We start from the raw sequence: 57671 nt of genomic DNA, 5'->3' as shown, positions 1-57671 counted from the left end.
ACCAACCTCCGCCCCGGCGCGCTGGAACGCCTGGGCCTGGCCCCGGACGAACTGCGCGCCCGCCATCCCCGCCTGGTCGTCGGCACGTTGACGGGCTACGGCTGGACGGGCGCGGAGCGCGACCGTGCCGGGTACGACGTCTCCGCCTTCTGGGCGCGGCCCGGCATCGCGGCCATGCTCAACCCGGCCGGGGAGCCACCGCCCGGCATCCGCCCGGGACTTGGTGACCGTACGGCCGCGGCCAACCTGGTCGCCGGCGTACTGGCCGCGCTGCTGCGCCGCGAACGCACCGGCGAGGGCGGGGTGGTGGACGTATCGCTGCTGCGATCCGGCACCTACGCCAACGGAAACGACCTGGCCCTCCAGAACTTCTTCGGCAGGCGCGGCCGCACGCGCCACCGCACCGAGCACGAGTCCCCGCTCTACAACTCCTACCGGGCCGCGGACGACCGCTGGTTCTGGCTGGTCGGCCTGGAGGGCAACCGGCACTGGCCCGGCGTCGTCAAGGCGCTCGGCCGCGCGGACCTGGAGACGGACGAACGGTTCGCGACGGGCAAGCAACGGCGAGCGCACGTACGCGAGCTGATCGCCGAGTTCGACGAGGAGTTCGCTCGGCGACCACTGGACGAGTGGGCAGCGCGGTTCGACGCCGAGGGCGTGTGGTGGGCGCCGGTGCAGACGCTCGCGGAGGTCGCGGCCGATCCGCAGGCCGAAGCCGTGGGGGCGTTCGTCGAACAGCCCGGCATGGGTGACGCTCCGCCGCTGCGGACCGTGGCAACACCCGTCAGTTTCTGGGGTGTTGACGACAAACCGCGCAGCGGTGCGCCGACGCTCGGCGAGCACACCGACGACGTACTCCGCGAACTCGACACAACCGGGAGGTAGCAGGTGGGCATCCTCGACGACAAGGTCGCCGTCGTGACCGGCGGCGGCCGGGGTCTTGGCCGGGCGCACTGCCTGGCACTGGCCGAAGCCGGCGCGACTGTGGTGGTGAACGACCTCGGCTCCGGCGTGCACGGCGAGAGCACCGGCGACTCCCCCGCCGACGAAGTCGTAGCCGAGATAACCAAGTTGGGCGGGCAGGCGGTCGCCAACCACGCGTCGGTGACGGACTGGGCGGCGACCGAGACCCTGGTCGCGGACACGGTCGCGGAGTTCGGGCGTCTCGACATCGTCGTGAACAACGCGGGGATCGTGCGCGACCGCATGCTGTTCTCGATGACCGAGGCGGAGTTCGACTCCGTGATCGCGGTCCATCTCAAGGGCACCTTCGCGCTCACCCGGCACGCGTGCGCGTACTGGCGCGAGGCGTCGAAGCGGGGCGAGCGTGTCACCGGCCGCGTCATCAACACGACGTCCGGGACAGGCCTGTTCGGCAACCAGGGGCAGTCCAACTACGGTGCCGCGAAGGCCGGGATAGCCGGGCTCACCGTCCTCACCGCGCTGGAGATGCGCAAGTACGGTGTCACCGCGAACGCCATCTCGCCGATCGCGGCCACACGGATGACGGACGGCTTGTCCGTCGGTGAATCGCTGCGGGCCGTCGACGGCTTCGACCCGCGCGACCCCGCCAACGCCTCGGGCGTCGTCGTCTACCTCGCCTCCGACAGCGCGGCCTGGCTGACCGGCCAGGTCCTGCGCATCGAGGGCAACCGGTTGAACCGGCTCCAGGGCTGGACTGTCGCCGGCGTCCACCCCAGCGCGTCGGGACAGGCGCTCACCTACGACGAACTCGTGGACGCCGTACCGCAGTTGTACGGTGTCGCCCCCGCGGGACGGGCCACCGGAGTCGGCCAGTGAGGGCACGGGGCCATGACGTCGCCGCGCTCGTCCTGCGGGCGACGCTCGGCCCGATGCTCTTCGCGCACGGCTGGAACAAGGTCGCCGGGCCGGGCGGGCTCAAGGGCACGACAGGCTGGTTCGAGGCGCTCGGGCTGCGGCCCGCAGAGGTCCACGCGCGCATGGCGGCCGGGACGGAGATGGCGGCCGGCGTGGGGATCGCGCTGGGCGCGGCCAATCCCCTCCCGGCTGCGGCAGCCGTCGGTCTGATGACCGTGGCGGCCCGAACCGACCATCGGGGCAAGGGCTTCTTCGTCTTCAAGGGCGGCTGGGAGTACGTCGGTGTCGTGGGCGGCGCGGCCGTCGCGCTGGCCGCGCTGGGCCCCGGCAGGTACTCGCTGGACGGGGTGCTGCGCCGCCAACGCACGGGCACGGGGCCCGCGTTGCTGGCCCTGGGGGTCGGAACAGCGAGCGCCGCCGCGCTGCTGGCCGTGTGCTACCGGCCGGAGCCGAAGCCGGACGAGACACAAACAGATAGCCAAGAGCAATAGGGAGTCGACATGGACGCGGCTGACTTCAGCGCGGTGCTGTCCGAGGTCCGGCGCTTCGTGCGCGAACGCGTCGTGCCGCTCGAAGCGGAGATCGACGAGAAGGACGAGATGCCCGCGGAGATCCGCGAGGCGGCCAAGAAGATGGGCCTGTTCGGCTTCGCGCTGCCCGAGGAGTACGGCGGGCTGGGGCTGTCGATGTACGAGGAGGCCCAGTTGATGTTCGAGCTGGGGTACACCACCCCGTCTCTGCGCTCGATGTTCGGGACCAACAACGGCATCGCCGGGCACGTCCTGATGGTCGGCGGCACCGAGGAGCAGAAGGCGGACTGGCTGCCGAGGATCGCCTCGGGTGATGTCCTGGCGTCGTTCGCGCTCACCGAGGCGGAGGCGGGTTCCGACCCTTCGACCCTGACCACGAGGGCGCACCTGGACGGCGACGAGTGGGTGATCAACGGTGCCAAGCGGTACATCACCAACGCCCCGCTCGCAGACGTCTTCATGGTCTTCGCCCGCACCGACCCTGATGCCCCGCGCACCCGGGGCATCTCCACCTTCCTGGTCCCGGCCGGCACCCCGGGCCTCACCGTGGCTCCCAAGGACCACAAGATGGGCCAGTTCGGCGCCTGGACCGCGGACGTGTACTTCGACGGCGTACGCGTACCGGCGTCCGCACTCGTCGGCGGCGAGGCCGGGCTGAACCGGGGCTTCGGCACGGCGATGGGCTGCATCGCGCACGGTCGGGTACACATCTCGTCCCTGTGCGTGGGCATGGCCGAGCGCCTGGTCGACGAGTCCGTCGAGTACGCCCGCACCCGCCGCCAGTCCGGAAAGCTCATCGGCTCCTTCCAGCTCGTCCAGGGCCTGATCGCCGACTCGATGACCGACTACTACGCCGGCCGCGCCACGGTCCTGGAGGCCGCCCGCGCGTTCGACGCTGGTACGGACACCAAGATCGGCCCGTCCTGCACGAAGTACTTCGCCAGCGAGATGGTGTGGCGGGTCGCCGACCGCGCGGTCCAGGTCCACGGTGGGGCGGGCTATATGCGCGGGGTCGCCGTCGAGCGCTTCTACCGCGATGCCCGGCTGTTCCGCATCTACGAGGGGACGAGCCAGATCCAGCAGGTCATCATCGCGAAGGCGCTGCTGGGCGAGGCCGCTCGGGGCTGACCGGCACCGACGAGCGAAGGCCCCGGGGCGCCCCGGGGCCTTCGTCGTCATACGCTGCTCAGATCCCGAGCCGGTCCAGCAACCGCTCGTGGTAAACGGCAGGCCCGCCGAACAGCAGCTGCGAGGACTTGGCGCGCCGGAAATACAGATGCGCCGGATGCTCCCAGGTGAAGCCGATGCCGCCGTGGACCTGAATGTTCTCCATGGCCGCGAACATGAACGCCCGTGAGCAGCACGCGTGCGCCACGGCGGCGGCGACGGAAAACTCCGCAGAGCCCTCGTCGGCCAGTCGCGCCGCCTCCCGAGAGGCGGCCTCGGCCAGCTCCACCTGGACGAGCATGTCCGCGCACTTGTGCTTGACCGCCTGGAAGGAGCCGATCGGCCGGCCGAACTGGTGCCGGGTACGGGCGTATTCGGCGCTCGCCTCCAGGCATCTCCGTGCCCCGCCCGACTGCTCGGCGGCGAGGGCGACCGACGCAACGTCCAGCACCTTGGCCATCGTGCGCCCCGCCGCCCCGTCCGCGCCGACGAGCGTCGCGGGCACCGCGTCGAACGTCAGCCGGGCCATCGCCCGGGTGGCGTCTAGAGTCTCCATCGGAACGGCCGCCAGTCCCAGGGCTTCCCGGTCCACGGCGAAGAGCGAGGGGCCAGCCACGGTGCGGGCGACGACAAGGAGCAGATCCGCGGTCGTACCGTCAATGACGAATGACTTACGTCCGCTCAGCTTCCAGCCGCCCTGCCCGTCCGGCACAGCGCGCGCTGAGATCAGGGCGGGATCCCAGGACCCGCTGTCCTCGGATACCGCCAAGGCGGCCGTCGTCCGGCCGGCCGCGATGCCGGGGAAGTGACGTGCGCAGGCCTCCCGGTCACCCGAGGCGAGCAGTGCCTGGGTAGCGAGCACGACCGTCGCGAAGAAAGGGGCGCACAGCAGAGCACGGCCCATCTCCTCCAGTACGACGCCGAGTTCGACGAGGCCGAAGCCGTCACCGCCGTACTCCTCCGGGATCACAAGGCCGGGCAGCCGCAGTTGGTCGGCCGCCTGTGCCCACACCGCAGGGTCGTAGCGCGGCTCGCTCTCCATGAGCTTGCGGACGGCCTCCTCGGGCGACTTGGCTTCGAGGAACTCCCGTACGGAGGACCGCAGTTCGCGCAGTCCGGTCTCGTCGGCGGTCATGACCGCACCTCCTTGGGCATTCCGAGTACGCGTTCGGCGAGGATGTTCTTCATGATCTCCTCGGTGCCGCCGAGGATGCGCAACGCCGGGGTGGCGAGGAGGAGTTCGGACCAAGCGTAGGTGCCCCACTGCCCGGTGTCGGCGATGATCCGGGGTCCGAGAACGTCGGACACGAAGTGTGCGGCGCGGGTGAGGTTCTGGCCGTACATCAGCTTCGAGACGGACATCTCGGGGCCCGGTGTGCCGCCGGCGCGCAGGGTGCGCAGGGCGCGGGTGTTGAGGTGCCGGGTGGCGAGGGTGTCCACGAGGAGTTCCGCCAGCCGGGCGCGCAGGGCGCGGTCGTCCCAGGTCCAGGTGGCGCGCATCAACGCCGAGAGGTGATCCGGGGATAGCGCGGCGCCCACTGGGCCCACGCCTTCGCTGCCGACGGTCGCGCGCTCGTTCATGAGGGTGGTCAGGGCGACCGTCCAGCCGCCGTCGACCTCGCCGAGCCGGTGGTCGTCGGGGATGCGGACGTCGGTGAGGAAGACCTCGTTGAAGTCCGCGCCGCCGGTCATCTGGCGCAGCGGTCTGACCTCAACGCCGGGGGCGTCCATGGGGACCAGGAAGGCCGTGATGCCTCGGTGCTTGGGTGCGTCCGGGTTCGTGCGGGTGAGGGCGAGCCCGATCTGGCTGTGCTGGGCGACCGAGGTCCACACCTTCTGTCCGTTCAGCACCCAGTGGTCGCCCTCCCGGACCGCGCGGGTGGCCACGCTCGCCAGGTCGGAGCCGGCGCCGGGTTCGCTGAACAGCTGGCAGGCGATGGCGTCCCCGCGGTACATCGCGGGCAACCACCGTTCCTTGATGTGGGGTTGGGCGTGGGCGAGGATCGTCGGTCCGATCATGCCGAGGCCGATCACACTGAGGACTCCGGTGTCGGCGACCTCGTACTCGGACTCGAGGGCGTCGTAGAGCAGGTCGTGGACGGGGGTCAGGCCCCGGCCGCCGTACTCGACCGGGCCGGTGATCCAGCCGAAGCCGTTCTCGTGGCGGACGCGCTGCCAGTCGCGCGCACGCTGGACGTGCTCCCGTTCCGCCTCGGGCGGAAGGCTGCTGAAGTACGCCATCGAGTCGTCGCCCTCGCCCCAGGTGGGGGCGGTGCGGTCGGGGGCCTTCGGCGCGTGGGCGTCGAGGAAGGCGCGTGCCTCGGCCGCGAAGTCCTGCATGTCGTCTGCCATGTCCGCTCTGTCCTCAGGTGCTCAGGATGGTGACCGCCGACACGCCCGGCGCGCCGTACAGGTGGGTGTAGCCGACGCGGGGCGTGCCGGGGATCTGTCGGTCTCCCGCAGCACCGCGCAGTTGGAGGACGATCTCGTGGATCTGGCGCAGTCCGGACGCGCCGATCGGTTCGCCGTTGCCGAGCAGTCCGCCGTCGGTGTTGACCGGGAATCGGCCGCCGATCTCGGTGGCGCCCTCGGCGATGAGGCGTTCCTGCTCGCCGTCCTTGCAGAGGCCGTTCTCCGCCATGTGGATGACCTCCGATCCGGCGTCGGTGTCCTGGAGTTGGGCGACGTCGACGTCCTCGGGGCCGATGCCCGCGCGTTCGTAGGCCTCCCGCGAGGCGTCCACGGTCGGGCTCACGACGACCTCCCCGACGGGGAAGGACGGGCTCTGCACCTCGAAGGCACCGAGCCGGCGACTGCGCAGGGCGGTGGACCGGATCCGTACGGGTTTCCCGGTGTACTTGTGGGCCTGGTCGGCCCGGCACAGCACGAGGGCCGCCGCCCCTTCGTCCGGGCCGCAGTACATGTACTGGCGGAGCGGGTAGTTGAGCACGGGCGAGGCCAGAATCTCCTCCACCGACAGGGGAGTTCGGCGCCACGCCTTCTCGTTCCGGGCCGCGTTGCCGAAGTTCTTGGCCGCGACACGGGCGAGAGTCTCGTGGGAGATGCCGTGGTCGTGCATATAGCGGTTGATCTTCATGCCGAAGAAGTGAGTGGTGAGGAAGAGGCCGGTCTGCCCGTACCAGGAGGGGATGCCGGCCACGGACGGGTCGGCGGCGAACGCTCCACGCGGGTGCTTGTCCAGGCCGATCGCGATGGTCAGGTCGTGCTCGCCGGTCTCGATCGCGCGGGCGGCCAGCGCCACCGAAGTACCGGCCGTGGCACAGCCGTTGAACACCCCGCGCAGAGGTACACCGGTCAGGCCGAGCCGGGCGACGATCGCGTCCGGGTTGGCGACCTCGTAGCTGCCGATGTAACCGCCCTGGATCTGCGGCCAGTTGACGCCCGCGTCGGCGAGCGCGAGCCGTACCGCGTCCGCGCCCATGTCCAGTGCAGGCTTCCCGGGGAAGCGTCCGAAGGGGTGGAGCCCCACGCCGATGATCACGGCCTCGGTCATGACGTCTCCTCTTCGGCCGGGGCAAACGCGAACGTCATGACCTCGGTACCGTCGTCCTCCACCCGGTAGGGCACGAGCGTCAGCCGCATGTCCTGGCCGATCCGCAGCTTGTCCGGGTCGGGTTCCGTGAGCCGGGCCTCGACCAGCAGCTCGCCGGGGAGTTCGATGTACCCGACCGCGTACGGCTCGAAGGCCTCGGGGCCGTCGTACGGCGGGGACGGCGGCCGGAAGTCCTGGGTGGTGTACGTCCAGAGCGTTCCGCGCTCCGCAAGGAGCCGCTCCTTGGACTCCGTGCTCGCGCACCGGACGCAGTCCGAGGCGGAGGGGAAACTCACCAGTCCGCAGTCCGTGCACTCGGAGCCGATGAGACGCAGGGGGGTGCTCTCGTCGGGCGGCCAGGTGAACAGGCCTTCGGCGACGGGTTTTTGAGTGGTCGTCATGTCTTTACGCCCCGTTCCGGTTGCCGAGTGCGTCGGCGTTCGGCGCCGCCTTGGCCACCAGGTTCGGGACGACCGAGGTCAGTTCCTCCGGTGTCCAGCGCGATTCGGCGCTCGCGCCGGGTCCGTTGACCCAGCCTTCGAGGACGGTGATGCGGTTGCCGACGACGCCGAAGACCCGGCCGGTGACCTCGCGGGAGGCGGCCGAGCCGAGCCAGACGACGAGCGGGGAGATGGCTTCGGGGGTGAGGTCCTGGGCCTCGGCGGCCTGTCTCATCATCTCGATGTCCTCGGTGAGCCGGGTGAGCGCGGTGGGTGCGATGGCGTTCACCGTCACGCCGTAGCGGGCGAGTTCGGCCGCGGCGATGACGGTGAGGCTCGCGATGCCGGCCTTGGCGGAGCCGTAGTTCGACTGGCCGGGGTTGCCGAAGATGCCGGACGGGGACGTCGTGTTGATCACCCGGGCGTCGTTGTCGTGACCGGACTTGGCGCGCTCGCGCCAGTACGCGGCGGCGTGGTGCAGGGTGGCGAAGCTGCCCTTGAGGTGGACGGCGATCACACTGTCCCAGTCCCGCTCGGTCATCGACACGATCATCCGGTCCCGCAGGATGCCCGCGTTGTTGACCAGCACGTCCAGGCCGCCGTAGGTGTCGACGGCCTGTCGGACGAGCCGGGCGGCGCCGTCCCAGGCGGAGATGTCGTCCGTGTTGGCCACCGCCTCGCCGCCGGCCGCGACGATCTCGTCGACCACGGTCTGAGCGGGTCCGGCCGAGGCGCCTCCGCCGTCGCGTGCGCCGCCCAGGTCGTTGACGACGACCTTCGCGCCGTGCGCGGCGAACGCCAGGGCGTGTGCCCGGCCGATCCCGTTGCCGGCGCCGGTGACGACCACGACCCGGCCGTCGACCACTCCTTCGGACATCCTCAACTCCTCGATGATGTGGGCTGGTCGGCCTCGGCGAGGACGACCCTTGGGTCCTCGCTGCCGCAGGCGCAGCGGCCGGTGAGTACGCGTCCGGCGAGGCCGAGCGGGGTCTCGGGAAGCGCGGAGGTACGCTCCTCCCCCGCCGCCACGGACAGCTGTCCGTCCCGCGCGCCGACCCGCCACTCGGCCGCGTTGACGTGCGCGCCGCCGCGCTCGGGGCACTCCAGGGCGAGGGCCGGTCCCACGGCCGCGATCACGGCGGCGGACACACCGACCCCGCGAAGCACCGGTACGGCGGCGGGCCGGGCCAGTACGACCGGCGTCGTCCGGAACATCTCACCGACGTCGGCCGCACCAGCCAGCCCCTCAAGGGTCTCGGCCGACAGGCCGATGACCGCGTGCGGGTCGAGTTCGCGGTGGAAGACCGCGGTCCTGCGGTGGTCCCAGCCCATCGCTTCGGCGATGCCGTACGGCACCTTGAGCGCGCGCAGGGCGCCGATGACCGCGTGGCCCCAGAAGCCCTCGAAGCCGGAGGTGGTCAGCAACGCCCGCTGTCCGGCGGTCAGTCCGTGGTCCCGGAGGCGGGCGGTGACCCAGTCGGTGTCGCGGGCGAGTTCCGTCCAGGTCAGTTCCATGTCCCGGATGCCCTCGGCGGTGGGGAAGCGTACGAGGTAGGCGAGTTCAGGCCGGGTGAGGGTACGGGCCCGGGCGAGGGTGTCGGCGCGCGCCATCAGCTCTTCACCACCCGGGGGAACTTGGCGACGCTGGTCATGGTCTTCAACAGGTCCTCCTCGGTGCGCATGTCGAGCACCGGCTTGACGCCGGTCCGCTCCCGCACGGCTTCGCTCAGGCGTCCGGCGAGGGCGTCGACGTCGCCGGTGAGCCGGGGGTCGTAGCCGACGCGCAGGCGCAGTTCGTCGACCTCGCGTCCAGCGCGGACGATCTGGAAGACGCCGGCCACGGTCTCGGGCTGGTCCTCGACGGCCTGCCAGATGTCCCGCAGGACCACGGACCGCCCCTGGACCAGGGTCTCGTCGCCGCGCCGGCCGGCCACCCACATCCGGGCGTGGGTGCGCCCGCAGCCGCAGCGGTCGCGGGAGAGGCGGACAAGGTCCTCGCTGCGGTAACGGATCAGCGGCGCGGCCCGGTTGTCGAGGTCGGTGGCGACCAGTTCGCCGAGGTCGCCCTCCGCCGCGTCGCGCCAGCCGTGCTCGTCGACCTCGACGCACTCCGCGAAGACGGTGTCCTCCCAGAGGTGGAAGCCGTCGTGTTCGCGGCACTCCCAGGCGGTGCCGGTGTCGGCGGCGCTGGTGTACTCGTAGACGTCGATGCCCCAGTCCTCGCGGATCCGCTCGCGCATCTTCCGGCTGAGGGGCTGTCCGGCGCAGGAGGCGCCCTTGAGGGAGGAGAACGCCTCCTTGAGGTCCGTCCGGCCGGCCAGGTGTTCCAGCTCCACCATCTGCGGATACATCATCTGGAGGTAGGCCGGGCGGTAGGTGCGCAGGGCCTCGACGACCTCGTCCATCTTCCCGAGCCAGGTGTCCACCTCGATGACGACCGCGCCGAGCGCCTGGTAGCCGGGGTCCATGAGGTTACGGAAGGTGCCGGGCGGGCTCAGCACCCGGTCCCCGGGCCTGAGGCCGAGTTCCCACAGGTCACGCACCTGTGCGGTGACCAGGGGCGGCGCGTCCTCCCAGATCTCGGCGAAGAACTCCGGATCGCCGGTGGTGCCCGAGCTGGAGGAGACGGAGGTCAGTTCCTCGGTCGGGACGCAGAGCAGCCCGCCGAAGGGGTCGCCGGTGCGGGCCCGATAGGCGCGCACCATGTCCTTGGTGATGAACGGGATGCGGGCCCGGAAGTCGTCCAGGGTGCGGACGTCGCGCGGGTGCACCCCGTGCTCGTCCCAAAGTGCGCGGTAGAGGGCGGAGTTGGCGTAGGCGTACTCGACGAGTTCCACCACCCGTTCTTCCTGCCGTGCCCGCAGCTGGTCCCGGGCCATGGTCTCCACCTGTGGCTCGAAGTACCTGTCAGCGGTGTCCCTGTCCCCGGCCATGGCGCCTCCTCGCGGCTCAGCTGCCCAGATCTTCCAGCTATCAGCGCAATCAGTCAACTAATTCGACTGAATCCCGGGGAACTCTCGCGCTCGCTCGATCTATATAGTTAACTATTAGCACTCATTAGAGCCTCGGGAGGACGATGTGAAGATCGTTGTCTGCGTGAAGCACGTGCCCGACGCCACGGCGGACCGCACCTTCACCGAGGACGGCACCACCGACCGCGCGTCGGTGGACTCGCTGCTGTCCGAACTCGACGAGTACGCGGTCGAACAGGCCCTGCGGATCGCGGAGTCGGGCCCGGACGTCGAGATCTGCTACCTCACCGTCGGCCCGGACGACGCGAAGGACGCCCTGCGCAAGGCGCTCGCCATGGGCGGCGACTCGGCGGTGCACGTGGCCGACGAGGACATCGAGGGCAGTGACGTGTTCGCCACCTCGCTCGTACTGGCCGGGGCGATCCGGCGGCACGGCTTCGATCTCGTGCTGTGCGGGATGGCCTCGACGGACGGCGGCGCCGGAGTCGTACCCGCGCTGCTCGGGGAGCGGCTCGGCGTCCCGGCCGTCACCCACATCGAGGAACTGACCATCGAGGACGGGGCGTTGACCGGTCGCCGCGAGGGCGACACCGCGACTGTGCGGGTCCGGAGCGGGCTGCCGGCCGTCGTGTCGGTGACCGACCGTTCCGGCGACGCCCGGTACCCCTCCTTCAAGGGGATCATGGCCGCGAAGAAGAAGCCCCTGGAGACCCTCGGCCTCGCCGATCTCGGGATCGACGCCGGGCAGGTCGGCCGTACGGCCGCGCGGTCGGTGGTGGACACCGCGACCAGGCGGCCGCCGCGCACCAAGGGCGAACTCGTCGCCGACGACGGGACGGGCGGCATCGGGCTGGCCGCGTTCCTCACCGCCAAGAAGTTCGTCTGACCGACCAGGTCGCCTGTCCGACACGTTCCTCTGACTGGCGCGTTCGCCTGACTGGCACGTTCGCCCGACCGACCCAAGGAGCCCCTCACCGTGGCCGAGATCCTCGTACTCGTCGATCACCTGGACGGCATCGTCCGCAAGCCGACCCTCGAACTCCTCACCCTGGCACGCCGGTTGGGCGAACCGTCGGCCGTCTTCCTCGGCCCCGGCGCCGACACCGCGGCCGAGGCCCTCGGCCGTTACGGCGCGCACAAGGTGTACGTCGTGGACGCACCCGAGGTCGGGGAGTTCCTGGTCACTCCGGTCGTCGACACCCTTACCCAGATCGCGGAGAGCACCGACCCGGCGGCGATCCTGCTGCCGTCGGGCCCGGACGGCAAGGAGACCGCCGCCCGGGTCGCGCTGCGGCTGGGATCGGGGCTGATCACGGACGCCGTCGACATCACGGTGGGCGCGAACGGCCGGCCGGTCACCGAGCAGTCAGTGTTCGCGGCGACCTACCAGGTGACGGCGCACGTCACCCGGGGCGCTCCGGTGATCACGGTGAAGCCGAACGCCACCGCTCCCGAACAGGCCCCGGTCACACCCGAGTTGGAGAAATGGGACGTCACTTTCGGCCCGGCCTCCGCCGCCGTCCAGGTCCTGTCCCGCACGCCCCGCGAGCGCGGTGACCGGCCCGAACTGAGCGAGGCGGACATCGTCGTCTCCGGTGGCCGGGGCGTGAACGGCGCCGAGAACTTCGCCGTGATCGAGCGCGTCGCCGACGCCCTGGGCGCTGCCGTCGGGGCGTCCCGGGCCGCCGTCGACGCGGGCTGGTACCCGCACAGCCACCAGGTGGGCCAGACGGGCACGCAGGTCTCCCCGCAGCTCTATCTCGCGGCCGGCATCTCCGGAGCGATCCAGCATCGCGCGGGCATGCAGACGTCCAAGACCATCGTCGCCGTCAACAAGGACCCGGACGCCCCGATCTTCGAACTCGCCGACTACGGCGTCGTAGGGGATCTCTTCCAGGTGCTCCCGCAGCTGGTGGAGGAGATCGAGCGCCGCCGGAGCTGATCTCCTCCGCCTCCCGGCCTTCCACTCTGCGACCGATACGATTAAAATCGCTAACTGATTGCATCTATTGACCCGAAGGAGCGCCATGACGAAGATCTGGGTCAACTCCGGAGACTCCCATGTGATGGAGCCCGACGACCTGTGGATCCGGGCGCTGCCGCCGCGCCTCGCCGACCGGGCACCGCGCAGCGAGCGCGGTGACAAGTACGAGGTGCTGTACATCGACGGCGAGCGCATCGACCGCCAGCTCAACGACTTCATGGACGCCATGCGGCCGCCGGGCGCCCGGGACCTCGACGTACGGCTGAAGGACCTGGACCAGGAAGGCGTCTGGGGCCAACTGGCCTTCCCCTCCATGGGGTTCTGGCTGGTGTCGATCACCGAACGGGAGCTCGCCCGGGAGACCGTACGGGCCTGGAACGACTGGGCGCACTCCGAGGTCCTCGGGAAGCAGCAGCGCATCATCACCCCCGCCTGCGTGTCGACCGCCGACGTCGAGGACGCGGTCGCCGAGGTGGAGCGGGTCGCGGAGCTGGGCTTCCAGTCGGTGTTCCTGCCGTGCCAGACACGGCCCGGCGAGGAGTACGCCCTCGACCGCTGGGAACCGCTGTGGACGGCGGCCGAGCGGGCCGGGCTGGTGCTGGGCTTCCACATCGGCACGGGCGGCGAGAACGTCGTCTTCCGCGGGCCCGGCGGCGCGGTCGTCAACTACATGGAGACGACCTACCCGGGCATGCGGGTCGTGTCCCACATGGTCGCGGGCGGCGCCCTGGACCGCCATCCCGACCTGAAGATCCTGATCGCGGAGGGTGGCGCGGGCTGGGTGCCGGCCATCGGCGACCGGATGGACGAGGCCTACCGTCAGCACGGCATGTTCGTCCGCCCGAAGCTCAGCCGGCTGCCCAGTGAGATCATCAGGCAGCAGGTGTACGCCTCTTTCCAGCACGACAAGAGCTCGGTGGAGATCGTCGAGTCGACGGGCTACCGCAACGTGATGTGGGGCGACGACTACCCCCACCTGGAGGGCACTTACGGCCACACCCAGTCCACGCTGCACGAGCTGTTCGACGGCGTGCCCGCCGACATCCGCGAGCGCGTCACCCGCGGCACCTTCAACGAGCTGTTCCGGCTGCCCGAGCAGACTCCCCAGGAGGCTGCCGTCTGAGCGGCGACACCCCGATGAGCAGTCCGCCGTATCCCGAGGATCTGGAACGACCGGGCCTCGTGCGCACCGGCCGGTCGACCTTCGTCCGGCCCGTCCGCCCGGAGGACGCCGACCGCCTGGTCGCGTTCGTCGGCGGACTGTCCCGGGCGACCCTGGCCTACCGATCGCTCGGCCCGGTGGTCCGCGCCCGCGACGACGTCATCCGGCGCGGCGCCCACGTGGACTACCTGAACGAGCTGGCGCTCGTCGCCCTGGCCGGCGACGAGATCGCCGGCCTGGTGCGCTACGTCCGCGACCCCGAGGAACCGGAACACGCCGAGGTCACCTTCACCATCCGCGACGACCACCAGAGCGAGGGGTTCGGCAGGCTGCTCCTGGAACACATCGCCGCCGCCGCGCGCACCCGGGGCATCCGGGTCCTGGAGGCCGACGTCCTCGCCGACAACACCCGCATGATCAACGTGTTCCTCGGCTCCGGCTTCCGAGTCGAGTCCGGGCCGCCGGGTCAGATCGTCCACTTCGAGATCGCCGTCGACCCGCAGGCCCAGGCCGTCGCCCGCGCCGAACGCCGCGAACACACGGCCGTACGACGCTCCCTTCGCCCCCTCCTCGAACCCCGCTCGGTCGCCGTGGTCGGCGCGAACCGCAGCCCCCTGACCATCGGCCACGAGATCGTCGCCAACCTGCTGCGGGGCGGTTTCCGCGGCCCCGTGTTCCCGGTCAACCCGCGCGCCGAGCAGGTCGCGGGGGCGCGGGCCTACCCGAACGTCGGGGAGCTGCCCGAGGTGCCGGACCTGGCGCTGGTCGCCGTACGGGCCGAGGCGGTACCCGATGTCGTACGAGACTGTGCGGCGGCCGGCGTAAAGGCGGTGGTCGTCGTCTCAACGGGCTTTGGTGAAACGGGAGTCGAGGGTCGGGCGACCGAGCAGGAGCTGGCCCGCTTCGCCCGTGCCTCCGGGATGCGACTGGTGGGCCCGAACTGCATGGGCGTGGTCAACACGACACCCGCCGCCCGGCTGGCCGCGACCTTCTCCCCCGCGCTGCCGACAGCGGGCCGGGTGGCGATGTCCAGCCAGTCCGGGCCACTCGGGCTCGCGGTGCTCGACTTCGCCCGGCGGCTGCGGCTCGGCTTCTCCGGATTCGTATCGGTGGGCCACGCCGTGGACGTCTCCACCAACGACCTGCTCCAGTGGTGGGAGGAGGACCCAGAGACCTCGGTGGTCCTGCTGCACGTCGAGACATTCGGCAATCCACGCCGGTTCGCCCGCGTCGCACGCAGGGTCGCACCGCGCAAGCCGATCGTCGCGGTGCACCCGGGGCACGCGGACACGGCGGTCGACTCGCTCTTCGCCCAGTCCGGCGTCATCCGCACCCGCAGCCTCCAGGAACTCTTCGACGTAGCCCTCCTGTTGGCGCACCAGCCGCCCCCGCCGGGCAACCGGGTCGCCGTGATCACCAACGCGGGCGGCCCCGCCGCGCTGACCGTCGGCGCGTGCGAGGCGAGCGGCCTGCGGGTGCCCGCACTGAATGAACGTCTACGACACTCCCTCCGTACGGCGCTCTCGCCCCGCGCGGACGTCGCCAACCCGATCGACCTCACCCCCATGGCCACCGCCGCCCACTACCAGCAGGCGCTGGACGCCGTACTGGCCGACGACTCCATCGACGCCGCCGTGGTCCTCTTCATGCCCCCGCTCGCGGACAAGCCCGACGAGGTCGCGGCGGCGATCCTCGACGCGGCGGAGGCCGCACCCGGCAAGCCGGTGGTCGCGAGCTTCCTGGGCGGCGCGGGCGTCGCCGACCTCCTGCACCGGGGTGAACTCGTCGTACCCACCTACGCGTTCCCCGAGTCCGCGGCGACCTCGCTCGGCCACGCGGCGGCGTACCAGGCGTGGCGCAGCACCCCGGCGGGAGTCATACCGGACCTTCCGGGGGTCGACACAGACCGCGCCCGTTCGCTGCTCGCCGGGTGCGCTCCGGGAGCCGTACCGCCGCAGATCGCCGCCGAGTTGCTGGACGCGTACGGCATCTCGGTCCGGGACACGCACTCGCCGGGCCCGGACGCGTTCCTCTCCGTGCGCGCGGACCCGGTCTTCGGCCCGGTGATCGCGTTCGGTCTCAGCGGGGACTACGCCGACCTCATGGCCGACGTCGCCCACCGGATCACCCCGCTCAGCGACCGCGACGCCCGCGAGATGATCCGCTCGCTTCGGGCGGCCCCGCTGCTGGACGGCCGGGTGGGCGGCCCGGGTGTGGACCTGACGGCCCTTGAGGAGACCGTCCTGCGGATCTCCGCGATGGTCGAGGACCTGCCCGAGATCGAGTCGATGGAACTGCGTCCGGTACGGCTGCTGCCGCCCGGGGACGGCGTCGCCGTCGCCCGCGCCACGATCCAACTCGCCGACAACACAAGGAGAGGTGGCCCCTCATGAAGGTCGGCATCTACTTCGACATGCGCAACCCCCCACCCTGGAAAGAGAGTTGGTCGCGCGTCTACGGATTCGCCCTGGAGATGTGCGAGGAGGCGGACCGGCTCGGCCTCGACTCGGTCTGGTTCTCCGAACACCACGGCTTCGAGGACGGATACCTCCCGCAGCCGCTCACCATGGCCGCCGCGGTCGCCGCACGCACGAGCAGGATCCGGCTTGGCACGGCGGTCATCCCCGCGCCCCTGCACGCGGCCCCCGAGCTCGCCGAACAGGCCGCGATCGTCGACATCATCAGCGACGGCCGCCTGGACCTCGGACTCGGCACCGGCTACCGCGTACCCGAGTACCGGCTCTACGGCGCCGATCTCGCCCGGCGTTACTCCACGACGGACCAGCGGGTGCGGGAGATCCGCGGCCTGTGGTCGGAGTCCCTGGTCACCCCTGGACCGGTCCAGGACCCGCTGCCGATCTGGCTCGGCTACCAGGGACCACAGGGCGCACGCCGGGCCGGACGGCTGGGCACCGGGCTGCTGTCCCTCAACCCGGCCCTGCTGGCGCCGTACCGGGACGGGCTCGCCGAGAGCGGCTACGACGTGTCGGCGGCGCGGATGCAGGGTTCGTTCACCACGTTCGTCACCGAGGACCCCGAGGGCGACTGGCCGGTGGTGCGCAAGCACCTGGCGTACCAGTGGGACAGCTATCGCCGGTACATGGTCGAGGGCACCGACCAGCCGGCCCCCCGCCCCATCGACCCCGAGAAGTGGCGGGCGACGGGGCTGCAAGCGACCGGTGTCGGCCAGTTCCTGTACGGCACCCCGCAGGACATCGCCGACGCCGTCAAGGCGTACGTGGCGGGGCTGCCGGTGGAAGGGGTGTTCCTGTGGGCCTCGCTGGCGGGGATGCCCGAGGAGATGGTGGCACGCCAAGTCCAGTTGATCGCGGGGAAGTTGCGCCCGCTGCTTGCCGATGTCTGACCCGAGGAGAAACGGCGTGACGAGAACGACTGGTGGAGCTCGTGAGGTTGGTGAAGCTGGTGGAGCCACGACGCCGACCGGGCTCTTGGCGGGCGCGGACTTCCAGGACCCGCCCCGCACCCCCGGCGGCGTGGCGCTGTGCGGCGCGTGCCGTGCCGCCGGTTCCTGCCGTCTGGGTGTCGAGGGCGAGCGGCTCGACGCCGACGGCGTGGCGGTTTTCGAGCTCAGCTGTCCCCGCGACCAGGAGGGCGGCCCGAATGTCGCGCACGGCGGTTGGACGGCGGCCGTACTGGACGACTGTCTCGGCCATCTCCCGCTGCTGCACCGGGTGTTGAGCGTTACGGCGGAACTGAGCGTGAGCTTCGTGAAGCCGGTGCCCGTGGAACGGCCGCTGGAGGTCCGGGCCTGGGTCGAGCGGCGTGATGGCCGGCGCTGGTACATCGCGGGTGAGATGGTGCTGCTGCCGACCCGGGCCGTACTGGCCCGGGTCTCCGGGATCTGGGTGACCCGCGACCAGGGCCACTTCGCGCGGCACGAGAAGTGGCTGGCCGAGCAGGAGGCCGAGGGCGACAGTGCGGGCAACGGCAACGGCGAGGGTCAGTAGGACCGCAGCCCCATGCTCCGGGCGATCCCGTTGCGCTGGATCTGGCTGGTCCCTCCTGAGATCGTGGCCACGATCGACTCCCGGTAGCGGAAGCTCATCACGCTCTCGGTCGAGAAACCGTGCCCGGCACACACCTGCATCCCGAGCCGGGCGGCGGCCACATAGGTCTCCGACCCCTTCAGCTTGGCCATCGAGCCCTCCCTGGTGCAGGGCTTGCCCTGGGCGAGCAGCCAGGCGGCGCGGTAGGCGAGCAGCCGGGCGGAGTCGATCTCGGTCTGCAGGTCGGCCATGTCGTGGGCGAGGGCCTGGAAGTTCCCGATCGGACGGCCGAAGGCGTGCCGCGTGCGCGAGTACTCCAGCATCTCGTCCAATGTGGCCTGTGCGGCGCCGAGATATCCCCCGGTGATGATGACCTTCTCCAGTTCGATGTTGGAGAGCATGACCTTCCAGCCCTCGTCGCGCGGTCCGACGAGGTTCTCCTTCGGGACCAGGGCGTCGTTGAAGAAGACCTCGTTGGTGCCGAGGATGTGCCGGGCCAGCGTCGGCGTCCGGCGCACCTCGACGCCGTCGGTCGCGGGGTCGACGAGCAGCAGGCTGATCCCGCCGTGCTTGGGTTCGCGGGGTCCGGTCCGCACATAGGTCGCGATGGTCGTGTCGGGCAGACCGCCGCCCGTGCACCACGCCTTCTGCCCGCGGACGAGGAGCTGGTTGCCGTGGTCCTCGGCAGTGGTGCGCAGGGCCGCCGCGTCGGACCCGCTGTCCGGCTCGCTGAGGCCGACGGCGAGCCGGTGTCGGCCTGTCATGACCTGCTCTCGGATGAAATCGCGCTGCGCCTCGCTGCCCCACCGGAACACGGTGATCCCCGGGATGAGCACGCCGATGTAGCACATGGCGACGTCGAAACTGGCCCGCCCCAACTCCTCGGCGATCAGGATGAGTTCGAGCGGGCCGCCACCGTCGCCGCCCTCCTCCTCACTGAACGGTAGGGAGAACCACCCCAGATCGGCCATACCGCGAAACAGCTCGGGCGGCACGACGCCCTCCTCGTCCCAGCGCTTGGCCTTCTCGGCCGGGCACACATCGGCGACGAACTGCCGTGCCGTCGCGCGCAACAGGTCCTGCTCGTCGGTCAGCCCGAAGTCCACGGCCACTCCTCGCCACACTAGGCTATTCATCTAGCTAATTATTCTATGTTAGCGGATAGAGTGGCTCGGCCGGAATGCGTCTCCCCGACAGTCGCTCTGCTACGAGCCGGCGTTCCGCTCCGGGTCCCCCGGCCATCGGATCCGGCATGCCGGATCCGCCGTGGGATGGAAAGACAGGGGCACGGCAGCAGGCAATGGGGGACGATGAGGGGCACCATCCCTCGTACGGTCCGAAGGCGCAGGAGGTTGCGGCATGCACCGCTCGCCCACCCAGGGCCAGGATGTGCTGACGTTCCGGACGACGGATGTGGACGAGGCTCGGCAGGTCATCCGGGAACGCTTCTACGCCAACTTCATCGACGTGCCGGACGGCAGCGCCGAGTTCGCGGCCCGGTTCGACATCGCCGCACTCGGTCCGCTCACTCTCGGACGACTCTCCTTCGGCGCGGAGGTACGCATACGGTTCGGAGAACTCGGCTCCTACCACGTGGACATCCCCCTGGGCGGCCACCTGGCCTGGCGTCAAGGAACCCACACCAATGCCGTGGCGACCACCGCGAACGCCGCCGTCTTCCAGCCGCACGGCGACACGGCCCTGGACCGAGTGAGCACCGACTGCTCCATGCTGGCCGTGAAGATCGACCCCAAGGCCCTGAACGATCAACTCGAGTTCCTTCTCGGCCGGCCGCTGCGCGCCCCCGTCGTCCTCACGCCCGAACTCGACGTCGCGCACGGCGCGGGCCTGAGCTGGGCACGGATGATTCGCGGGGTGTTCAACGAGATGCGGGCCGGCGGGCTGCTCACCCGGCCGATGGTCGCCCGCCCGCTCCAGGAGGCCCTGCTGACCGGGCTCCTCCTCGCCACCGGCCACCGCTACCGCGACGAACTCGACCGGCCGGACTCCGCCCTGCGCCCGGGTCCCGTCAAGCGTGCTGTCGAGGCCATCCACAGCATGCCGCAACACCCGTTCACGGTAGGAGAGTTGGCCGTTGTGGCCGACGTGAGCGTGCGGCGACTCCAAGAGGCCTTCCAGCAGTACGTCGGAATGACCCCACTGGCCTACCTCACCGACGTCCGCCTCACCCGCGCCCACGACGAGCTGCGCCGCGGCACTCCGGGCGAGGTGAACGTGAGCGAGGTCGCCCATCGTTGGGGCTTCGACCACCTGGGCCGCTTCGCGTCCCGCTACCGGGCGCGCTTCGGCGAGTTACCCTCGCAGACACTGCGTTCAGGGTGACCGGGCCCACGCCATCGCCCCGCGCTCCGCGGACAACAGCCGCGCTCAGTGGATCGTGCGCGGCGGCTGCCACGCGCTAGATTCCTGGAGTTCGCGCGTCCGCTTCATCGGTCCGCCGCGCGGACATCGGCCGGCCCATTCCCATCCCTTCGGGCCGGTCACCGCCCGTCGGCGCCCCCCAACAGCCGCGGGCGGGTCGGCAGCGCGCATGCGGCGTGAACTCCGCCATGGTGGGCTGCTCGACCGGTCGTGGTCCGGGCCGGGGTCGGCGCCGGCCCGGACCATGACCGTGCCGTCTGCGACCGATGGTCTTCTTGGCAGAGCCGATGCCTTGGCTGATCAAGGGGACGGCGGGTGCGAACCGGCACTTCGCGTGTGCCGGGCCGCACCCGTGGTTGGGCCGCACCCGTGGTTACAGAGTGCGGGTCAGGCGATCGGTGAGCAGCCGGGTGAAGCGGGCCGGGTCGGGCAGGTCGCCCCCTTCTGCGAGCAGCGCGCTGCCGTAGATCAGCTCGGCGATCCCCGCCAGTGCGGGGTCGTCGGCGCCTGCGTCGTGTGCTGTGCGCAGGGCGGTGATCAGCGGGTGTGCGGGGTTGAGTTCCAGGATCCGCTTGACCGGGGGGATCTGCTGTCCCATCGCCCGGTACATCTTCTCCAGGGTCGGCGTCACGTCGTGCGCCTCCCCGACGATGCAGGCCGCCGAGGCCGTCAGGCGTGACGACAGGCGGACCTGCTTGACCTGCTCGGACAGGGTGGTGGTCAGCCACGCCAGCAGGGCTGCGAAGTCCTGCTCGCGCCGGGCCTTCTCGGCGTCGGTCTCCTGGTCGCCGTCGGCGGACTCGTCGAGATCGACCTGACCCTTGGCGATGGACTGCAGCCGGTGCCCGTCGAAGGCCGGGACCCGATCGACCCACACCTCGTCGACGGGGTCCGTGAGGATCAGAACCTCGTACCCCTTGGCGGCGAAGGCTTCCATGTGCGGAGAGTTCTCCACCGTCGCGCGGGTCTCGCCGGTCAGGTAGTAGATGGTGTCCTGGCCGGCCTTCATGCGCTCGACGTACTCGCGCAGCGTGGTGGTCTTCTCCGGATCGTGCGTGGAGGCGGCCGACACCAGCTCCAACAGAGCCTCGGTGTTGTCGGTGTCCTCGACCAGGCCTTCCTTCAGCGCCCGGCCGAACTGCCCCCACACCTTCGCGTAACCCTCGGCGTCCTTGGACTGCATGTCCTTTATGGCGCCGAGGACCTTCTTGACCAGGCGCCGGCGTACGCCGCGGATCTGTCGGTCGTGCTGCAGGATCTCGCGGGAGACGTTCAGCGACAGGTCGTGGGCGTCCACGACACCCTTGACGAAGCGCAGGTAGTTGGGCATGAGCGCTTCGCAGTCGTCCATGATGAACACCCGCTTGACGTACAGCTGCACGCCTGGCTTGGTCTCCCGGGAGAACAGGTCGAAGGGTGCCTGCGAGGGGATGAACAGCAGCGCCTCGTACTCGAAAGTGCCTTCGGCCCGCATATGGATCGTCTCGGCCGGGGGCAGCCAGTCGTGGCTGATCTGCTGGTAGAACTCGTTGTACTCGTCCTCGGTCACCTCGCTGCGCGGCCGGGCCCACAGCGCCTTCATCGAGTTGAGCGTGTCGATGTCGCGAGTGGCCTCGCCCTCGGCGCCGGTGCGTTCGGTGGCCATCCGGATCGGCCAGCGGATGAAGTCCGAATACCGCTTGACGATCTGACGGATCTTCGACTCGGACAGATAGTCGGCCAGCCCGTCCTCGCTGTCGGCAGGCTTGAGGTGCAGGGTGACCGAGGTGCCCACGGGCAGGCCGTCGACGGCCTGGAGGTCGTAGGTGCCTTCGCCGTCAGATTCCCACTGGGTGCCGGAGTCGGTGCCGGCCCGCCGGGTGCGCAGGGTGACCTTGTCGGCAACCATGAACGCCGAGTAGAAGCCGACACCGAACTGCCCGATCAGGTTCTCCGCCGTGGCGGCGTCCTCGGACTCCTTGATCTTCTCCAGTAGGCCGGCGGTACCGGACTTGGCGATCGTGCCGATCAGCTCCACGAGCTCCTCCCTGGCCATGCCGATCCCGTTGTCACGGACGGTCAGGGTGCGGGCGTCCTTGTCGACCTCCAACCAAATGTGCAGGTCGGTGGCGTCGATCTCGGCGAGGCCGGAGTCGGTCAGCGATTCCAGCCGTAGCTTGTCCAGGGCGTCGGACGCGTTCGAGATCAGCTCGCGCAGGAAGATGTCCTTGTTCGAGTAGATCGAGTGAATCACCAGCCGGAGCAACTGGCGGGTCTCGGCCTGGAATTCCAGCGTCTCGACACTGCTGCCCATGTGGGTCTCTTTCTGTGGGAACGTCATAAACGGACTTGGATTCGGGCCGAGACGGACCGTCGCCCGCCGTCGGCGTGGTCAGGGGCGGCCCGGACCGCACCCGCGTGATGTGAATCTGCGTCGTGGGAGTCAGTCATCGCCACCGGCTGTCGTCGAACGCCGGCCTTCGAGGGCGTCCAGGGATTCGACAAGACCGGTGTGGCGGGCATCGAGGTAGGGACGCATGCCGGCCAGGGGCGCGATGAGCTCTGCGGCGTCGGCGGCGCCAAGAGCCGCGTGCAGGGTGGCCTGGGCTGAGCGCGCTTCGGGCCCGAGGTGGGCGAGCGCGGTGAGCTGTCCGGCGAGGCGGCGCAGGTCGGCGGCGTTGGCGCGGGCCCAGGTGGCGGTGGCGCGTTCGGCGGCCCTGGCCTGCCGGGTGGCCGTCACGCGCTGCTCGCCGGTGGTGCCGACGGTGCCGGGGCGACCGCGCAGGTATCGGCGCTCGGCGGCCTGGCGGCTGGCGACGCCGAGGGGGCCGGCGAGGTCGGCCCAGCTGGCGCCCGCGTCGCGGGCGGTCTCGATCAGGCCGGTCTCCCAGCCTGCGAGCTGCTCCCGCACCTGCCGCAGCAACATCAAGGAGGCCAGCGCCTGCTCGGCGCCGGGGCCGGCGGCGTCGGGGGTCTCGTACTGGGCATCGCGCAGCGCGTCGTCTATGGCGGCAAGAGCCGCCGCGGCGGCGAGAAAGGACGCGGGGCTGTGGGTGTCGGTACTGGTCGTGGACGGCGGGTCGGCTGCGGTCACGGGCACCTCCCTCGGATGGTCATCGAGTCGACGACATCGCCTTTGTCATCCATTCGATGACATGTTACCGGATCGCACGGGGCCGTCGCGGCCTGTCGCCCTGTGACGGCGGACTCAAGCGGACGAGGCTGCGACACAGCGACCGATCGGTGTTCTCCTCGGCGCCGCACTGCCACCGACTTCGCGGCTTGCGGAGTCGGATCGGCGTACTGATTCTGTGGTGAAGGTGCAGATCGGGGGCACCCCACCACTATGACGACAGGTGTGACGCTCGGCGTCGAAGAAGAGTTCCTGCTGCTCGATCGTGAGACGGGGCTGCCTGCGCCGCGCATCGGCGAGGTCCGTGCCGCAGCGGGGCGCGAGCCCGGTGTGCGGCGGGAGGACATCGACACCGAACTGCTCCAGGCGCAGGTGGAGGTCGCCACGCCGGTGTGTTCCGACCTTGCGGAGGTCACCGCACACCTCACCCGGTTCCGGCGCGCGGTGGGCGGCGCCGCTCGCAGCGCGAACTGCCGGCTCGCGGCGACCGGCGGCGCGCCGCTGGCCGGTGCGTCGACGGTGCCTGTCACCGCGCAGCAGCGCTATCGGACCATGCGGGCCGAGGCCGCACGGCTGGTCGACGAGCAGCTGATCTGCGGCATGCACGTCCATGTCGCCGTGCCGGACCGTCAGGCCGGTGCCGCTGCGCTGGGCCGGCTGAGACCCTGGCTGCCGGTGCTGGTGGCCCTGGGCGCCAACTCCCCGTTCTGGGAAGGGCGGGACACCGGTTACGCGAGTTGGCGCACCGTGGTCTTCGGCCGCTGGCCGATCAGCGGCTCGCCGCCGTTCTTCACCGGCGCCGCGGACTACGAGGAGCAGGTAGCCGCTCTGCTGGCCACCGGCGTGGTAGCCGACCGGGGCCAGTTGTACTGGCATGCCCGGCTGTCCGACGACTACCCGACGCTGGAGGTACGCGCACCCGATGTCCAGTTGGACGTCGACAGTGCCGTCACCCTCGCCGGTCTCACCCGCGCACTGGTGGTGACCGCGCTGAGCGAGGGACGTCGCGATCTGCCGGCTCTGGACCCCTCGCCCGAGATCCTGCAGGCCGCCGGGTGGCACGCGGCGCGCCACGGCCTGAGCACGGATCTGGTCGACCCCCGTACCGCCACGTCCTCCCCGGCAGCCGCGGTGGTGGGCGCCCTGCTCGATCGCCTCACACCCGCGCTCGAGGAACTCGGGGACGTCGACCGGGTGTCCGCCGGCGTGCAGCGGCTGCTCGATCAGGGCACGGGAGCCGCAAGGCAGCGTGCCGCGCTCGCCGAAGGCGGCACGGAGGCGCTTCTGGATCTCATCGCACCCGAACCCGCGTAGCCTGCCGCCACACTGAGCACCGGAAGGCAGCGATCGCCGCGCGACGTCACGGCGCCCTCTCAGTCATTCCCCCACAGGTCTAACAACAACGGACGATACGTGGCACCGGCCGCCGTGGGCCGTCATTGGATCAGGTAGCAGGAGTCCGCCCCCGTCTGCCGGCCCCGCTGCCTCCAGTCTCCCCTCGGGCGTCTGAAGGGGGCGTGTCTCAGGCGCTGCCATCGTTTCGCGCCTGAGACGTCGTCGACACAGGCTCTGCCGAAACCGGGGCTGAGGTCTGGGCCGGTGAGGCGGTGATCAGTGTGGAGCTGCCGGTTTCGCGGTCCGTGAAGCCCGCGAGGAGGGCGAGGCCGAGGCCCGCCGCGGCGAGTGTCGCGCCGACCAGGGCCGGTGAGGCCCAGCCCCAGCCGGCGGAGATGGCCAGGCCGCCGAGCCAGGCTCCGCCGGCGTTGGCCAGGTTGAAGGCGGAGTGGTTGGAGGCCGCGGCCATCGTCGGGGCGTTCTTCGCCTTGGCCATGAGCAGCATCTGCACGGGAGTGGTGACCAGGGCGCCCATCGCGCCCATGAACACGAGGGTCAGCAGGGCGGGGACAGTGCTGTGCACGGTGAAGTAGAACGCCACGAGCGCCGAGCCGAGCAGGAAGAGGCCCCCGTACAGCGTCGGGCGCAGGGCCCGGTCGGTGAGCGGGCCCGCGATCAGTGTGCCCAGCGTCATTCCGATGCCGTAGAGCGCGAGGACCCAGGTGGTGGAGGAGTCGGAGAGGCCGGTCACGTGGGTCAGGATCGGTACCAGGTAGCTGTACACGGCGAAGAAGCCGCCGAATCCGACGACGGCGGTGGCCAGGCCGAGGGCGACCTGCCGGTTGCCCATCGCCCGCAGTTCGTGCCGGAAGCCGGACTGGTTGCCGCGGGGCTGATGGGGGACGAAGGCGGCCAGCGCGGACAGCGCGACAAGGCCGATGACGGCGACGGCACAGTAGGCGTACCGCCAGCCGAGATGCTGCCCGAGGGCGGTGCCGGCCGGAACGCCGACGATGTTGGCGACGGTGAGTCCGAGGAACATCCTCGACACGGCCCGCCCGGCTCGTTCGGGGGCGACCAGCCGGGACGCCACGACGGCGCCCACTCCGAAGAGCGCTCCGTGGGGCAGGCCCGCCAGGAACCGCGCGGCGAACAGCAGGCCGAAGTTCGGAGCGAGGGCGGAGGCGACGTTGCCGATCACGAACAACGCGGACAGCAGGAGCAGGAGCCGTTTGTGGGCGATGCGCGCGCCGATGCCGGTCAGGACGGGCGCCCCGACGACGACACCGAGCGCGTAGGCGGAGACGAGGTTGCCGGCATGCGGCACGGACACACCGACGCCGTCGGCGATCTGGGGCAGCAGTCCCATCGTGGCGAACTCGGTCGTACCGATTCCGAACGCGACGAGGGCAAGGGCCAGCAGTGCCAGTGGCATGGAGCGCGAATACCTTTCACGGGCTGAGGTCTGTGTGCTGATGCGGGGGAGAGAGGAGGGCAGGACCGCGATGCGCCCGGTTCGCCCTGTTTCTGTAGCCTGTCGCCTCGGCCGCCGTTGCCCGATGCGCCCCTGGGGGCAACAAGAGTCTACGAGCGCTCGGGTCGCCGCTCGCCCAGCCGTGAGATCAAGCCATGAGGTCAAGCCGAGCCGGAGTATCCCCACCCGTCGGCAGACCGATCTTCACGCGCCGGTGTTCCCGATGCTCCGCTCGATCGGGATCCACAGCTGGGAGTGGGTCTCTTCGCCGATCTCCACCGGCTGCGTCCGCAGGAGTTCCGGACCTGGCCGGCTCGTGTACGGGTTGGAGGGGAACCACTGCGTGAACACGTCCCGCCACAGTTCCTGGAGCGCGCTCGGATAGGGCCCGTCGTTGTCGAAGACCGCCCAGGTCCCGGCCGGCACGTCGAGGGCGTCGAGGTCCTCGACGACCGGCTCCGGGCCGGTGACCACGCCGATCCAGTAGTCCGCCTCGGCCCCCTCCTCCCGGCTGTCGGTGAGATACACCGCGGCCGACACGATCCCCTCGGGTTCCCGGTCCGCCAGCTCCTTCATCCGTACGATCGCCCGCTCGTCCAGGGATTCCAGGTGCGCCGCGGCGGCCGCGTTGACCCCCTCGTGCACCAGCGGGACCAGCGCCTTCCTGCCGACGATCCGGAACGCCTCCTTCTCCACGATCCGGTACCGCATCGTCGTACTGCCTTCGACGACGACGCGGAAGGACATCCGCGGCTGTGCCGTGAGCAGGGCACCTTCGCGCCGGGCCTCGCCCGGGCCGATGCCGTGCACCGACCGGAACGCCCGGGCGAACGCCTCGCCCGAGCCGTAGCCGTAGCGCACCGCGACATCGAGCAACGTGCGCCGCCCGGCCAGCACCTCTGCCGCCGCAAGGGTCATCCTGCGGCGCCGTACGTAGACCGGGAGCGGCATCCCCGCGAGGGCGGAGAACAGTCGCCGGAAGTGGTACTCCGACACCGCCGCGATCCGGGCGGCCTCGGCCACGTCCACGTCGACGTCCCGGTCGAGGCAGGCCTCCAGGTGGTCCAGTGCCTGATTCAACCGCTCCAGCACGTGTGTCCGTCCCTCTTCCTGCCGATACGGCCGGGCCGTCTTCAGGTCTAGGTGATGTCTTCGCGCCCTACCCGACGGAAGCCGTGCGGGAATTGTCGGGCGGGTGGCCTCGGCGTTGCCTGAGGCTGGCGCACATGACTGATGTTAAGGGGATGTGCGAGCCGCGGTTCGCCGCAGTCGAGACGGCCCTCGCGGCTTCGCTCGGCAAGGAGGATGTGGGCGCCTCGGTCGCCGTCTACCTCGACGGCGAGCCGGTGGTCGACCTGTGGGGCGGGTACGCCGACGCGGACCGGACTGTCGCCTGGGAGCGCGACACCCTCACAGGCGTGAACTCGACGACCAAGAACATGACCGCCCTGTGCGCGCTCGTCCTGGCCGACCAGGGACGGCTCGATCTCTCCGCGCCGGTCGCCGCCTACTGGCCCGAGTTCGCGGCGGCGGGCAAGGAGCGTCTGCTGGTCCGCCATGTGCTGTCCCATACCGCGGGGCTGCCGGACCTGTCCGGGCCGACCGCGGTCGAGGACCTCTACGACTGGCAGAGCGTGACGGCAGGGCTGGCCGCGCAGGCACCCGAGTGGGAACCGGGAACCGCCGCCGGATACCACGGGCTCACCTTCGGATTCCTGATCGGTGAGATCGTCCGCCGCATCACCGGGCGGTTCCTCGGCGATTTCTTCGCCGAGGAGGTGGCCGGGCCGCTGGGCGCGGACTTCCACATCGGGCTCTCCGCCGACGACGACCGCCGCGTCGCCCCGCTCATCCCGCCGCCGTCGCTGACCGACGCGTACGCCGCCGCCGCACCGCCCGGACCGGACGGCACCCGCCGGCAGTACGACGGTGTCGCGGTCCGGGTCAGGGATGCCAACTCCGTGGCCTGGCGTCGTGCGCAGATCCCCGCGGTGAACGGCTTCGGCAACGCCCGGTCCGTCGCCCTCGTCCAGTCGGTACTGGCGAACCGGGGCTGCGCGGGTGGCGTGCGGCTGCTCTCCCCCCAGGGCTGCGAGCCCGCGTGGCAGGAGGTGTTCCGCGGTGAGGACCGGGTGCTGCGGACTCCGATGTCCTGGACTGTGGGCTTCGGCAAGTTCGGCAACATGTTCGGCTGGGGTGGATGGGGCGGCTCGCTGGTCGCGAGCGACCCCGACGCACGTATGACGGTGGCGTACGTGATGAACCAGATGCTCGACCGGGAGCAGCAGGAGGACAACCGCGGCATGGAGATCATCATGGCCGCCTACAGCGGACTGCGGTGACCATCCGCAGGCCCAACTCGCACCCCCGGGACGGAAATTGGTCTAGACGAATCTTTCGCGGATCCCTTGACGTCAGCAGACGCGGCCAGCCACGCTTCGTCACACAGGCAGATGTAAGGAAAGTTTCCGATTAAGTTCACGACTCGCCGTTCGACGGTCTTCCCCTGCCTCACCCCGCCCTGATCACGTCGCACGGCTCCTCCCCACCCGCACCCGTCCACCGTGCGACGGGCGTGCAGGGCACCGCAATCCGCGTACCGGCGCGACGCCGTGCGCGGCCTCGCCCCACGGAGGAGCAACCGCATGAGACGTGCGTCGCCGCGCGCCGCATTGACCGCCGCCCTGATGGCCGGCGGCATGGCCACGTTCGCCACCCCGGCCGCCCACGCGGCCGACAACACCGGTCTGATCGCCTCCTTCGGCATCACCTCCACCTGGGGTACCGGCTTCGAGGGCGGCTACACGGTCACCAACAAGTCCACCCACACGGTCACTTCATGGACCATCACCTTCACCCTGCCCGCCGGCGAGGCCGTCACCAGTTCGTGGAACGGCACGGTCACCCACAGCGGGACGCAGTACACGATCACCTCCCCCACGTGGGAGGCGCCGCTCGCCCCGGGTGACTCCGCGCCCGTCGCCGGCATGGACTTCAGCTACAGCGGTTCGGTCGTCGCGCCGAGCGGCTGCCTGATCAACAACGGCCCCTGCGCCGGCGTCCCCGCCGACACCGTCGCGCCTTCGGCGCCCACCGGCCTCGCCGTCCGGGCCACCGGCCCCGGCAGTGTCACGCTGGGCTGGAACGCCTCGACCGACAATGTCGGCGTGGTCGGCTACCGGGTCTACGAGGGCAGCGACGTCATCGCCACCACCTCCGGCACCGGCACCACCTTCAAGGCGACCGGCCTGCTTCCCGGCAGCAGCCACAGCTTCACGGTGACCGCGCTCGACGACTCCGACAACCAGTCGGCGCACTCCGCGACGCTCACCGCGACCGCGGGCAGCGGCACGACTCCCGGCGTGGCGGCCCCCTTCATCGACCTCGGCGCCTACCCGACGCCGAACCTCACGCAGATCGCCACCACCACCGGACTGCGGCAGTTCTCGCTCGGCTTCATCACCGCGGGGTCGGCCGGCTGCAACGCGAGCTGGTTCAACTCCTTCGACCCGGGCGCGGCCTGGGACCGGGCGGACTTCGACTCGCTGCGCGCGATGGGCGGTGACGTACGGCCGTCCTTCGGCGGTGAGGCGGGCACCGAACTCGCCCTCGCCTGCAGCGGCACCGCCGCGCTCCAGGCGCAGTACCAGAAGGTCGTGGACGCCTACGCCCTGGACCGCGTGGACTTCGACATCGAAGGCGCCGCAACGGTCGACCATGCCTCGATCGACCGGCGCTCGACGGCCGTCGCCGCCGTCCAGGCCGCGCAGCGCGCCAAGGGGCGGGACCTCAAGGTCACACTCACGCTCCCGGTGCTGCCCAGCGGCCTGACCGCGGACGGCCTCTACATCCTCGACTCCGCCAAGGCGCACAACCTGAACGTCGACACCGTGAACCTGATGGCCATGGACTACGGCGACAGCGCCGCACCCAACCCGTCCGGAAAGATGGGCACTTACGCCGTCCAGGCCGCGACCTCGACCCGCGCCCAGATCGCCTCCGTGTGGCCGAACCTCACCACCGCCCAGACCTGGGCCATGGTCGGCCTCACCCCGATGCTCGGCCAGAACGACACCGCCAGTGAGGTGTTCACCGTCGCCGACGCACAGCAGGTGCTCACCTTCGCCCGCCAGAACCACCTCGGCGAGCTGGGCTTCTGGGACGTGACCCGCGACGGGAACGCCTGCACCGGCGGCCTGAGCGAGTGCACGAACATCCCGCAGACGCCGTACCAGTTCTCCAAACTCTTCGCGACCTACACGGGCTGAGCCCGCGAGCCCACCCTGCGACCTCACAGGACAGCGCGTGCGGGCCGGGGCCCGGCTCGGCCCGCACGAGTGGGGAATTCATTCAGTGTCATGCACACACCTTGACCAAATTGGTCTAGACTTTTACTTTCGAGTGGTCAACTCCCTTCGGCTCACGCCCAGTTGAGACGTGCGCCCTCTTCCGCGTGCGCTGACCCGCTCGAAAGGGCCCCGACACCCCCATGACCACTCGCTCCTCCCTCCCCCGCGTCGCGTTACGCACCGCCCCCGTCCTCGCCCTGCTGACCCTGCTGATCGGTCTCCTCACCGCGGCAGCGGCAGTCGCGGCGACCGGGGCGGTCACCGGCCTCGCCGGCAAGTGCCTCGACGTCGCCGGAGCGGCCTCCGCCGACGGCACACCGGTCCAGCTCTACGACTGCAACGGCACCGCCGCCCAACAGTGGACGGTCGGTACGGACAGCACCGTCCGCGCGCTGGGCAAATGCCTTGACGTCACCGGCAGTTCGACCGCCGACGGCGCCAAGGTCCAGCTGTGGACCTGCACCGGCGGCGCGAACCAGCGCTGGACCGTCACCGCCGCGAACGACATCGTCAACCCGGCCGCGAACAAATGCCTCGACGTCTCCGACAACTCCTCCGCCAACGGGGCGCGCATCCAGATCTGGACCTGCACCGGAGGCGCCAACCAGAAATGGAACGCCCCCACGCACCAGTCCGGGGAGCAGTGCTGGGCCACGCACTACGGCCCCCAGCCCGCCGGTGCCCTCACAGCCAGCGGCGAGGTCTTCGACAACAACGCGGACACGGCCGCCACGTCGCTCTCGCGCCAGCCCCAACTGCCTTTCGGTACACGGGTCCAGGTCACCAATGTCGCCAACGGCCGCTCCCTGACCGTGCGGATCAACGACCGCGGGACGTTCGCCCAGACCCCGCAGGAACCGAAGTGCCTCGATCTGACCGACGGCGCCTTCAGCCGCCTCGGCGGCGTCCTGGACCCGGACGCCGGACACATCGTCGTCAGCCAGACGGTTCTGGGCTGACGGCCGCGGCACGCCCGGCACGTATGCCGACCGACGCAGGCCAACCCTCTCGCCCGCCTCTCAACCGCAGGAGCCAAGACCCATGGTCACCCCCCACTCCGCACCAAGTCTCCGCAGACTCACGGTTCTGAGCAGACTGACGCTCGTCATGCTGCTCGCCGCGGCGCTGTCCGCCCTGTTCGCCATCTCCCCCGCCCGCGCGGCCGACGGACGGATCACCGGCCTGGCCGGCAAGTGCGTCGACGTCGCCGGGGCGAACACCGCCAACGGGACCGCCGTACAGCTCTACGACTGCAACGGCACCAGCGCCCAGACCTGGTCCAACCCCGGTGACGGAACCCTGCGCGCGCTCGGCAAGTGTCTCGACGTGACCTCCGGCGGTACGGCGGACGGCACGACGGTCCAGCTCTACGACTGCAACGGCAGCGCCGCCCAGAAGTGGGCCGTCAGCTCGGCGAACGACATCGTCAACCCCCAGGCCAACAAGTGCCTGGACGTCACCGGAAACAACTCGGCCAACGGCACCCGGCTCCAGATCTGGACCTGCTCCGGCGGCGCCAACCAGAAGTGGAGCGCCCCCGCGAGCGGCGGCGGCACCACCCCGTCCGGTTTCGTCGTCAGCGAGGCCCAGTTCAACCAGATGTTCCCGAGCCGGAACGGCTTCTACACGTACCAGGGCCTGACCGCCGCCCTGTCCGCCTACCCCGGCTTCGCCACCACCGGCTCCGACACGGTCAGGAAGCAGGAGGCCGCCGCCTTCCTCGCCAACGTCAGCCACGAGACCGGCGGACTGGTCTACGTCGTCGAGCAGAACACCGCCAACTACCCGACGTACTGCGACTGGAGCCAGTCCTACGGCTGCCCGGCCGGTCAGGCCGCCTACTACGGCCGCGGCCCCATCCAGCTGTCCTGGAACTTCAACTACAAGGCCGCGGGCGACGCGTTGGGCATCGACCTCCTCAACAACCCCTGGCTGGTGCAGAACGACTCGGCCGTCGCCTGGAAGACCGGCCTGTGGTACTGGAACACCCAGTCCGGCCCGGGCACGATGACCCCGCACAACGCCATGGTCAACGGCGCCGGTTTCGGCCAGACCATCCGTTCCATCAACGGCTCCCTGGAATGCGACGGCCGCAACCCCGCGCAGGTCCAGAGCCGCGTCGACGCCTACAACCGCTTCACCTCCATCCTCGGGGTCAGCCCCGGCAGCAACCTCTACTGCTGAAGCCGCTCCTCCAACACGCCTGACGCCGGGGCCGGTTCATCCGTGAACCGGCCCCGGCCGCGCGCCCGCTCCGTTATTCGGTTGCCGCTCCCCGTGTCCGCCCTTCACCATGGGCGAGCCACCGGGAGCTGCCCGGTGCTCCACGAGAGGAGGCACGACCGTGACCACGACTGTCCTCGGCCTGCCCGCAGACCGCCTCTCACTCACTTCATGGAGCACCTCCAGCGATGTCTCACGACGATCTCCCGCACCACTCTCAACTCCCGGCATTTCCTGACGACTTCAGCACCGACGCCCACCGCTCCGTCCCGTCGCCGGACGGCCTGGGCGATGTCGACGACCGTTTCGTCTTCGAATTCCGTGCCTACGACGACGACCTCGAGGACGGCCGGCGCTGGTCGACCTGGCTCAGCGTCGAACCCCTCAGCCGTGGCCCAGAGCCGCTCCCGGACTGGGTGGTGACCTCGCAGGGTGCGATCGACACCGAGCTCGGTGTCCTCAAGACCGGCAAGGAGGCCGACGTCCACCTGGTCGAGCGCGCCGACCCGCTCGACCCCGACGCCGGTGTGGTCATGGCGGCCAAGCGGTACCGCTCGCCCGAGCACCGGTCCTTCCACCGTGCCGCGTCCTACACCGAGGGCCGCTCGATGAAACGCTCACGTGACGAGCGGGCCGTCAAACGCAAGAGCACCTTCGGCCGGCAGGTCGCGGCCGGCGAGTGGGCGGTGTCCGAGTGGGGTGCGCTGGTGCGGTTCTGGAACCTCGGGCTGCCGGTCCCCTACCCGGTCCAGATCGACGGCACCGAGATCCTGATGGAATGGATCACCGTCGTCGACGAGGACGGCACCGTCCGGACCGCGCCGCGACTCGCCCAGACCCGGCCCTCACCCGAGCTGCTGGCGTCGTACTTCGAGCAACTCACCGACGCCCTCGCGACCATGGTGCAGAACGGCCTCGTGCACGGTGACCTCTCGGCGTACAACATCCTGGCGGCGGGCGAGCGGCTGGTGATCATCGACCTGCCGCAGATCGTCGACCTGGTCGGCAACCTCAACGGAATGGCCTTCCTCGAGCGCGACTGCGCCAACATCTGCGGCTGGTTCCGTTCACGGGGTCTCGATGTCGACGAGCACGAGCTGTTCGCGGAACTGATGGCGCACGCCTTCTGACCGAACCGGGCGACCGACCGGACCTGCCTCTCCGCACCTGCGCGATGGTCACGGCTTGCCCTGATCGGCAGGTTCGGCTTCGGGACGTGCGAGCATCCGGCAGATCGAGCCGGCTCCGTCGATGGCGGAGTCGTTCTCGCTCGGCAGCCCGGGGCGGCCGTCGTACCGAAGAGGCCGAGGCCGGGACGCGGGTGCGGTATGAGCAGTGGGCGTCAGCCGTCGTTCGTACTCGGGCGGAACCCACCGCCGCACCCGCGTCCACTTCTCACGCCTTGAATCGTTGTCATTTCTCTTGACCTCAGTTCGGAGGGAGAAATACGGTTCCGGCACTTGCGGAGATTGAAACGATTCACGATCCAATACCTGCTCACCCGTGACCAGTTGGGGCTGAAGAACCATGCACGAGACCCACCCGCAGCGTGGCGGCACGACGCGTCGGTCGGTACTGACGGCCGGTCTGACGACGGGCGTGCTCGCGGCACTCGGTCCGGCGGCGGCTGCCGCCGCCTCCGAGACGGCACGCTCCAACGCCGCCGCGGTCACGCCGAGTTGGTTCGCCCAACCGGCCAAGTCGGTCCGGCCCAGGTTCCGTTGGTGGTGGCCGGACGGCCTGGTGGACCCGGTGGAGATCGCGCGGGAGATCGACCGGATGGCCGACGCGGGATTCGGCGGCGCGGAGATCGCGGCCGTCCACCACAGCATCACCGACACCTCCGTGCTGGACACCGCCCACCACGGGTGGGGAAGCGCGGCCTGGCGCGACGGCGTGAAGGCCGCGCTGCGGCAGGCCGCGCGCCGCGGGCTGACCATCGACCTCACCCTCGGCCCGAGCTGGCCCGTCGCCGTGCCCGGAGTGACTCCCGACGACGACGCGGCGGTGAAGGAACTCGCCTACGGCAAGGCCACGTTGACCGGCGGCGCGCCCTACGACGGTCCGGTACCGGCCTCGGTCCGCCCGGCCGCCTCCGGTGTCACCGTGCAGAAGCTCTTCGCCGTACAGGCAGCCCGCGTCAACACCGCCTACTCCAGCGGCAAGGCGACCGGCCTGGACGCCGACAGCGTCACCGACCTGACCGACCGGGTCGCGGGCGGCAACCTGAGCTGGACCCCGCCCGACTCGGCGACCTGGGTGATCCTGTCGTACTGGCAGCGCGGCTCGGGCCAGCAGCCGGAGGCGGGGCCGCACTCCTCGCCCGCCGCATTCGTCGTCGACCACTTCAGCGCGGCCGGGACCGCGGCCGTCACCCGCTACTGGGACTCCGCGATCCTCGACTCCGCCCTCCGCGCACTCCTCGGATCGGCGGGCGGCACCTTCTTCGAGGACTCCGTGGAGCTGGAGACGAAGGGGCTGCAGTGGACGCCGGGCCTGCCCGCCGCCTTCCGCGAGCGCACCGGGCGCGACCTGCTGCCGTATCTGCCGGCCGTCGTCCTCGACAACGGCAACCAGGTCTTCGCCTTCGAGGCGCTGCTCACCCAGGAGATCCGGCACGACTTCTGGGAGACCGTCTCGGGTCTGTTCAACGAGCACCACCTCGGGGCGCTCAGGTCCTGGGCGCACGGCCACGGCATGAAGCTGCGCTCCCAGCCGTACGGCCTCCAGACGGACGCCATCGCCTCGGCGGCCGTCCTCGACGTCCCCGAGGGCGAGTCGCTCGGTTTCAAGAACCTGGACGACTACCGCTGCCTGGCCGGCGGACGTGACATGGCCGGCAGCCGCGTCCTGTCCTGCGAGGCGGGCGCGTACGCGGGCGGCGCCTACAACACCACGTGGGACAGGTTCCTGCGCACCATGGGCGGCGCGTACGCGGCGGGCGTCAACCAGACCGTCATCCACGGATTCTCCTACGCCACCGCACCGGGCGTCGGCTGGCCCGGCTTCGCCGCGTTCAGCCCGTACAGCGGGGCTCCGGGGTACGGCGAGTCATGGGGGCCGAGACAGCCCACCTGGCACCACGTGCCCGACATCGCCGGCTATCTCGGCCGCGTCCACGAGGTGCTCCAGGCAGGCACCGCCCGCGCCGACATCGCCGTCTTCCGGCAGACCGGCTACACGGCGACCGGCATCGGGGCCTCCTGGCTGACCTCGACGGGCATCCCGCTCGGCTGGACCCACCAGTTCCTGAGCGGCCCCCTGCTCGACCTGCCCGCGGCCAAGGTCTCCGGCCGGCGCCTGGCACCCGACGGACCCGCCTACAAGGCCCTGTTCCTGGAAGGCGACTTCTTCTACGGCTCCAACCCCACGCTCGCCGTCGCCGACGCCCGCAGACTCCTGAAGTTCGCGCGCGCCGGTCTGCCCACCGTGCTCCTCGGCGCCTTCGACCAGGCGCTCACCCCCGGTCTCCCCGACGCCGGGGAACAGGCCGAACTCCGTTCCCTCACAGCCCAGTTGCTCGCCCTGCCGAACGTCCGCCGGGTCACCGACAAAACCCTGGTCGGCGCGGCGTTCGCGGAACTCGGGGTGACCTCCGACGTCGTCCACTCCGTGTCGTCGACCCTGCTGAACGCCCACCGGGTCACCGACGACGCCGACTTCTACTACCTGTGCAACGGCAAGCACGCCGAGACCGTCAAACCGGCCGTCGCCCTCATCGACCACGACGTCACGCTGCACGCCACCCAACGGAAGGGCTCCGGTGCGGTCCCCTATCTGCTGGACCCGTGGAGCGGACAGGTGACCCGTCTCGCCCGATACGCCCAGGACGGCGACGCGTTCACCTTCCGGGTGACGCTCCAGCCGGGCGAGACCCTCGTCGTCGCGCTGGGCGCCCCGGGGCTGTTCGGCGACCGCTGCGGCAGCCGTCCGCACGCGGTCGCCACCGACGCGGACAGTGTGCTCTTCGCGGACGGATCACTGGCCGTACGCGCCTTCACGGCCGGGACCCGCACCACCACCCTGTCGAACGGCCGCAAGGTCACCACGAAGATCCCCGAGGTCCCGGCACCGGTCACCCTCGACCGGTGGACGCTCTCCGTCGACGACTGGCAGCCCGGCAACACCGCGACCACCACCACGATCGTCACCCACACCCTCACGCTCGACGCCCTGCTGCCCTGGTCGCAGATCCCCGAACTGGCCGACGTGGGCGGCATCGGCCGGTACCGCACGACGCTCACGCTGCCGGACACCTGGACCTCCGGCACGGGGGCCCTGCTGGAGCTGGGCAGCGTCAGCGACACCTGCCGGGTCACCGTCAACGGGATACGGCTCGACCCCGTCGACCGGCTCAACCCCGTGGTGGACCTCGGCGGACAGCTGCACCGCGGCGCCAACACCATCGAGATCGAGGTGGCCACCCCGCTGTTCAACCGGCTGCGGGTCAGCAACCCCACGGTGTTCGGCACGTCGGCGAGGCAGAACTACGGGCTGGTCGGGCCGGTCCGGCTGACGCCGTACGTGCAGCGGACGGTTGCCTGATCCCCGGCGCGGAGGATCTCGTGCGGCCGGGGGTCAGGGAGCGATCCCCACGCCGTCGGTCCGGCTCCACGCCCGCTCCTGCTTCGCGGTCATGGCGGGCCAGGTGAGGCCGCCCGGCCGGGGCCGGATCCGCGAGGCGTACGGGGCGGGACGGAAGGCCGGTTCGTAGAAGCAGCCGCTGCCGTACGTTCGGTCGAAGTCCGCGCACGAAGCCGCGATCGAACCCGCGGTCGGCTTGCGTCCGTGACGCACCCAAGTGTCCAGCGCGGCAATCGAGTTGGCGTACTCGGAGTCACTGAGCGCGCTGTGCTCGGTCTCCGTCGTGAAGGTCTGGACGAGGTTGCCACCCCTGCCGACGCCCTGGAGAGTGGCGCGGTAGGCCGCCTCGTGTTCGACGAAGGCGGTCGGGTCGTCGATCGCGTGCAGGGTGAGGACGGGGATGGAGACCCTGCCGGTCAGGTCACTGTCGTAGGAGAGGTCGCGGCGCGCGGTGGGGTCGGCGGAGAACCGCTCGACGCCCGCGTTGAGCGCCGTGTCGTCGTGCGAACCCGAGTACCGCACACCCTGGTTGCTGAAGGGGTTACGGCCGCCGAGCCGGTTCGACACGATGTCCCGGAACGTGAAGGTGGCGAACCGCAGATGTGATTCCAGCGAGCGCTCCGGGATGCGGGTGACGGCGAGGATGTCGTCGAGGTTGCGCTGCTGGAGCGCGGTCCGCTCCGTGGGGGCGGAGGCGAATCCGGTGCACTCCTGCAGGCGGGCGCGGAGTCCGGCGCTCGTCATGGTGGAGTCCGCGCGCAGCCCCATCCACAGCGGGTACTGCGGCTCGCTCGGGCGGGGGTGGTTGTGGCAGTAGTACTGGTAGACCACCCGTAGGTCGACTCGGTAGTCGTAGCCGCGTGAACCGCCGCCGAGGACGCCGCTCGTCAGCAGCGCGCCGTCGTAGGCGCCGAGGCGCCGGCCGTAGGTCTCCGCGACCTTGGCGGCGACGTCGCCGCCCCAGGACTGGCCGTGCACATAGGTACGCTTCGGTTTGCCGAACTCCTCGACGAACAGTTTGCGCACGTTCTCGGTATCGGCGGCGGCCATCCGGGTCCCATAGCCACCGCGGCGGTAGGACGAGCCGGCCCAGGCGTACCCCTCCTCGACCATCACCGCCCAGCGCCCCAGATCGTCGGTACTGCGTGCCGGGTCCGAGGAGTCGCCGAGATCGGGTCCGCCGTGCGCGTGCACGACGAGGGATCCGTTCCAGCGCTTCGGAACGGCCATCGCGTAGTACGCCCCGTTGGCGTCCTGGCCGGTGTAGCACGTCGCCTTCCCGAGCAGGTCGGCCGGGCAGTTGGCCACTGCGGGCCGCACGGTCTGCATGTGGGGCGCGGGGGCGTTGCCGAGCGTGCCGAGGAGTGCCGCGGCGAGGCCGGCGGCCAGCGCCGCCCGGCGGTGGCGAGGGGCCGAGAGCCGCCTGCGTACCGGTACGGGCGCGTCAAATGTCTTCAAGGGAGCGGCTCCTGTGGGTTCGCTGTGCGACTTTGCCCTGCGAACCGTGATGCTAGGAACCGCCCCACTCGGCGACTACCCGTCGATCATTGCGTTCATAGTGTTCGCCCACCCCACCCGGGACATCCCGCAGCGCACTCGGCCGTACGCCGGATAGTCCACGTCGGCTTACCCACTCGGCCGCCCCCCTTCCCCGACATCACCGAGGTGCGGGTAGGGCGCGCGGAGTGGCGTCCGCCTGTTGGAGTTCGGCCAGGATCTGGTTCTGACCGGTGAGGAGTTCGGTGAGGATACGGCGGGCGGCGCGCAGGAGGTCGGCGACGTCTGTGCCGGCGAGTTCGTAGCGGACGGTGGAGCCCTCCCGCGTGGAGACGACGATCCCGGAGCGTCGTAGGACGGCCAACTGCTGCGACAGGCTGGAGGGTTCGATCTCGATGTCGGCGAGCAGGTCCCGTACGGACACCGGACCGTGCTGGAGGAGTTCCAGGACCCTGATGCGCACGGGGTGGCCGAGCATGCGGAAGAAGTCTGCCTTGACCTGGTAAAGGGGGACCTGCATGGATGCTCGCTCCTTGCCGGGTTGTTCGGACTGCAGCCGCCGGGATGCGGCGGTACCCGAGAGTGCCGCCACATCGCAGGCCGCCGTCGGAAGCCGATCCTTCACGTCTCGCTCCGCGCACAACCGCACATTGCGACCATGCGGATATCGCGAGTTGAAGAAGTCTTCACATCATGGGCAGACGTGGTTCCCGCGCGTCAGGACGGGCTAGATCTCGATCGCCGCCTCGACGCGTTTGAGTTGGTGGCGGGCCATGGCCAGGTTCGAGCGGGCCTTGTCGAGTACGAGGTACAGGAACAGGCCGTTGCCGTCACGGCCGGTGACCAGGCGGATCAGGTGGTACTGGCTGTCCAGCGTGATCAGGATGTCCTCGATCTGTCCCTTGAGGCCCAGCTGCTCCATGGTGCGCACCTTGGCCCGGATCACATCCGTGTTGCCGGCCGCGGCGACCGTGAGGTCCAGGGTCTTGCTGCCGCCCAGCGTGCCCAGCGCCATGCCGCTGGTGTAGTCGACGACCGCTGCCCCCATCGCCCCCTCGATACCGGCCATCATCTCCTTCAGCGATACTTCAACACTCGCCACGATGCCTCCCCTTGCGTTCCGTTGACTGCGGCGGGCCGGTGCTGCCGACCCACCTCGACGTCCGGACCGTAGGCATCCGGCCCTCCCCCGCGGAGTATCTCTTCGAGACTGACTCCGGACGATCGGTCAACGACCCGACAGGATCTGTTGATGGGCCGGAACTGCCGTGCCTGGTACGAAAGTTGACGCATCCCCGGCGCGGGCGGAACTGCAAGCCTCTACGCATTCTGTGCGAGCACGACCGCTCCGTCGGGCGGCGCGTGTCCTGCCTGGCCGGTGTTCACCTTCACCGACGTCGGTACGTCTTCGAGTCAGCCTGCCGCCTGTGCCGAGGAGACCGCCGTGCGGGCCGCGCGTTCGACCGCCGCGATACCGCCCGGCATCGACACGTTGCCGGCGGAGAGGACCGCGACGAGGTAGTGGTGGGTTCCCGAGGTGACCTCTCCGACGCTGTTGATGTCCCACAGACCGGTGGTGCTGCGCTGCAGCCAGCCGTTCTTGAGCGCCCATCCGGCGTCGGAGGCCGCCGAGACGCCCCACGACTGTTCGGCGGCGATGCGGGTCATCAGCGTACGGATGTAGGTCCGGGACGCCTCGGTCAGTGCGGAACCGTTCGCGGACGAGGTCCCGCCGTCGGCGAAGACCGCCCGCAGCAGACGGATCTGGTCGGTCGCCGTGGTCTGGGTGAGTCCCCACTTGCCGGCGGCTCCGCCCACGGTCGAGGAGAGACCGAGGCGCTTGTTCGCCGCCTCCAGGCCGGGTGCCTGGCCTATCCGGCGCCAGAGTGCGTTCGCAGCGTCGTTGTCGCTGTGCTCGATCATCGCCGTGGCCCACGTACGTTCCTGCTGGGTGAGACCGCGTCCCGCGTCCTGGGCCTGGAGGAGCAGCGTGGCGAGGATGTCGACCTTGATGATGCTGGCCGTGTCGTAGGGGACGTCCTTCCCGCGCACCTGCGGCTTCAAGGCCGGGTGGTCCAGGTCCAGCACCGCGGTCGTCACGCGTGCCTCGCTCGTCGTGGCCGTCTGCGTGGTGACGGCTCCGGAGCGCGCCGGCGTGCCGGTGTCGGCCGCCGCGGCGGGACCGGCCACGGCGACCGCGAGAAGGGTGGACACGGCGCCGGCGAGGAGCGCCGCGCGGCGGCCGGGCGTGCTCGCGGCCGGTGTGGTGGGTCGGGGATTCGGTCGGTACGACATGGGGCCTCGGCGGTTCGGGGGCGGGGGCACAGAGCTGCGAACGTAGACGAGACGGCCGTTCCGTGACGTGACCAGTGCCACGAAAATGCCCTATGGGCACGATTTGTGAGGATAACCACTGCTGCCCGGCCCGCGGGGTCGGGCAGCGGCCCTCGTGGCCCGCGAGGTGCACGGGCCGGCACTCGGCTCCTCCGGTGAGGTGAACTGGCTTACGCGGCCGGGCCGTTGGGACGTAAGTTGAGCGGCGGACATCGCACACCCCGGCTGAAGGACGAACACCACCCATGCCAGACCAAGCAATGACGCCCGGACCGGCCGCCCAGCAGAAGATCGACACATCGGTGCCGCACTCGGCCCGGATCTGGAACTACTGGCTGGGCGGCAAGGACAACTACCCCGTCGACGAGCAGGCCGGCGACGCGTACACCGCCGTCTTCCCCGGCATCGTCACCATCGCCCGCAGCAGCCGCGCCTTCCTGCGCCGCAACATCACGTACCTGGTCTCCGAGGCGGGCATCCGGCAGTTCCTGGACGTCGGCACCGGCCTGCCGACCGCCGACAACACCCACCAGGTCGCCCAGCGGATCGCCCCCGAGGCCCGGATCGTCTACGTCGACAACGACCCGATGGTCCTCGCGCACGCCCACGCGCTGCTCTACTCCACGCCCGAGGGGGTGACCGCCTACGTGGACGCCAACGTGACGGACCCGGACCGCATCCTGGCGGAAGCCGCCAAGACGCTGGACCTCAGCCGCCCCACCGCGCTCATCCTCAGCAACATCCTGGGCCACGTCGCCACCCACGACCAGGCGCGCTCCATCGTCACCCGGCTGATGGACGCGCTGCCGTCCGGCAGTTACCTCTCCATCAACGACGGTTCGCGGGGCATCGACCCGGTCTTCGAGCAGGCCCAGGACGCCTACAACGAGAGCGGCGCCGTTCCCTACAACCTGCGCACCGTCGACGAGATCACGGCGTACTTCGACGGCCTGGAACTGGTGGACCCCGGTGTGGTCTCGGTCCCCCTCTGGCGCCCGGAGTCCATCTCCCCGGCGCCGGTACAGATCGGCGAGCACGGCGGCCTCGCCCGGAAGCCGTGACACCCCGAGCTCCACTCCGAAGCTCCTACTGATCGATCCCGGCGGGGGCGCCGGGACCCGGCTCGCGCCGGGCCGGTGCCCCAGACGGGCGGCGAAGGCCGATCGGTCAGGTCAGGTCGAGGTGCGGTTCGAAGGCCCGCAGCAGGAGTGAGCGCACGCGGTCCGGCCGCATCTCGGTCGAGCCGACGAGGATCTGCATCGCCAGGCCGTCGACCATCGCGGTGAACCGGTCGGCGAGGGCCTCGGCATCGACGCCGTCCGCACGCGACCTGGTCGAGCACAAGGAGGCCCGGGAACGCCACGACGACCGACCCGCGCGGCGTGGCTCCGCGCGGGGCCCGTCGCTCGCGCGGTCGCAGACGGAGCACCTGAGCGAGCGGCTCAGTCTCTTCGTCCTCATCGTGCTGGGCGAGGGCGTCGCCCAGGTCGTCGCAGCCACCTCCGACGCGGAGTGGGGCGGAGTGGGACAGGAAGCTGTGCGTCCTCGCCGTCGCGGCGTTCCTCCTGCTGGCCACGGTGTGGGCGTTGTCCTTCGAGCACGGCTACGCGGGGGTGCCGCATCTGACGGCGGGCGTCCTGCCCTCCCGTGCGAGGCTGCCCCTGCACTGTTTCGTGTCCGGTTGCCTCGCCACGCTGGCCGCCGCGCTGGGAGCCGCGGCCGAGCATCTCGACACGCTGCCGGACGCCACCCGGTGGCTGCTGTGCTCGTCGCTGGCGGGGTACTTCCTGCTCAGCGGGCTTGCCTGGCTGGGCAAAGCCCACCGCGAACGGCGCTGGCTGCTGTCGGTGGCTCTCCCCTGCTGCGTCCTGCCGCTGCTGCCGGCGGCGTTCGGCGCCCATGTGCACACCGTGACCGTGGTCTGGCTGCTCGTCGTGATCACCACCTGGCCGATCCTCTACGAGCGGCTGGTGACGAAGTCGTCGAAGGAGGCCGCGGTCACCGCGCCGTGAGCCATCGGGCGAGGTTGTACCGGTGGCGCGGACTCGGGCAGGCTGACTTCCCCGTCGCCAGGAGGAGCGCGACGACCCGAAGGAGTCTCCGGCATGATCGACTGGGTGCCTCTCCGTACCGGAGCACGACCCGTCCCCTCGCCCGTGGCCACGCCACTGGTCTGGGCGGCGGCATCAGGTGGCGCGTTGGTGCTCGTGGTGCTGCTCAACGCGCTGATAGGTCCCGATCGGCCCTCACCGGCCCTGGTCGCGCTGTCCCTGCTCTCCGTGCTGCTCGGTCTGTGCGCCCGTTTCACGGCGGCCCCAGGCACCGCGGTGCTGTGCTGGCTCTTCCTCAACGGCTTCGCCATACCGCCGGCCGGCACTCTCACCTGGGCCGGACACCGCGACACGCTCTGGCTCGGCTGCCTCTTCACCGCGGCCCTGCTGGGCACGGCTCTGGCCCGCCTCCTGCACGCCCGTGCCGCCTACCGCCGGGTCACCGCAGGGGCCGTCGGCTCGGCGGACACCGGATCATGAACGGCGTGGCCGCTCGTCGGGCAATACCATCGCCCGGCCGCCCACGTCGGGCCTCGCGGGCAGGCCACTCGGTCGGGTGACGGCCGGGGCATCATCGCTGCTTGGCGGACCGAAAAGTGCCGTTTCCGGGCTTCATGGCCAGATCCCTCTTATCGTGGAGCGACACAGTGACCATCGGCGTCGAAGCGGGCAGGCCATGCAGGATCCGGAGATCGACTACGCGGCGGTCTTCCGCGACCTGCCCGGCATGGTGGCGCTGCTCAGCCCCGAGCTGGTCTACCTCGACGCCAACGAGGACTTCCAGCGCCTGTCGGGACGCAAGCGCGAGGAACTGGTCGGCCGCTACATCTTCGACGTCTTCCCCGAGAACCCCAAGGACCCGGCGGCGGCCGGCATGCGCGAGACCCGGGAGTCGATGCTCCGCGCGGTGACCACCGGGGAGCGCGACACCATGGCCCTCCTCCGCTACGACATCGAGGACCCGCCGCTGTCCGGCCGGTGGGTGGAGCACTTCTGGAGCCCGGTCAACGCGCCCGTCCGCGGTCCGGACGGCGAGGTGATGCTGATCGTGCACCGGGTCGAGGAGGTCACCGAGTTCGTCCGGGGCTTCGGCGGCCAGTCCGACGACGGCCGGGCCCGGGTGCTGCAGGCCGAGCTGTACACCCGCGCGCGTGAGCTGCAGCAGGTCAACGAGCGGCTCCGCACGGCCCACGCCCACGAACGCGAGGTGGCCCTCACTCTGCAGGCGGCGATGCTGCCCCCGCCGCGCCCCGTCGGCCACCACCGGGCGGCCGTGCGCTACCGGCCCGCCGTGGGCGCCCTGAACGTCTGCGGCGACTGGTACGACCTGGTCGACCTGCCCGACGGCGGAATGGCGGTCGCCGTCGGCGACGTCGTCGGACACGGCCTGGCGGCGGCCTGTGCCATGGGCCAGCTGCGCAGCGCCCTGAGCGCGGCCTGCCGCGTCGCCGACGGGCCGGGCCCCGCGCTTGAGGCCCTCGGTCTGTACTCCCGTTTCGTCGAGGGCGCCGAGTCGGCCACCGCGGTCACGACGTTCATCGACTGGGACGACCACTCCATCACCTACAGCTGCGCGGGCCATCCGCCGCCGGCCCTGCTCGCCCCCGACGGTACGGTGACCTTCCTCGACCAGGCCACCGACCCGCCCCTGGGCGCCAGGCCCGAGCATGTCGGCCGGGTGCAGACGAGCGTCCCCTTCGCCGAGGGCGCCACCCTCGTGCTGTACACCGACGGACTGATCGAGCGTCGTACGGAGGACATCGACCGCGGTCTGGCCCGCCTCGCCGACTCCCTCGCCCGCCACCGGCACGCGGAACCCGAGTCCATGGCCGACGCCCTGCTCACCGATCTGCTCCCCGCCGAGGGCAACACCGACGACACGGCCCTGATCGTGCTGCGTCTGTGACGGCCCGTCAGTACGCGGCAGATGGCCGTGCGTTTGGCCTGAACTCGTAGCCCGGCGAACCGTCCGCCGGGCCTGTGCGCGTGCGCGGAACGGGCATGGCCGGGCGCCTCGTTCGCCGGTTTCGCCGATGGCTTCTCGCAGCCCGTCCACAGCTTCCCCGGCCGATTGTCAGTGATCGCCGCTAACGTTCCGCTTGTCGTCGCACAGATGTCGGGACGTCCCGGCTGAACTGTGCTTTCTTCGGGCTGTGTTGATGCGGAAGGCGGGGGCATCGTGGGTTGGCTGTCGGCGGGTGACGGGTATGAAGTCGCCCTGGTGGAGGGGCGGGTGGCGGCGCGTGCCACCGGGGGCCGGGCAGCGGGGCGGCAGTTGAAGTCCCTGCCGCGCGCGCTCAAGGACCACCCGGAGGTGGACCGGCTGCGGCGGTTCGCCGAATGGCTGGATCGGCACGCTGCCGGGTGCGTCGCCCAGGTCGACTCCTGGATGGTGTCGTCGCTGCCCGTCCCCACCGGCCTGCTGGTCCGCGTGTGGCCGGACGAGGCCTGGCAGTCGGCCCTGCGCGACCTGGCCGTGGTCGGCGACGACCCCGACGAGGTCGGTTTCCTCCGGGGCACCACCGAGGACGGCGAGCTCCGGGTGGTGAACCTCGACGGCGAGACGGTACGGCTGTCCCCGCGCACGGTGACCCTGCCGCACCCGGTGCTGCTGCCGGACCTCGACGACATCCGGGAGTTCGCGGCCGAGCTGGGCATAGTGCAACGCGTCGAGCAGATCCACCGGGCGACCTGGCGGCGCCCCGACGAACTCGCCGCCAAGGCCACCGAGATACGGGAGTTCGCCGGCGGTTCGTTCCGCTCCCGCTTCGCCCTGGCCGCCCGCGCCAGTTCGCTGGGCTACCGCGTCTCCGGCGGCTACTCCACGGCCCGGGTGCGCGACGGCGGGCGCACCGTCGAGGCCTCCGTATGGATCGGGGAGCCGTACTGGGAGGACACGGTGGAGACGGGGAGCCTCAGCTGGCAGGACCAGGACGGCCGTGCCCTGCCGTTGCGGGAGGTGGGACCGGTGGCCTGGTCCGAGGGGATGCGGATGGCGGCGGCACTGTACGCCGGGCGTGACATCGAGGAAGGCAAGAGCGCATGAGCGGGGGGACGCAGGTGTCGTACGAGGAGATGCTCGCGGCGGGGGCAGTGCTGCCGCCGGACGCGGAGGGCGCCGGTGAGCGGGCGGTGCCGCTGACGGCGCGCACCTATCGGCATCCGGGTCTGGACGACCGGGTGGTGGTGCGGCTGGTCGCCGGGGAGTTGGGCGCGGCGGAGGACCTGGCCGCCGGTTTCCTCGGCCTGGAGCAGGCTGCCGAACCGGCCGTGGTGGGGCTGGGGCTCCGTCAGTCGCTGGGCTTCCCGGAGTGGGTGCTGGTGCACCACCCCGAGGACGGGCACCACGCGCTCGGTGTCGTACCGGACCTGGAGCGGGCCGCCCGGCAGGCGAAGTCCCGGCCCAAGACCGCGCTGGACGCCTACGTGGAGCTCGGCGCCCGGCTTGCGGCCTCCGTGCCGCACTTCCTGCCGACCTTCTACGAGCAGGCGGGCCGGGTGTTCCTCGCCGAGGAAAACGCCACGTACGCTGCCCAGTTGTTCACCCGGGCCCGGAAGGCCGAGGCGGAGCACGGGCTGGTCATCGAGGAGGACCGTCTCGACGCGGTGTTCCTGGAGTTCGCGCTGGCGGGCGCGCTGCCGGTGAAGGTGCTGTCCTCCTACGGCAAGGAGCTGGCCGCGCGGGTGCCGGCCGAGGAGGCGCTGCGGCGATTCACCCGGCTGTGTCTGCGCCGTACCACGGGCGGTCTGCCGCCGTCCGCGCAGATGGCGGGCGACCTGCGCAAGCTGGCCCGCGCCGCCGGGCAGGACGCCGATCGCGCCGAGCAGGACTACCTGTCCGAGCTGCTCGGTCTGCCGGCCACGCTGCGGGCCGCGGCCGGCTGGTGGAAGGGCCACCGTGCCGCGCTGGTGGCACTGGCCGCGCGCGAGCGGCAGGTGCGCGGAACCCTGCTGGACATGATCCCCGCGGGCCACGACGACGAGATGCCCGCGCTGTGGCTCCAGGTGCTGGAGGATTCCGGTGCCGCGGCGGGGCTGTGGGATGCCGCGCTGCCCGAGGAGGAGCGTCCCCGGGACGGCACGGCGGGGTGGCTGGAGCGTTTCCTGACGTTCCGTGAGCGGGCCCGGTCCTGGCGCGGCTCGACCCGGATGCCTCAGCTGTACCCGCTCGTGGAGCGGATCGCGGACCGGCTGCGGGCCGAACTCGCCGCGTCCGGCGGCGCGTTGAAAGTCACCCACGACATCGACCTGATCGACCTGCTGCTGTCCCTGGACGTACCGGTGGCGGCTCCGAAGCGGGGCCACGCCCTGCCGCTGGAGCAGTGGGCGATGGGCGACGGACACCGGGACCTGCTGCTCCTGGGCGCCGACGCCCGGTTCCAAGACGCCTTCCTGAAGGGCGCGGACCGGTTCGGCGACAACGACTCGGGCCTGCGGGCCATCCGGCTGCTCGCGCAGTCGCCCGGCTGCCGTCCGTTGCTGGCCCAGTGGGTGCGCACGGTCGTCGAGCGGTTCACGGCGGTCGGTCTGCCGCAGCTGCCCGACGCGCTGGCCCGCCTGAAGTGGCTGCCCGCCGAGGCGCTGGCGCTGGCCGAGGCGGACGTCCGCGCGGCGGTGGCCACCGACCTCACCCCCGTGCTGGCGCGGACCCTGCGGGCCGGTCTCTTCGACGAACTCGGCTGGCCCGCCTGGGAGGAGGCGGCGGCCGCTCTCGTGCCGAAGGACCGGGTGGAGGACCTGGTCGTCGCCGACGCCTGGCCCCACCTCGTGGTGGCCGGCGAGGCCCAGGCCCGCGTGATCGGCGCCGAGGGCACCCTGCTCACCCACGACCTGCGCATCCCGTCGGGCGAGCGGTACGGCGACCCCGGCTTCCACCACGTCGACGGCGAACTCCTCGTCTACTGGAACAGCCGAAACGACGGCCTGCGCGGCTACTGGCACACCCGTGCCGACCGGGTCGAGAAGCTCGATGGCCCGCGGGGTACCCGCGGCACCGAAATGGACTGGTACAAGGGCAACTTCCCCATCACTCTGCCGCTGCCCGGCGGCGGCCGGGCCACCGGCCGGGGTGTGCTGCACGCCGGGGACACCACCGTGCCCGAGGAGCGACCGCTTCTCTTCGACGGCTCCAACTACTGGGTCTGGCACGCGGATTCCGAGGACCCGGAGGCTCGCGGCTGGTACGAGTACGACCCGGCCACCGACGAGCGCGGACGCATGAGCCGGCCGGCCTTCCTGGCCGACGCGCTGCGCGACGCACCGCCGGGCAGCACCTTCGCCGGGGGTCGGCTGCGGCCCTCCCCCACGACCGGCGCCGCCCCCGCCTCGGCACCTGTCGACGGCCTTGTGGGCCTGCGCAGGCTGGAACTCCCCGACGGCTCCACGCGGGTCGAGGATCTCGCCGGACACACCCTCACGCTGCCCGCCCAGGCGGGCCGGCCGTACACGCTGGTGATGTTCCCCGGAGCGGAGCGGCCCACCGCGGTCGTGCGCAACGGCTGGCAGCTCGACCTGGTCGACGCGGACGGAGTCGTCACCGCCTGGGCGAAGACCGACCGGACGGCGGGCGTGTTCGGCGAGGGCACTCTGCTGCTGCCGCCGATGCAGTACTGGGAGTGCCTGACCCCGCGCGACCCGGCGGGCTCCACGGGACTGCGCCTCATCGACCGGGACACCACCGCCGCCCTGCTGTCGGCCGCCGGCGACAAGGAACCGGAGGCGCTGCCCGCCGCGATCCGCACGCTGCTGCACGTCACCCACCCCGCTCTGCTCGCGGGCATCGCCGGGGTCGTGCGGTACGCGGCGGCCCAGCAGGCGGTCCTGGACGCGGCGGCGACCCGGCTCACCCTGGCCCTGGAAGGCGGCGTGGCGGACGAGGGTCCGGCCGGTCCGACGGACAGTCTGCTGCGCGACGCGATGAGCGGTCTCGGCGCGTCGAACGGCTACTGGTGGAACCGCGACGACCAGGCCGACACCGTCTTCCGCGCCCTGCGGGTGCTGACCCGTGCCACCGATGCCACCGACGTCGTACCGGAGCCGTCCGATGGCCGGCTCCACCTCGACGGGCCCGAACTGCCTGTCGGACAGCCGGAGTTGCACACCCTGCTCGGACGGGTGACGGCCCTCGCCTACCGGGCGGCGGCCGGTACCACCGCAGACGAGCACCGCGAGGCACTTCGGCAACTGCTGGCCGGATTCGAGCAGTTGGGGCTCGGTGTGCCCGATCGCTGGCGCACGGTGACCCTGCACCTGGACGCGCACCGACTGCGGCTGGCCTCGGGCAACTGGCGGGAGGGCTCCTGGAACGGGCTGCTGCCGCTGGCGGACGGCGCCTTCGTCGCGGTGACCGGTCACGGGTCCCGGGACGACGACGGCTGCACTTTCACCGGCCTGTTCCACGACCCGACCGGACGGTTCGCAGCTCCGGAGCCGTACAAGGTCCTGGCCTGTGACCCGGTCGGCGAGGACGAACAGCCGGGCAGGATCGGTGTGTTCCTCGCCGCGCTCGCCGAGCGCGGTCCGGCGCCGTGGTTCCCTGACGCGGCCGAGGAGTTCGCCCGGCTGACCGGTGTCACCGAGACGATGGCCCGGCTCGTCGTCGCCGGGCTGCCGGGAGTCGACGCCTACGAGCGGACCTTCCTCACCACCGAGGCCCGCAATGTCATCGGGGTGAAGGTCGCCCCTGCGGCGGTCGCCAAGTACGAACTGCGTGCCGTCGACAGTGCCGTCCGCGCCGCGGTCGTGGCCGCACTGCTGCCCGCCGACCCGGTGCGCCTGTGGACCGATGGCCCGGACGTGGCGGCGGGTGCGGCGGTGTGGAACAGCAGGCTCGGCAAGCGTCCCGCCATCCCCGAGGACCTGCTCAGCGACGGCATCCGCGCCTTCAAGCACGCGCCGTGGCCGGTACGGGAGGCGCTGCCCGCGCTGCTGGACCCGGCCCGTGCCCCGCAGCTCAGCCGGGATCTGCGGTGGGAGGTCAACGGCGACCGGGTGCGACCGGTCGGCAACGACACGGCCGGGTTCACCACGCAGACCCTGGTCGGCTCGGTCGGCCTCGCCGCGTGGCTCGCCCACCGGCTGCCCGCCGGCGACCCGATCCGCGCCGCGCTGCCGCCCGCGCTCACCGCGGTGCGTCAACGTCTGGCCGCTCCCGGTCTGATGCTCGACCTCGGCCCGTACATCAGCCTCCCCGCGTTCCGGAAGACGGCGGGCACTCCCACCGAGACCGGCCCGGGATTCGAGCGCTACGGCGCCGTCGTCCTGGCCACCCACGACGACCAGCCGGCCCCGGGCATCCGGGTCGACCTCCTCGACGAGGCCGGCCAGGACCCCTATCTGCCCGCGACCCGCGTCGACGACCGTCCGTTCCCGGCCGAGGTCGCCCTGCGGCTGGTCCGCGACCCCCGGTTCGCGGCCCTCCTCGCCGATCCCGGCGAGCCGATCGCGGGCGAGTGGGACAAGGACGGCACCTGGTGGCCCCAGCACCCGGGCCACTCCGTGCCCGACCTGGTCGTCGAGGTGGCCAAGGAGTACGGCCTCGGCGAGGACGCGGCCACGCTGTATCTGATGCTGCTCGCCATGCCCGACCCGACCGACCGCACGACGGCCCGGTGGACGGGCTGGAAGCCGGCCCGTCTCAAGGCGGCCCGCGCCGAATTGGCCGCCACCGACCTCGTGGTCGAGGCCACCCGGACCAGGGCGGGCCGCTCGCTCTTCCTGCCCGGCGGCTGGGCCGAACAGCCGTCCCCGCGCGTTCCGTTGGAGCGCTGGAAACTGCCGCTCTTCGACCTCGTCGACGGCGATCAGACGCCCCTCGGCGTGATCGTGCCGACCGAACCGGTCGCGGACCTGTACCGCAGAGCGTGGCAGCGGGTCCTGGAGGGCGACGCTCCCCGGTTCGAGGAGCTGAAGGTGCGCCGGGGCCGCCGCCGCTGACGGACGCCGTATCGGGGCGTCGGACATCACCGGCGCCCCCTCAATAACGACCAACAGACCTACCCGGCAAGGACTTTCATGACCCCGACCGACACGGCAACGGCCCTGCCCACCCGGCAGACGCTGCCCGCCGAAGAGCGCCACGCCACCGAACTCGCCTTCCTCGCCGCCCACGACGAGGGCCCGCGCCCGCCCGGCTGGCGGCTGACGCCCCGATCCGTCATCACCTTCGTCTGCGGCAGCGCCGGCGAGGCCCTCAAGCTGCCCAAGCCGCACGAGACACTGCCCCGCGAACTCGTCGTAGCCCCCAAGTTCGTCGGTGAACGCGCCCTGGTGGAGCGGTGCGTGGTCACGCTCGCCGGAGAACGCGGACTGCTGCTCGTCGGTGAGCCCGGCACGGCCAAGTCGATGCTCTCGGAGCTGCTGGCGGCGGCCGTCTGCGGCACCAGCGCGCTCACCGTGCAGGGCACCGCGGGCACCACCGAGGACGCCCTGCGCTACGGCTGGAACTACGCCCTCCTGCTCGCCCAGGGCCCCACTCCCCAGGCGCTGGTGGACTCGCCCGTGCTCGGCGCGATGCGCTCGGGACGGGTGGCGCGCGTCGAGGAGATCACCCGCTGCCTGCCGGAGGTGCAGGACGCGCTGGTGTCGATCCTCTCCGACCGGCGGATGAGCGTGCCCGAGCTGTCCGGCACGGACGAGGCGCAGGTCGCCGCCGCCCCGGGCTTCACCGTCATCGCCACCGCCAACCTGCGCGACCGCGGCGTGTCGGAGATGTCCGCCGCGCTCAAGCGTCGCTTCAACTTCGAGACGGTGCGTCCGATCGCGGACGTCGACGCCGAGACCGCGCTCGTGAAACGGCAGGCTGTCGCGGCCGTCGAGCGGGCGGGCGCCGCCTTCGACGTCGACGACGCGGTGCTCGACGTCCTGGTGACCGTCTTCCGTGATCTGCGGGCCGGGCGTTCGGCCGAGGGCTGGGACGTGGAGCGTCCGGGCACGGTGATGTCCACCGCGGAGGCGGTACAGGTCGCTGTCTCTCTCGGGGTGGCCACCGCCTACCTGCCCGCCGGGGACCCCCTCGACCTGGTGCCCGGCCATCTCCTGGGCGTGGTCCGCAAGGACGATCCCTCCGACCACGCGCGCCTGTTGGGCTACTGGGACGGCCCGGTGCGCCGCCGCGCCGAGGACGGCTCCGCGACCTGGCGCCGCCTCTGGGACCTGCGGGAGAACCTTCGGTGACGATCGCTCAGGACCCGAGGGCCGCGCTCGACACCCTGGCCGACTCCGTGGTGCCCTACCTGCTGGGCGTACGACACCACAGCCCGGCGCTCGCCGCCGCCGTGCCCGCGCTGCTGGACGCGGCCGGTGCCGAGGTGGTGTGCGTGGAACTGCCGGTGGACTTCCAGCCGTGGCTGACCCACCTCGGCGCGCCCGGCACGCTCGCGCCGGTCGCGCTCGCGGGTGCCGGTGCGGACGGACGGCTCGGCTTCTACCCGTTCGCCGACTTCTCGCCCGAACTCGCCGCGGTCCGCTGGGCTCGGGAGCGCGGAGTGGAGGTCGTCTGCTGCGACCTGCCGATGGCCGACGCGCGCTGGCACGCGGAGGGGCCCGAGCGCGCCGAGGCGCCTGACCATCCTGCGCCTGTTTCCTTCGCGCAGGCGCTCACCGCGGCCGGGACCGGCCGTGACGGGGACGACCTGTGGGACCGCAGCGTGGAGGTCCTCGCCCCCGGCTGCGCACCCGAATCGCTGCGCCGGGCCGCCCTGGGCGTGGGCTGGGCGCTGCGCCAGGACGCCGAGTCGTCGGGCGGCGTCCCCATGGTGGACCTGGCGCGCGAGGCGCACATGCGGGAGACGATCGCCCTCGCGGCGGCCGGCGGGCGCCGGGTCGCGGCGGTGATCGGCGCCTTCCACGCATCGGCGCTGACCGCCGGCGCAGGGGTGGAGGGGACGGCATCGGTGTCCCCCGGGGAGCCCTCGTCCGTCGTCACCTCCCTGGTCCCGTACGCGTTCGATCTCCTGGACTCACGGTCCGGCTATCCGGCCGGGATCCGCGACCCGCGCTGGCAGCAGGCGGTGTTCGGCGCGGGGGGCGATCCCGAGCTGCTCCACGACGCAGCCGCGCGGGCCATTACGGGAGTGTGCCGGGAGTTGCGCGCGGCCGGGCACACGGCGGGGACCGGCGAGGCCCGCGAGACGCTGCGGGTGGCCTGCGACCTCGCCCGGTTGCGCGGGCTCCCCGCACCGGGCCGGGGCGAGGTGCTGGAGGCGCTGACGTCCGTGATGGGGCAGGGCGAGCCGCTCGGCCGGGGGCGTGCTCTCGCGCGGGCCCTGGAAGTGGTCCTCGTGGGTACCGAGCGCGGCCGGGTCGCGCCGGGCACCCCGCGCTCCGGGCTCGGCCCGTCGGTCGAGTCCGAACTCGCCGCGCTGCGGCTGCCCGGCCCGGACGACCCCGCTTCGCGTGAACTGCGCCTGGACCCGCTCCGTTCGCCCCTCGACAACCGGCGCGAGATCCTCCTCCGGCGGCTCGACGTGTGCGGGGTGGGATACGGCGAGCCGATCGAGGTGTCCGGTACGGGCGACGCCTCCGCGCTGACCACTCGGTGGCGGCTGGCGTGGGTCCCGTCCGTGCCCGTCCGGCTGGACCTGGCCGGGGTGCGGGGCGTGACCGCCGCGCTCGCGGCGGAGGGGACGCTGCGGGAGACCTTCCGCAGGGAGTCCTCGGAGGGCGGCCCCACAAGTGCCCTCGTCCTGACGGGACTCCGGGACGCCGCCCGCTGCGATCTGCCCACCCTGGTCGCCCAGCGGCTGACCGAGGCCGCCGAGGTGCTGCCCGCCTCCGCGACGCTCCCCGAACTCCTCACCGGACTCGACCTGTTGGAGGCGCTGCGCCGGGACCATCTGCCCGGCACCACGCCCGGGACCCGACAGGCGGCGGGCGTACTCGCCGCCGATCTGCTGGAGTCGGCGGTACGGTCCCTGCCGGGTCTGGCGGGCAGCGACGACCCCGAGGAGGCCGCCGCGCTCGTGGCCCTGGCGACCCGCGCCGCCGACCACCGCCTGGGACTGCGCATGGACGAAGCCCTCGGCGGTCTCGCGCACACCGGCTCGCCCCTCGTCCAGGGAGCCGCTCTCGCCTGCCGGGTCCTGCTCGACCTGGACGACCCCGACGCTCTCGGCGCACGGGCGGCTGGTTGGATCGATGCCGCCACCGGCCCCGACGGACGGCACGCGCTGGCCCGCAGACTCGCCGGACTGCTGACCGGGGCCGCACCGCTGCTCCAGTCGGCGCCGGCCGCGCTCGACCCGCTGCTCGACCGGGTCGACTCGCTCGCCGACCAGGCGTTCCTTGACCGGCTGCCCGCCCTGCGCGGCGGCTTCGACACGCTGTCCCCGGCGGGCCGCGACCGTCTGCTGAACACGGTCACGGAGCGGCTGGGCGACCGCCTCGACCTCATCCTGTCCGCCTCCCCGCGCCTGCTCGCCCTGTGGGCGGCGGCGGACGAGGCCGGCCGTACGGCGGTGGAGGCCCTGCGAGCGGCACGCCCGACGCCCCGCCCTGCCGATGCTCCGGAACCAGAACCCGCCACCCCATGGCCCGTGCCGGTGCCGGACCCGTCGATCGATGACGCACTGCGTCTCACGCCGACGGACCGGTGGCGGCTGCTCCTCGGCAGGGAGAGCGACAAGTTGCCTGCGGGCGCCCGCCGTTACGCGCACGCGCTCGACGAGCTGTACGGCAGGGGTCGCGGCGAGGGTTCCTCGGACCTGGGCCGGGACAACGGCCCCGGCGGGCAGGACGCCTCATTCCCGACCGCGCGTGAGTGGGCCGAGGAACTCCAGGCGCTGTTCGGCGCGGAGGTACGCGAGGAGGTGCTCGCCCGCGCCGCCGATCAGGGTCGCAGCGACGTACTGGCCGAGCTCGACCCCAAGTCCGTACGTCCCTCCGTCGATCTGCTGACATCCGTGCTGTCGCTGGCCGGTGGGATGCCCGAACAGCAGCTGGCCCGGCTGCGACCGCTGGTGCGCCGGCTGGTCGACGAGCTGGCCAAGGAGCTGGCCACCCGGATGCGGCCCGCGCTGAGCGGCCTGGCCACGCCTCGGCCGACTCGCCGTCCTGGAGGGCGGATCGACCTGCCGCGCACCTTGCGGGCGAACCTGGCGCACGCCCGCAAGAGGGCCGACGGCAGCACTCTGGTCGTGCCGGAGCGGCCGGTGTTCAGTACCCGTTCGCGCAAGGAGGCGGACTGGCGGTTGATCCTGGTGATCGACGTGTCCGGGTCGATGGAGGCCTCCGTGATCTGGTCGGCGCTGACCGCGGCCGTACTGGGCGGAGTGCCCACGCTCAGCACACACTTCCTGGCGTTCTCGACCGACGTGATCGACCTGACGGACAAGGTCGAGGACCCGCTGTCCCTGCTGCTGGAGGTGCGGGTGGGCGGCGGCACCCACATCGCGGCCGGTCTGGCCCACGCCCGCTCCCTGGTGACCGTACCCAGCCGGACCCTCGTCGTGGTGGTGAGCGACTTCGAGGAGGGCTATCCACTGGGCGGACTCCTGGGCGAGGTACGGGCGTTGGCGAGTTCCGGGGTGCATCTGATGGGCTGCGCCGCCTTGGACGACTCCGGCACCCCGCGCTACTCGGTGCCCGTCGCCCGGCAACTCGTCGCGGCCGGGATGCCCGTCGCCGCCCTCAGTCCTCTCGCCCTCGCCCGCTGGGTGGGCGAACGCCTCCGCGGAGAGTCCCGATGAACCCCGAACTGCCCCCGGTGGCGCCCGAGGTGGCCGCTGCCGCCGTGGAGGCCCTGACCTCCCGGCTGCGCAAGAAGCTGGATGCCGCGATCGAGACGTACGTGGCCGCGCCTGTCACCGTCGAGGGTGCCGTGCGGCGGGTGCGGTGCGGTGAGGACGCGGAGGTCGTCCTCACTCCGGGCCCTTCCGGGGCGGTCACCGACGCCGGAGAGGCCATGTGTAGTTGTCTGCTGGCCCCGAGGTGTCTGCACCTCGCCGCCGTGCTCGGCGCGTGTCCGGTGGCCGACGCGGAGACGGCCGTAGCCCAGGAGGTCGAGTCGCCGGCGCAGGACACCGTCCAAGCCGTCGTCGGTGTGTCCGAAGCGGACATCGCCGGACCGCCGCCGCAGACGGGCCCCACGGACGCGCAGTTGACCGCCGCCCGCTCGCTGTGGGCCGCCGCGGCTGCGGTTCTGGCCGCCGGGGTGCCCGCTGCGGGCGCGGTGGCGCAGGCGGAGGTGCTGCGCGCCTCGCACACCGCGCGCCTCGCCGGGCTGCACCGCGCGGAGGCGGCGGCGCTGCGGGTGGTCCGAGGCCTGCGGGGCGCGCGGTCGCGTCATGACGGCCACCGGCTGGCCGACCTGGTCGCCGATCTGCGTGAACTGCTGTTGACCACAGGCCTGTTGGCGGCAGCGGATCCGGCCCCGGCGCTGGTGGGAACCGCCCGCCGCAGCTACCGGCCGGAGGGCGCGCTGCGTGTGCACGGGGTGTGCCGGGAGCCGGTGATCTCCGCGACCGGGTACGGCGGGGTGGTCACCCATGTCATCTCCGACGACGGGCGCTGGTTCACCGTCGCGGACGTGAAGCCGGGGGGTCCCGCCCGTGCGCGCGGAGCCGCGACGGCCACGGTCGCGCTCGGTTCGGGCAGCGTCGACCATGCCGGGCTCTCCCGTGGCGGGCTGCTGATCTCGGGGGCGACGCTGTCCCCGGACGGCCGTCTCGGCGCCGGCAAGGGAGTCCGGGCGACGCCGGTCGCGGGTCGGTCCTGGACCTCGGGACCATTGGCCGCCCTGTTCGCGCGACCGCTCGCCGAGGCCGTCGCGGCCCGGCTCGGAGATGTTCCGGTGAGCGATCCGGAGGGGGCCGAGCGGTCGGCCGGTGAACTGATCGGCTGTGATCTGGTCATCGTCGGAGTGGTCGAACAGCACTTGCTCGCCCAGGAGTTGACCTCCGGCCGGGCGGACCCGGACGGCCCCCTGATCCGTCTCCTGCCGGCCAACGGCCACCCCGACCTCACCCACACCGCGAACCTTCGCCGGCTGGCGTCCCGCCCCGGGCTGCGACTGCGCGTCGTCGGCCGGCTCGATCCCGATCGCACGGCCACACTCCGGCCGCTCGCCGTAGGCCCGACGCCGGAACCGGATGAAACCAGGGCGATGACCCTGCGGCTGCCCGCGGAGTGGCAGGGCCATGCCGATCTGGGCTACGACCGCCTCGAAGGCGGCCATCTGCCGCCCGCCGACGCTCTCTTGGAGGCGGCCGGGCTCCCCCGGATCCCGTCCGACCCGGTGGCCGAGGCGCCGTTGTGGCGGCTGCGGCGGTTGGTCGAGGTCGCCGTGTCCGGCGGGCGCAGGGCCGCTGCCGAGCCCGCGCGCGACGGCGACCGGGCCGGGGCCGTCGTAGCGCTGCGGCGCGCCGGTTTCCGGACGGCCGCGGATCTGTCGCACGCGCTCGCGGCGGAGGCGGACCGGCGTGGGCGAGATGTGTTCGGCCGCACCGAGGAAGCCGACCCTGAGGGGTACGCGCGCGCCTGGCTCGCCGCGGCCGTCTATCTGGCCGGGACCGAGCGGGCGCTGGTCCGGGCCACATGGGGGCCGCCGGACGCCACCTGACCGCCGGACCGACTGCCCGGGCGCCGACCGTCGTACGGCGCCTGAACCGTTCCCGGAACGGGGGGGGGGGGCGGCGGGCCCCCCCCCGGGGGGCGCGGGCGCGCCCCCCCCCCCCCCCC

General features: G+C 71.4%; 43 protein-coding genes and 1 pseudogene (1 of these 44 running past the window's edge). 27 read left to right on the top strand and 17 right to left on the bottom strand.

Translation table 11 applies throughout. From position 1 onward, the window contains the following. The 4 genes in view from ACFXC1_RS09690 to ACFXC1_RS09675 are tightly spaced (at most 9 nt apart) and all read left to right on the top strand, a layout consistent with a single transcriptional unit that may run on beyond the window. Positions 1 to 885, top strand: the 3' portion of a protein-coding gene (locus tag ACFXC1_RS09690) for a CaiB/BaiF CoA transferase family protein (RefSeq protein ID WP_381241048.1). Its footprint begins 282 nt before the window's first position; the window shows 885 of its 1167 coding nt (coding positions 283–1167); the start codon falls outside the window, past its left edge; its stop codon occupies positions 883 to 885. A 3-nt stretch (positions 886 to 888) separates the two neighbouring features. After that, on the top strand, positions 889 to 1800 hold the full coding sequence (locus tag ACFXC1_RS09685; protein ID WP_381241047.1) for an SDR family NAD(P)-dependent oxidoreductase: 912 nt from the start codon (positions 889 to 891) through the stop codon (positions 1798 to 1800). Continuing rightward, positions 1797 to 2330 carry a DoxX family protein gene (locus tag ACFXC1_RS09680; RefSeq protein WP_381241046.1) on the top strand — a complete coding sequence of 178 codons (534 nt, stop codon included), beginning with the start codon at positions 1797 to 1799 and terminating at the stop codon, positions 2328 to 2330. The genes ACFXC1_RS09685 and ACFXC1_RS09680 overlap by 4 nt, the downstream gene beginning before the upstream one ends. Before the next feature lie 9 nt (positions 2331 to 2339). Next, on the top strand, positions 2340 to 3497 hold the full coding sequence (locus ACFXC1_RS09675; protein WP_381241045.1) for an acyl-CoA dehydrogenase family protein: 1158 nt from the start codon (positions 2340 to 2342) through the stop codon (positions 3495 to 3497). 58 nt (positions 3498 to 3555) lie between these two features. Here the strand turns inward: ACFXC1_RS09675 and ACFXC1_RS09670 are convergent, their stop codons facing one another. From ACFXC1_RS09670 to ACFXC1_RS09640, 7 genes are read right to left on the bottom strand one after another with little or no spacing between them, the layout of a single operon-like run. After that, positions 3556 to 4671, bottom strand: coding sequence for an acyl-CoA dehydrogenase family protein (locus ACFXC1_RS09670; RefSeq protein WP_381241043.1), 1116 nt, complete (start codon positions 4669 to 4671; stop codon positions 3556 to 3558). After that, positions 4668 to 5888 carry an acyl-CoA dehydrogenase family protein gene (locus tag ACFXC1_RS09665; protein WP_381241042.1) on the bottom strand — a complete coding sequence of 407 codons (1221 nt, stop codon included), beginning with the start codon at positions 5886 to 5888 and terminating at the stop codon, positions 4668 to 4670. The genes ACFXC1_RS09670 and ACFXC1_RS09665 overlap by 4 nt, the downstream gene beginning before the upstream one ends. A gap of 13 nt (positions 5889 to 5901) precedes the next feature. Next, positions 5902 to 7050, bottom strand: a complete 1149-nt coding sequence (locus ACFXC1_RS09660) for a thiolase family protein (protein ID WP_381241040.1) — start codon at positions 7048 to 7050, stop codon at positions 5902 to 5904. After that, positions 7047 to 7490 (bottom strand): Zn-ribbon domain-containing OB-fold protein, encoded by a 444-nt coding sequence (locus ACFXC1_RS09655; protein ID WP_381241039.1) that lies wholly within the window; start codon positions 7488 to 7490, stop codon positions 7047 to 7049. The genes ACFXC1_RS09660 and ACFXC1_RS09655 overlap by 4 nt, the downstream gene beginning before the upstream one ends. A gap of 4 nt (positions 7491 to 7494) precedes the next feature. After that, positions 7495 to 8406: an SDR family oxidoreductase gene (locus ACFXC1_RS09650; RefSeq protein ID WP_381241037.1), complete on the bottom strand. Its 912-nt coding sequence runs from the start codon at positions 8404 to 8406 to the stop codon at positions 7495 to 7497. Positions 8407 to 8408: 2 nt separating this feature from the next. Beyond that, entirely contained in the window at positions 8409 to 9140 is a 732-nt protein-coding gene (locus tag ACFXC1_RS09645; RefSeq protein WP_381241036.1) for a hypothetical protein, read from the bottom strand. After that, entirely contained in the window at positions 9140 to 10462 is a 1323-nt protein-coding gene (locus ACFXC1_RS09640) for a phenylacetate--CoA ligase family protein (protein WP_381241034.1), read from the bottom strand. Before ACFXC1_RS09640 ends, ACFXC1_RS09645 begins: the two co-directional genes overlap by 1 nt. A gap of 163 nt (positions 10463 to 10625) precedes the next feature. Between ACFXC1_RS09640 and ACFXC1_RS09635 the strand changes: the two genes are divergently transcribed. From ACFXC1_RS09635 to ACFXC1_RS09610, 6 genes are all read left to right on the top strand, one after another. Continuing rightward, positions 10626 to 11387 carry an electron transfer flavoprotein subunit beta/FixA family protein gene (locus ACFXC1_RS09635; protein ID WP_381241032.1) on the top strand — a complete coding sequence of 254 codons (762 nt, stop codon included), beginning with the start codon at positions 10626 to 10628 and terminating at the stop codon, positions 11385 to 11387. A gap of 90 nt (positions 11388 to 11477) precedes the next feature. Beyond that, positions 11478 to 12443, top strand: a complete 966-nt coding sequence (locus ACFXC1_RS09630; protein WP_381241030.1) for an electron transfer flavoprotein subunit alpha/FixB family protein — start codon at positions 11478 to 11480, stop codon at positions 12441 to 12443. Between the two features lie 85 nt (positions 12444 to 12528). Next, on the top strand, positions 12529 to 13608 hold the full coding sequence (locus ACFXC1_RS09625) for an amidohydrolase family protein (protein WP_381241028.1): 1080 nt from the start codon (positions 12529 to 12531) through the stop codon (positions 13606 to 13608). 14 nt (positions 13609 to 13622) lie between these two features. Further along, positions 13623 to 16040 (top strand): bifunctional acetate--CoA ligase family protein/GNAT family N-acetyltransferase, encoded by a 2418-nt coding sequence (locus ACFXC1_RS09620; protein WP_381241026.1) that lies wholly within the window; start codon positions 13623 to 13625, stop codon positions 16038 to 16040. Then, positions 16037 to 17011 carry an LLM class flavin-dependent oxidoreductase gene (locus tag ACFXC1_RS09615; RefSeq protein ID WP_381241024.1) on the top strand — a complete coding sequence of 325 codons (975 nt, stop codon included), beginning with the start codon at positions 16037 to 16039 and terminating at the stop codon, positions 17009 to 17011. Before ACFXC1_RS09620 ends, ACFXC1_RS09615 begins: the two co-directional genes overlap by 4 nt. A 16-nt stretch (positions 17012 to 17027) precedes the next feature. Further along, the gene (locus ACFXC1_RS09610) at positions 17028 to 17615 is read left to right on the top strand and encodes a PaaI family thioesterase (protein ID WP_381241023.1); all 588 of its coding nucleotides are present in this window, start codon (positions 17028 to 17030) and stop codon (positions 17613 to 17615) included. Here ACFXC1_RS09610 and ACFXC1_RS09605 read toward each other — a convergent pair. Continuing rightward, the gene (locus ACFXC1_RS09605; protein ID WP_381241022.1) at positions 17609 to 18790 is read right to left on the bottom strand and encodes an acyl-CoA dehydrogenase family protein; all 1182 of its coding nucleotides are present in this window, start codon (positions 18788 to 18790) and stop codon (positions 17609 to 17611) included. The genes ACFXC1_RS09610 and ACFXC1_RS09605 overlap by 7 nt on opposite strands. A 223-nt stretch (positions 18791 to 19013) precedes the next feature. On the opposite strand from ACFXC1_RS09605, the gene ACFXC1_RS09600 reads away from it, so the two are divergent. Then, complete coding sequence (locus tag ACFXC1_RS09600) at positions 19014 to 19997, top strand: AraC family transcriptional regulator (RefSeq protein ID WP_381241020.1); 984 nt, start codon at positions 19014 to 19016, stop codon at positions 19995 to 19997. A 412-nt stretch (positions 19998 to 20409) separates the two neighbouring features. Here ACFXC1_RS09600 and htpG read toward each other — a convergent pair whose 3' ends face one another. Further along, positions 20410 to 22329, bottom strand: a complete 1920-nt coding sequence (gene htpG / locus ACFXC1_RS09595; protein WP_381241018.1) for a molecular chaperone HtpG — start codon at positions 22327 to 22329, stop codon at positions 20410 to 20412. A 129-nt stretch (positions 22330 to 22458) separates the two neighbouring features. Further along, positions 22459 to 23109: a type III effector protein gene (locus ACFXC1_RS09590; RefSeq protein ID WP_381241016.1), complete on the bottom strand. Its 651-nt coding sequence runs from the start codon at positions 23107 to 23109 to the stop codon at positions 22459 to 22461. A gap of 252 nt (positions 23110 to 23361) precedes the next feature. Here ACFXC1_RS09590 and ACFXC1_RS09585 point away from each other — a divergent pair, with 252 nt between their 5' ends. Then, the gene (locus ACFXC1_RS09585) at positions 23362 to 24462 is read left to right on the top strand and encodes a carboxylate-amine ligase (protein ID WP_381241014.1); all 1101 of its coding nucleotides are present in this window, start codon (positions 23362 to 23364) and stop codon (positions 24460 to 24462) included. Between the two features lie 208 nt (positions 24463 to 24670). Here ACFXC1_RS09585 and ACFXC1_RS09580 read toward each other — a convergent pair whose 3' ends face one another. After that, on the bottom strand, positions 24671 to 25918 hold the full coding sequence (locus tag ACFXC1_RS09580) for an MFS transporter (RefSeq protein WP_381241012.1): 1248 nt from the start codon (positions 25916 to 25918) through the stop codon (positions 24671 to 24673). Positions 25919 to 26161: 243 nt separating this feature from the next. Further along, on the bottom strand, positions 26162 to 27049 hold the full coding sequence (locus ACFXC1_RS09575; RefSeq protein WP_381241010.1) for an AraC family transcriptional regulator: 888 nt from the start codon (positions 27047 to 27049) through the stop codon (positions 26162 to 26164). A gap of 134 nt (positions 27050 to 27183) precedes the next feature. Between ACFXC1_RS09575 and ACFXC1_RS09570 the strand changes: the two genes are divergently transcribed. The 6 genes from ACFXC1_RS09570 to ACFXC1_RS09545 all read left to right on the top strand — a co-directional run bounded on the left by ACFXC1_RS09570 (position 27184) and on the right by ACFXC1_RS09545 (position 37074). Further along, entirely contained in the window at positions 27184 to 28299 is a 1116-nt protein-coding gene (locus tag ACFXC1_RS09570) for a serine hydrolase domain-containing protein (RefSeq protein ID WP_381241008.1), read from the top strand. 303 nt (positions 28300 to 28602) lie between these two features. Further along, positions 28603 to 30225 carry a cellulose binding domain-containing protein gene (locus ACFXC1_RS09565; protein ID WP_381241006.1) on the top strand — a complete coding sequence of 541 codons (1623 nt, stop codon included), beginning with the start codon at positions 28603 to 28605 and terminating at the stop codon, positions 30223 to 30225. Between the two features lie 221 nt (positions 30226 to 30446). Beyond that, entirely contained in the window at positions 30447 to 31265 is an 819-nt protein-coding gene (locus tag ACFXC1_RS09560) for a lectin (RefSeq protein ID WP_381241004.1), read from the top strand. A gap of 148 nt (positions 31266 to 31413) precedes the next feature. Then, positions 31414 to 32490 (top strand): glycoside hydrolase family 19 protein, encoded by a 1077-nt coding sequence (locus tag ACFXC1_RS09555; protein ID WP_381241149.1) that lies wholly within the window; start codon positions 31414 to 31416, stop codon positions 32488 to 32490. 227 nt (positions 32491 to 32717) lie between these two features. After that, positions 32718 to 33659 carry a serine protein kinase RIO gene (locus ACFXC1_RS09550; protein ID WP_381241002.1) on the top strand — a complete coding sequence of 314 codons (942 nt, stop codon included), beginning with the start codon at positions 32718 to 32720 and terminating at the stop codon, positions 33657 to 33659. Positions 33660 to 34056: 397 nt separating this feature from the next. After that, positions 34057 to 37074: a glycosyl hydrolase gene (locus ACFXC1_RS09545; protein WP_381241000.1), complete on the top strand. Its 3018-nt coding sequence runs from the start codon at positions 34057 to 34059 to the stop codon at positions 37072 to 37074. Between the two features lie 33 nt (positions 37075 to 37107). Here ACFXC1_RS09545 and ACFXC1_RS09540 read toward each other — a convergent pair whose 3' ends face one another. The 4 genes from ACFXC1_RS09540 to ACFXC1_RS09525 all read right to left on the bottom strand — a co-directional run bounded on the left by ACFXC1_RS09540 (position 37108) and on the right by ACFXC1_RS09525 (position 40905). Next, on the bottom strand, positions 37108 to 38571 hold the full coding sequence (locus ACFXC1_RS09540) for an alpha/beta hydrolase (protein ID WP_381240998.1): 1464 nt from the start codon (positions 38569 to 38571) through the stop codon (positions 37108 to 37110). A gap of 199 nt (positions 38572 to 38770) precedes the next feature. Then, the gene (locus ACFXC1_RS09535; protein ID WP_381240996.1) at positions 38771 to 39130 is read right to left on the bottom strand and encodes an ArsR/SmtB family transcription factor; all 360 of its coding nucleotides are present in this window, start codon (positions 39128 to 39130) and stop codon (positions 38771 to 38773) included. A gap of 207 nt (positions 39131 to 39337) precedes the next feature. Next, the gene (locus tag ACFXC1_RS09530) at positions 39338 to 39712 is read right to left on the bottom strand and encodes a hypothetical protein (RefSeq protein ID WP_381240994.1); all 375 of its coding nucleotides are present in this window, start codon (positions 39710 to 39712) and stop codon (positions 39338 to 39340) included. Between the two features lie 311 nt (positions 39713 to 40023). Then, the gene (locus ACFXC1_RS09525) at positions 40024 to 40905 is read right to left on the bottom strand and encodes a serine hydrolase (protein WP_381240992.1); all 882 of its coding nucleotides are present in this window, start codon (positions 40903 to 40905) and stop codon (positions 40024 to 40026) included. Positions 40906 to 41189: 284 nt separating this feature from the next. Here ACFXC1_RS09525 and ACFXC1_RS09520 point away from each other — a divergent pair, with 284 nt between their 5' ends. Beyond that, positions 41190 to 42005, top strand: a complete 816-nt coding sequence (locus tag ACFXC1_RS09520; protein WP_381240990.1) for an SAM-dependent methyltransferase — start codon at positions 41190 to 41192, stop codon at positions 42003 to 42005. A gap of 106 nt (positions 42006 to 42111) precedes the next feature. Here the strand turns inward: ACFXC1_RS09520 and ACFXC1_RS09515 are convergent, their stop codons facing one another. Beyond that, positions 42112 to 42288: a TetR family transcriptional regulator C-terminal domain-containing protein gene (locus tag ACFXC1_RS09515; RefSeq protein ID WP_381240988.1), complete on the bottom strand. Its 177-nt coding sequence runs from the start codon at positions 42286 to 42288 to the stop codon at positions 42112 to 42114. A gap of 179 nt (positions 42289 to 42467) precedes the next feature. Here ACFXC1_RS09515 and ACFXC1_RS09510 point away from each other — a divergent pair. The 8 genes and pseudogenes from ACFXC1_RS09510 to ACFXC1_RS09475 all read left to right on the top strand — a co-directional run. Then, positions 42468 to 42956, top strand: a pseudogene (locus ACFXC1_RS09510) (low temperature requirement protein A); the annotation flags it as partial. 93 nt (positions 42957 to 43049) lie between these two features. Then, positions 43050 to 43475, top strand: a complete 426-nt coding sequence (locus tag ACFXC1_RS09505; protein WP_381240986.1) for a hypothetical protein — start codon at positions 43050 to 43052, stop codon at positions 43473 to 43475. 196 nt (positions 43476 to 43671) lie between these two features. After that, a complete protein-coding gene (locus ACFXC1_RS09500; protein ID WP_381240984.1) occupies positions 43672 to 44901 on the top strand; it encodes a PP2C family protein-serine/threonine phosphatase in 1230 nt (409 codons plus the stop codon). A 273-nt stretch (positions 44902 to 45174) separates the two neighbouring features. Further along, positions 45175 to 46041 (top strand): DUF4132 domain-containing protein, encoded by an 867-nt coding sequence (locus tag ACFXC1_RS09495; RefSeq protein WP_381240982.1) that lies wholly within the window; start codon positions 45175 to 45177, stop codon positions 46039 to 46041. After that, positions 46038 to 50930, top strand: a complete 4893-nt coding sequence (locus tag ACFXC1_RS09490; protein ID WP_381240980.1) for a DNA-binding protein — start codon at positions 46038 to 46040, stop codon at positions 50928 to 50930. The genes ACFXC1_RS09495 and ACFXC1_RS09490 overlap by 4 nt, the downstream gene beginning before the upstream one ends. A gap of 78 nt (positions 50931 to 51008) precedes the next feature. After that, positions 51009 to 52169, top strand: a complete 1161-nt coding sequence (locus ACFXC1_RS09485) for an ATP-binding protein (RefSeq protein ID WP_381240978.1) — start codon at positions 51009 to 51011, stop codon at positions 52167 to 52169. Beyond that, positions 52166 to 55681, top strand: a complete 3516-nt coding sequence (locus tag ACFXC1_RS09480) for a vWA domain-containing protein (protein ID WP_381240976.1) — start codon at positions 52166 to 52168, stop codon at positions 55679 to 55681. Before ACFXC1_RS09485 ends, ACFXC1_RS09480 begins: the two co-directional genes overlap by 4 nt. Then, complete coding sequence (locus ACFXC1_RS09475; RefSeq protein WP_381240974.1) at positions 55678 to 57552, top strand: hypothetical protein; 1875 nt, start codon at positions 55678 to 55680, stop codon at positions 57550 to 57552. Before ACFXC1_RS09480 ends, ACFXC1_RS09475 begins: the two co-directional genes overlap by 4 nt. The last annotated feature ends 119 nt before the right edge of the window (positions 57553 to 57671 follow it).

The organism is Streptomyces hokutonensis (assembly GCF_042751305.1).
Taxonomy (GTDB): Bacteria; Actinomycetota; Actinomycetes; order Streptomycetales; family Streptomycetaceae; genus Streptomyces; species Streptomyces hokutonensis_A.
The sequence above is the reverse complement of the archived record's forward strand: the minus strand, read 5'-3'. Positions and strand labels throughout refer to the sequence as shown.

Bases quoted from the DNA above. Each gene is read 5' to 3' on its own strand.
- ACFXC1_RS09675 (WP_381241045.1), top strand. From the start codon at position 2,340: ATGGACGCGGCTGACTTCAGCGCGGTGCTGTCCGAGGTCCGGCGCTTC.
- ACFXC1_RS09670 (WP_381241043.1), bottom strand. From the start codon at position 4,671: ATGACCGCCGACGAGACCGGACTGCGCGAACTGCGGTCCTCCGTACGG.
- ACFXC1_RS09665 (WP_381241042.1), bottom strand. From the start codon at position 5,888: ATGGCAGACGACATGCAGGACTTCGCGGCCGAGGCACGCGCCTTCCTC.
- ACFXC1_RS09660 (WP_381241040.1), bottom strand. From the start codon at position 7,050: ATGACCGAGGCCGTGATCATCGGCGTGGGGCTCCACCCCTTCGGACGC.
- ACFXC1_RS09655 (WP_381241039.1), bottom strand. From the start codon at position 7,490: ATGACGACCACTCAAAAACCCGTCGCCGAAGGCCTGTTCACCTGGCCG.
- ACFXC1_RS09650 (WP_381241037.1), bottom strand. From the start codon at position 8,406: ATGTCCGAAGGAGTGGTCGACGGCCGGGTCGTGGTCGTCACCGGCGCC.
- ACFXC1_RS09645 (WP_381241036.1), bottom strand. From the start codon at position 9,140: ATGGCGCGCGCCGACACCCTCGCCCGGGCCCGTACCCTCACCCGGCCT.
- ACFXC1_RS09640 (WP_381241034.1), bottom strand. From the start codon at position 10,462: ATGGCCGGGGACAGGGACACCGCTGACAGGTACTTCGAGCCACAGGTG.
- ACFXC1_RS09625 (WP_381241028.1), top strand. From the start codon at position 12,529: ATGACGAAGATCTGGGTCAACTCCGGAGACTCCCATGTGATGGAGCCC.
- ACFXC1_RS09620 (WP_381241026.1), top strand. From the start codon at position 13,623: ATGAGCAGTCCGCCGTATCCCGAGGATCTGGAACGACCGGGCCTCGTG.
- ACFXC1_RS09615 (WP_381241024.1), top strand. From the start codon at position 16,037: ATGAAGGTCGGCATCTACTTCGACATGCGCAACCCCCCACCCTGGAAA.
- ACFXC1_RS09605 (WP_381241022.1), bottom strand. From the start codon at position 18,790: ATGAATAGCCTAGTGTGGCGAGGAGTGGCCGTGGACTTCGGGCTGACC.
- ACFXC1_RS09600 (WP_381241020.1), top strand. From the start codon at position 19,014: ATGCACCGCTCGCCCACCCAGGGCCAGGATGTGCTGACGTTCCGGACG.
- htpG (WP_381241018.1), bottom strand. From the start codon at position 22,329: ATGGGCAGCAGTGTCGAGACGCTGGAATTCCAGGCCGAGACCCGCCAG.
- ACFXC1_RS09585 (WP_381241014.1), top strand. From the start codon at position 23,362: ATGACGACAGGTGTGACGCTCGGCGTCGAAGAAGAGTTCCTGCTGCTC.
- ACFXC1_RS09580 (WP_381241012.1), bottom strand. From the start codon at position 25,918: ATGCCACTGGCACTGCTGGCCCTTGCCCTCGTCGCGTTCGGAATCGGT.
- ACFXC1_RS09570 (WP_381241008.1), top strand. From the start codon at position 27,184: ATGACTGATGTTAAGGGGATGTGCGAGCCGCGGTTCGCCGCAGTCGAG.
- ACFXC1_RS09565 (WP_381241006.1), top strand. From the start codon at position 28,603: ATGAGACGTGCGTCGCCGCGCGCCGCATTGACCGCCGCCCTGATGGCC.
- ACFXC1_RS09560 (WP_381241004.1), top strand. From the start codon at position 30,447: ATGACCACTCGCTCCTCCCTCCCCCGCGTCGCGTTACGCACCGCCCCC.
- ACFXC1_RS09555 (WP_381241149.1), top strand. From the start codon at position 31,414: ATGCTGCTCGCCGCGGCGCTGTCCGCCCTGTTCGCCATCTCCCCCGCC.
- ACFXC1_RS09550 (WP_381241002.1), top strand. From the start codon at position 32,718: ATGTCTCACGACGATCTCCCGCACCACTCTCAACTCCCGGCATTTCCT.
- ACFXC1_RS09545 (WP_381241000.1), top strand. From the start codon at position 34,057: ATGCACGAGACCCACCCGCAGCGTGGCGGCACGACGCGTCGGTCGGTA.
- ACFXC1_RS09535 (WP_381240996.1), bottom strand. From the start codon at position 39,130: ATGCAGGTCCCCCTTTACCAGGTCAAGGCAGACTTCTTCCGCATGCTC.
- ACFXC1_RS09525 (WP_381240992.1), bottom strand. From the start codon at position 40,905: ATGTCGTACCGACCGAATCCCCGACCCACCACACCGGCCGCGAGCACG.
- ACFXC1_RS09520 (WP_381240990.1), top strand. From the start codon at position 41,190: ATGCCAGACCAAGCAATGACGCCCGGACCGGCCGCCCAGCAGAAGATC.
- ACFXC1_RS09505 (WP_381240986.1), top strand. From the start codon at position 43,050: ATGATCGACTGGGTGCCTCTCCGTACCGGAGCACGACCCGTCCCCTCG.
- ACFXC1_RS09500 (WP_381240984.1), top strand. From the start codon at position 43,672: ATGCAGGATCCGGAGATCGACTACGCGGCGGTCTTCCGCGACCTGCCC.
- ACFXC1_RS09490 (WP_381240980.1), top strand. From the start codon at position 46,038: ATGAGCGGGGGGACGCAGGTGTCGTACGAGGAGATGCTCGCGGCGGGG.
- ACFXC1_RS09485 (WP_381240978.1), top strand. From the start codon at position 51,009: ATGACCCCGACCGACACGGCAACGGCCCTGCCCACCCGGCAGACGCTG.
- ACFXC1_RS09475 (WP_381240974.1), top strand. From the start codon at position 55,678: ATGAACCCCGAACTGCCCCCGGTGGCGCCCGAGGTGGCCGCTGCCGCC.